The following is a 56520-nucleotide window of genomic DNA, read 5'->3' on the forward strand; positions in this document are numbered from 1 at the left end:
GACAGTTCGCTGAACATGATGAGGGCCCGTTACGCCATGGCGTAACGGGCCCTCATCATGTGCCGAGGAGCGCGGAGCGTTAGCTCGCGAGCGGCTCAGCCGACATCGTTGACCGGTGTTTGCTCTCGGCGCCGTATGACGCGGTGACCAAGATGGGCAAGTGGTCGGAGACTCCCCGTCGCAGCGTCTCAACGCCCTCGATCGTGAACCCCTGCGACGTGACGAAGTCGAAGTGTCCGCGGAAAAACTTATAGTTCGTGTACGTGGTGCGGTCGCTCAGCGACAAGTCGTACCCTGTCTGCTTCACACGCTGCGTGAGACCGTCTTTGAACATCGGGTAGTTGTAGTCACCGACCATGAGAATGGGCGACCCTGACCCGAGGGTGTGGAGCATTTCGTGCGCCGCCTTGATTTGGTTGCGGCGCAGTGAATTGAGCGCGGTCAACGGAGCAGCGTGAAACGAGGCCACAATCATGTCCTCGTCAGTCTTACGATCAACAAGATGAGTGCCCACTAGGCGCTCAGGCGTGGGAGTAAAAATGCGGTCGTGCAGAGATTTCTTGAGCTCGAACGATTGGCTAGCGCGGTGCTCGTAGCGATCGCGACGGTAGTAGACGGCAAGGCCGAGCCGATTGTTTTTGGTGGAGTCTGCCAAGTGCAGCTCGCCAATCTCGGTGGGCAGCTGAGAAGAGATGACCTCTTGAAGGCAGAGCACATCTAAATCAGGGGTCTGAGCGAGCGCATCAAGTTCGATGGCGGCCTTGTGCTTGCGAAGGTTGTAGCTAATTACGCGAATCACGAACCTATTTACCTCTTTCTTAAGAGAGAATCAGCCTACGCGCCATGGTCAGAAAGTATGCGAGATTGGCGGTTGGAGAGCAAACGTACAGGAATCCCGATGATCAGGACTACGACTCCAACCACGAGCCCCGCAACCGGAACCGTGACGACTAGAGCGAGACACGCAAGTGCCCCGATGACATTGAAAGCCCGCGGAATACGACGCTGTTTCGCCGGCTGAGTAAATGCGGCAACGTTCGCCACAGAGTAATACAGCAGAACGCCGAAGGACGAGAAGGCGATCGCTCCTCGCAGATCCGCGATGAGTACGACAACGATCACAACGCCCGAGAGAACCAACTCCGCGCGGTGAGGCACCCTGAAACGCGGGTGCACCGCATCGAGCCACTGCGGCAGATCAGAGTTGCGCGCCATGGCGAGCGTCGTGCGACCGATACCGGCCATCAACGCGAGCAGAGCACCCAACGCTGCAACGCCCGCCGTGAGCGAGATGAGTCCGGTGGCCCAGCCCCATCCGGATGCAACAAGAAGATCAGCGATGGGCGCTTGCGAGGCTGCTAGAGATTCTGGACCAAGAACCGACAGCATCGTGATCGCCACAACCAAGTAGAGCCCTGCCGTGACAGCTAAGGCGATCATGATGGCCTGCGGAATGGCGCGGCTCGGATTGGTGACTTCCTCGCCGAGCGTGGCAATTCGGGCGTAACCGGCGAAGGCAAAGAAGAGAATGCCTGCTGACTGCAGGATGCCGTACGCATCCATGCTGTGAGCAAACGAGATTTGCACCGGCTGCACCACGGGTGAGGCGGCAACAGCGATCAGTACTCCGACGAGTACCACGAGTACAAAGACCACGATCAGTTTGGTCGCCGCTGCTGTGCGGGTGACCCCGAGTAGGTTTATTGCGGTGAGGACAACGACGCCGAGAACCGCGACGGGTTTTTCCCATCCGACCGGTGCGACGTAGGCGGCGAAAACGAGGGCCATAGCGGCACAGCTGGCCGTCTTGCCAACGACAAATGACCAGCCTGCGAGGTAGCCCCACCAGGGTCCCAAGAGCTCACGACCGTAGACGTAGGTGCCGCCCGCAACGGGATACACCGCTGCCAGCTGAGCACTTGCAGCCGCATTGCACCACGCGACTATCGCTGCGATACCCAAACCAATCAGAAGACCGGCGCCTGCTGCCTGAGCTGCGGGAACGAACGCAGCAAATACCCCGGCGCCAATCATTGAGCCCAGACCGATGAGCGTCGCATCGGTTGTGGTCAATCGCCGAGCAAGCATGGCGTTCGTGTTCACAACTTCACCCTACTCCCGTGGTGAATGCTGTCAGCGGCGTGCAACTCCTGCGGTGGGTGAACGCTCGGTGTCGGCCAGTGAAACACTGACCTAGTAGTTCGCTATTCGACGAAGCGGATGCCGTTCGATACTCGAGTACGAACGTCAAAGAGTTCGTTGCCGCCAATTTGGCGTCCGCGGCTCGACTCGGGGCCGGTACGAAGTAGATGCGCGAGCACACTCTGACGCACGACAACAGCGGGTTGCCCCTTCACTGTGCCGAGCGATTCTTGTGGCTGAGCGAGCGCGTCATCGGGCACCACGATCACGAAGCACGTGAAATTCACTTTCAGCTGCCGACTGAGGGTTTTAGCGCGCGAGGCAAGTTCGTGCATGGGTTTCTCGGGCTGAACGGCTGGACCGATGAGTTCACCGCGCCGCACTTTCACTCGTCCACCGAAGTCTTCGGAGAGGATCGCGTAGAGACCGGTCGGGCCGAGCACAACGTGATCGATCTTGCGCTCGGGCGGGCCGGTCGAGACATCGTGCCAAATGGTGAAGCCAATTCCGAGAGCACTCACGGTGCGCGCGGTTGCTTCTTCGGCAAGGGCGTCGGCAAGAGTTCGGCGAATCTCCCGCGGAGCACTCCGCACGAGTGCGGGATCGTACGGGTCGTCAAGAGAGACGCCCCGGCCTGCCCATTCACGCATGCCAGCGAGGAAGCGCTCTCGGCGCCAGCCTCCTGGATGACCGTGGGTGCGGGCGCGCGGGCGCGAGTCTTCTCGCGATGGTGCTGAGCCGCGCGACGAGAACGAGGAAGAACTCCCTGTGGCAGAGCGCGAGTGCGAAGCAGAGCCGGCATCGTAGCTTCGCCGCTTCTCTGGGGTTCCAACACGCTCCCAGGCATCCTGAACGGCGGCAAATCGAGTGGGGTCTCCCCCGGTGTCGGGATGCGTCTCTCGTAGCGCCCGCCGAAATGCTTTCTTCAGCTCAGACTCCGATGCCGACGCCTCAACACCAAGCACCTCGTACGCGCTTGCTGACAGGGGGCTATCCGGCATGAACTCACTTTCGGTGAACCGCACGAATGCGGAAGTGGGGAAACTCCCATGCTACCGATCCTCGCTGGCAACATTCGGAATGTCGTCGGCGCGCGTCCAGACTGCAGGCGTAGTTTTGAGAAGTGACCGAACTTAGAGACATCCCCCTCACCACTATTGACGGCAGCCAGACAACGCTGGCGGATTATCACGACAAAGTGGTGCTCATTGTTAACGTTGCATCGCGCTGTGGTTTGTCGCCGCAGTACGAGCAGTTGGAGCAACTACAGAAGACATATGGCGATCGTGGTTTCACTGTCTTGGGATTTCCCAGCAACCAGTTCTTGCAGGAGCTGAGCTCTGAAGAAGCGATTGCGGAATACTGCTCTACGACCTGGGGCGTCACGTTCCCCATGTTTGAGAAGGTCAAGCTGAACGGCAAGTCAGCCCACCCCTTGTACGCCGAACTCAAGAAGACCGCGGATGGCTCGGGTAAGGCCGGCCGAGTCGCGTGGAACTTTGAAAAGTTTCTCGTCACGCCCGGCAACGATGTCACTCGTTTTCGCCCGACGGTGGTTCCGGATGACCCGGCCATCGTTGGTGCTATCGAAGCGGCGCTTCCGGCCTAGGCTAGAGAGTTATGGCTACAGAATTTCTGCATGAGAAGGATGCTGCGCGCTACGTCATGAAAGTGGATGGCGCGCTCGTTGCGGTTGCGGACTATCGCACCAACGGATCGTCTATCTCTTTCAACCACACATATACTCAGCCTGCCCACCGCGGCAAGGGCTACGCTGCCCAGCTTGTGAAGTTCGCGATGGATGATGTTGAAGCGAATTCGGCGTTGCGCGTGCTGCCCATGTGTTGGTACGTCTCCGATTGGTTTGAAGCCAACCCCCAACGGGCTGAGCTGCTCACGCGCTAACCTGCCAGGTAACCCTCCGGAGGTGTGGCCGCCCAGCGTGATGGGTTGCTACTTCTGACGCTGAAGTTGCACGAGCATCTCTGGCCCGTTGTCATCGAGCAGCTTTCCGCCCCAGCGCACCCCAATGATCAGCAGAGTGCCTCCCAGTACGAGTGCGACGGCGAGAGAAATCCAGCCGAGTGACTGGTTGAACGTTGCGAAGCCGATAATGGCGAGCACCATTTCGGGAAGAGCCAAGAGCGCCAAGGCTGTCCACGATGCGAACATCGAGAGCATAAGGGTGAATCCCCCGCCGGGGCGGGACTTGAATGGATTGTCTCCGGGAGCGGGCACAGCAAAAGCGAATCGCCCGGAAACAAGCGAAGACAGTGCCAGGCCGGTTAAGAAGAGGCCTAGCGAGATGCCGAGCATCCCGACCAGCCTCTCCCAGCTATCACTGACCCAAACGCTCGCGACGGTCAGGATGATCGTCGTGGGCAGCGCAAAAACGCTCACAGCAATGACCCTGCCCCAACGGTCGGCGCGACCGCTGACACCGGATTGTAAGTGGAGGCTAAACGCTGTGTTGTCGTAGGACACATCGGTGTAGATCGACATCCCCAGCAGCACAGCAACGATGGGGCCGACGAAGAGCAGGCCGCTGAGATCGCCACTTGCCCCGCTATAGAAGAAGACGATTGCGGGCACGAGCGGCACGCTAATGAGCGACTGTGCGTAGCGGGGGTCCCGGGCCCAATACGTGAGGGCGCGGGCGGCCACGGCACCCGTGGGGGTGCCCGAGAAGACGGAGAACCAGCCGAGTCCGTGTTGAGTGCGACTGAACGACGTCGAAGTTGCGGGGCGTTCCAGTGCGCGATCCAGAGCCCAGCGCCACACTGCGGTCGCAGCGACGAGGGTCCCGATGCCGATGGCAGCGTGCAGCGCCGCTGCGCCCGGACGACCGACAGCGAGGTCGCCAGGAACGGCCCAAATCGCCCCGAACGGCGTCCACGCGACAACGTCGGCGATCACCGGAAGCACGGTTTGAAGCTCACGAAACAGAGTGGAGAGAGCAAGGATCGCCGGACCGAGCAGCAAGAGCGGAATCAACACGAGCACAGTCTTTGCTTCGCGAGCTCGACGACCAGACGACATCCGCACGGTGAGCGCAGCGAGCATCCGCGATCCCACGACACACGTGAGCGCCCCAATCACCGCGCACAGCAGAGCGACGATCGCGATGAGGGGCGTCTGCCACCACACGAGCCCCGTCGCCAGAGCGGCCAGAGTAGTGATGATTCCCGGTACCCCAAGAACACCACTGACGGCGAGAGCCAGCAGCAACGTGTTGATGGGGATAGGGAAGGTCGCTAGGCGTGCCGGGTCTACCGTCTCGTCGATGCCCGAACTCAGCAGCGGTAGGAACGTCCATCCCAGCACCAAGATGGCGCCGCCAACGACGCTGACAGTGCGGCCAAGGCTGTCGGGCGCCGAACTGAGAAAGAGGAGCCCCACCACAACGAGGAATAGCGTGAACAGGCCGTACACCGTGCCGAGCACGACGGCGACCGCCTGCCAAGGGCTCCGCGTGAGCGCGTTGGCAAGGAGTCGAAAACGCAGCCTTACGAGATGCGCAACCACTCGGGGCCCTTTCCATGACGCCGTCCACCGACGAGCTCCACAAAGCGGTCTTCGAGCGTTGAGGTGCCGCGCACTTCATCTGTTGTTCCGGATGCCAGTACCCGACCGTCCGCGATTACGGCAACGTGGTCGCACATGCGCTGCACGAGATCCATGGCGTGGCTGGAAACGATGACGGTTCCGCCAGATTCGACGAAGCCATGCAAAATGTCGCGGATGTTGGCGCCAGATACCGGGTCAACAGATTCGAAAGGTTCGTCGAGCACGAGCAATTGCGGAGCGTGAATGAGCGCGCAGGCGAGGGCAATTTTCTTAGTCATGCCGGCGGAGTAATCGACGACGAGAGTGCCGCTCACGGCATCGAGGTCGAACAGCTCGAGGAGGTCGGCCGCGCGTTCGGCGACGACAGCACGGTCCATGCCACTCAAGAGGCCCGCATAGGTCACCAGCTGAAGGCCGGTCAGGCGGTCAAAGAGCCGGACCCCGTCGCTTAAGACGCCAATGCGCCTCTTCGCCTCGACAAGGTTGCTCCAGACGTCAAGGCCGTGCACAGAAACTGTGCCAGCATCCGGCCGGAGAAGGCCGGTTGCCATCGAGAGCGTCGTGGTCTTGCCTGCACCATTAGGGCCGACGAGGCCGAAGAATGAGCCTCGCGGAACCGTAAGGTCGACGGCGTTGACAGCGAGTTTCTCGCCAAAACGCTTGGTCAATCCGCTGATTTCAAGCGCAGGAACGAGAGTGGGGTTTTCGGGCACGGTACTACCCTAAAACCGAATCGTGCTCAATGACGTGTGTGCCGCACAATCTGTGGTGATAACCAGCTACTAGAGTCGATAGGACGCGGTTGCTCTCTCACTCCGCGAGCTCTTCGAAAGGTTGTTATGACGATTACTGCTGCTGCTGACGGATCGGCGCTCGGCAACCCCGGGCCAGCTGGATGGGCGTGGTACGTCGATGACAACACGTGGGCTGCTGGCGGCTGGGATCACGCCACCAACAACCAAGGTGAGCTCATGGCGGTGCTGCAGCTGTTGCGCGCGACGGCCCATGTCGACGATGATCTGTTGATTTTGTGCGACAGCCAATACGTCATCAACTCGATCACAAAATGGATGCCCGGCTGGAAGAAAAAGGGCTGGCGCAAAGGCGACGGCAAGCCTGTCATGAACGTTGACCTCATCAAGCAGATCGACGAAGCCATCACCGGCCGCCGCTACCGCTTCGAATGGGTTCGAGGTCACGTGGGGCATCCCCTGAATGAAGCCGCGGACGTCAGAGCGCGTGGTGCTGCCGAGGCGTTCCAGCGTCGCTCAGTCTGCCCCGTGGGCCCGGGTTACCCCGGAGCCACCACCAGTGACGCCAGCCTGCCAGCCACAACCGACGAGATCGCTCCCCTGTTCTAATCCGTCGCGGCTTTGACAGCGTGGCGATCAGCGGCGGTGCCGCATGAGCGCGCCGTCGGTACAGCCGGGCTTGGGGCTCCGGGCGTTTGCCTTACTCGGGTGAGAAGAACGCCGCGATTGCTGAGCTCAACGCGAGTGGGTCAGCGACGCCGCACAATTCGCGCGCGGAGTGCATCGAAAGCAATGGGAGTCCAACATCAATCGTTCGGATGCCCAAGCGAGTTGCGGTGATGGGCCCGATGGTTGATCCACACGGCATGTCGTTGTTCGACACGAACTCTTGGTACTCAACGCCAGCCTGACGGCACGCGCGAGCCCACTCCGCAGCGCCAAGCGCATCGGTGGCATAGCGCTGGTTGGCGTTGATCTTGAGCAACGGTCCTCCACCAAGGCGCGGACGATTAGCGGGATCGTGACGTTCAGGGTAGTTCGGGTGTGCGGCGTGGCCGGCATCCGACGAGAGGCACCAGGATTCAGCGACGGCGCGCATCCGGTCTGTTTCTGAACCGCCCAAACCTGCACTGATGCGGGTGACGAGGTCGGCCAGGAACGGCCCCCCAGCACCAGAGCGGGATGCCGAACCAATTTCTTCGTGATCGAACGCGACAAACAACGGAATGTGATCGAGCTTGGTATCGAGCCCGAGCAGAGCGACGAGACCGGCGTGCACCGACGACAGGTTGTCGAGACGACCTGAGGCGAAGAGAGCGTCGTCGAGACCAAAGACAGCTGGCGCCGCGGTGTCGGCGACCACAATGTCATACCCGTCGATGTCCTCGGCAGAACGGTCTTTTGCCTTCGACGACAAGATCGACGCGAGATGACCGAGAACATCGGCATCATCGCGCTCGCCCAAACCGAACATCGGGTTCATGTGCGCTTGGCGCTTGAGGGTGAGCTTGTCGTTAACGCCGCGATCAAGGTGGATAGCGAGCTGCGGAAAACGAAGCAGAGGGCCGGTACGCACGAGTTCAGTGCTGCCATCGCGGAAGGACACTCGGCCGGCGAACTCAAGCTCACGGTCGAGCCAGGAGTTGAGCAGCGGGCCACCATAAACTTCAACACCGGCTTGAAGAACACCCTCTGAACCCGTGGTCGGCTTCGGCTTGAGCTTGAAGCTTGGCGAATCAGTGTGAGCGCCAAGGATGCGGAATGGCGTGGTACCGGTAGCTTTCGTCGGCTGAATCCATGCCGCAATCGCACCATCGCGGATTACGAAGCACTTCGCTGCCTTGCGGGTGCGTGCCCCATTCCAGTCATCAGCCTCGTGCAATTCGCTGAAACCGGCGTCACGCAAGCGGCGCGCAGCCTCCGCTACGGCGTGAAAAGACGACGGTGAAGCGGAGACAAAAGAGGCAAGATCGTGGACATGATTCAGGGCAGCAGTCATGGAATCATTCTCGCACTGTTCCCCGCGAGCAATGCCCAGTGGCTAAGGAGCGAGGGCTAGAACCAGATGTTCAACCACGGTGTCGTTGGCGCGTGAAAGACACGCTCCACCGCTGCCGCAGCGCCTTCGGTTAGCTCCGTGATGCGGCCGGCAGCAACCAGCGCTGACACGGTGACTCCGCCGAGATACAGTGAGCTGAGCTCATTGACCGAGAGTGAAACTGAGGCAATCGCGTCAGGAAGCTCGACTACCTGGCCCACCTGCGGCATCCCGCCCTCATCTGTCGTGAGCACGTAGCGGCCATGGGCAAAGCCGAGGTCGTCGCTGACATCGAAACCGAGCTCGGCTGCACCCGAGTACGTGCGGGCGGTAAGCGATGCGGGCACATCGATGATGCGCAACCACAAGTGGTCAATCGGGGAAACCTGAGCGGCGCGCATGTCGGACAGCAGCCACAGCAGCGGTTCGTCAATAGAGCGCAATTCGGCTTTCACTTCACGCACGAGGTCGACCTCAAGCACAAAACGCCACAATGCCTCGTAGGCCTCGGGCGTCTCAGCCAACAGGTAGTCGACCGTGAGCTTGTGGTGGGTGAAGTCGGCTCCGCCGTCCTTGACGCGATACACCACGAATCCGCGCGATGTTCCGCTCTCGTCATCGAATCGCACGATGCGGGTGTTCTTGGTGTACTCCTCATCGCCGGGCGCAGTGCCGGCGATCTGCTCCCAGCGCAGCGGCCACACCTTAATCTGCCCTGGCGTAGCGAGACGGATACGCTCAAAGACTGTCGGGGCTTCACTGACGAAGACGGCTGGCGAGACATGCTGCAGAGTGCCCCGGCGTTCGTGAGCCACGAGCGAAGCCCGAGTTGTATCGATCGTGAGATCTGCGGCAAAGACGGCTTGACCGAATCCGAAGCGACCATAGATGGTTGACTCCGATACGGTGAGCATCGCCATTGGCAGCCCCATCGCAGCCGCCGAGCGCAATTCTCCTTCAAGAAGCGAACGTGCGATCCCCCGACGGCGATGAGTCGGCGAGACCGTGACCGAGCTAATGGCCCACGCATCGATACTCTGGCCACCCGGCACCGTTAGTTGCTCGGTCCACGAACTGGTCGTTGCCACAGGAATCTCTGGCGCAACCAAACGGTCATCCCAGACGCCGATCGTGCGGCGATACGTTACGCCGGCAAAATTGGAATCAACCTGTTCTTTTGACATCGCCGGTCCGTGAAAGCCACGGGAATCAGCTTGAAACCAGGCCTCGAAGGCGGCACGGTTCGACGTATCGACTAAGTCGTAACGCAATCCGCTTGCGGCGAGGGCAGCAGCCGACGTGGGATCAACAGGATGAAGCGAAAAGTCGTTGGTCATGGACCAACGGTACCGCGAACTTTACTGAATGAACCACGGTGGATACACGGCCACCTTCGTCTTGAACGAGGCTCCGTCGAGGAGGGACTTCACACGCTCGCGAGCTTTGTCGCTCGCCACTCCGACGAGTTGCACATCATCGAAAGCGAAGGAGCCGTGAATGAGAACTTCAGCGTCGTCGGTGAGCTCATCGGCACGCAGATTGCCGAGCATCCGAGTGATTGCCTTTTCGTCTGTGGCAAAGCGCGTCAGGCTTGCTGCGGCATCGCCATCGGCCAGAACGGCATCCTCGCCGAGAGCGCGAACGGTGCTGACGAGGAAAACGAAATCTGTGGGTGTTGCAGTGCGGGCCGCATCTGACCAGCGCGGTTCTGATGCTCCGGCACGCAGTTCACGCCAAGCTGCGGACTCCGGCACCAAGCTGAACGGAACGTAGCGGTCAACAGGCTCGCCTGTGCTGAGCGATGCTGCGCTGCGAAGCTCGCGGGTCAGGGGCGAACTGATGTCGAGAATCGCATCCTCTATTGACGCGGCAGCGACAAGCTGACCTTCGCGGAGGATGCTCTCTAAGTTGCTGATGTGGGTGACGTGGTAGACACGCTGATCCGACAACGACGGCACCTTTGCGCTGGACGCACGAGGAGTGCCGGGAACTCGCTTATTGCGAGACGAGGTCGTGGCACGCGTTACCGGCTTGACAGGGACAGCCTTCGGAAAGCAGGAATCGCAGAGACCGTTTTCGAAGCCGTGGATGCACTCGGTGCCAGACATTGGAGCCTTTCTCGGAGTTCAGAAATGACCTCCGTATCCAAGGTACGGCAATTATCGAGTGCGTATCGCCGTCTCTGCACGATGAGCGAGCTCGCGGAGCAGCGTTTCGTGGCTGGGATCGAAGCGACGTGGTCCCGGATCGAACACGCACACGGCGCCGACGATGTCGCCGTTGGGGGCCGTAACCGGGTAGCCAGCGTAAAACCTGATGCGCGGACCTTGAAGAACCCACGGATGATCGGCAAATCGTTGATCGTTAAAGGTATCTTCCAGAACCACGAGACCGCGATTAGTGAAAGCGGCACTGCAGAAGGCCCCGGCTTCATCGCGGTGCATCGACCCCACACCCGATGTCGACGTAAACCAGTAGGAATCCTGATCATGAAAAGTGATTGCGGCACCGGCGGTGTCGAAGAGCACTCGGGCAGATTGCACGATTGATGTTAAAGAAGTCGATACGTTCTTGCTGGCGAGCGTAGAACTCTCAAACGCCGCCAGCGTGACGACCGACCCGGGCCGTTCAGCGGGCGGAACAGTCACGGCGGTGAGAGAACGAGCGAGGGAGGGCGCGAGCGTGCGTGCCCAATGTGCATAGGTGGGGCTATCGAGCGACACTCGTGTGCTTCCCGCGGATGCCGTGGCTGGAACAAAAGTTGCTCCCGGGCGAGCGGAGCACAACTGCTCACTAATCGCGTTGAGATTCGCAATGTTGTGGTTGACGATTCTGAGCAATGGCGCAGGGAGAGAGACGAATTCGTCGACCGGGGCCACACCGACGATGAAGGCGTGCATTGCGCCGCCGCCGCATTCTTCGATCGTATTGAGGAGATCAGTGACATCACGTCGCCAAGCGAAAAGTGACCGGAAACGCAGCGCATCTCCCCCGCCGAGCGTGAGCACGAGGGCGTCAAACCTTTTAAGATTCGCCCATCGAATTACGACGCCCGTATCAGCAGCAGTCAGCGAGGGATCCGAGACGATGTCTACGCTGCATCCGCGCTGGGTTAGGGCAGATAGTTCTCGAGCTAGATGACCGCCGAGCCCCAATTCATGAGTGTGCACGCCATAGCCAGACGACTTGCCAGGGCCTAGAAGCAGCACGCGGTCTGGATCGGGCCCGATCGCTTCGACGCGGGGGGCATCAGCAGGGAGGGTGAGCGCACGCCACTGTTGTGGCTGCACAGCAAGCCACAGTTTGACGATTGGCCACGCCAATAGCGCAGCGTAGCTACGTAGCAATCAATTCCCCACCCGAACACCCAGACACGGGCACCCTCAAGGTTTCGAGTATAGAGCTGAAAACTATTCAACACCAGTGAGAATGAGGAAAACTAGGAGTTATTTGCGTGCAGCCTTCGCCGCGCGCTCCGTCTTGATCCGCGCGTTCTCGTTGTTGACCGCGGCGTGAACCGAACGTTCTTCGACGAGCCACGCGGGCATCTCGACGAGAAGTGCCTTTATCTCATCCGAAGTCATCACATCGGGTGCGCCGGCGCGGGCAAGCCCCGATGTTGAAACGCCAAGTTTTTGAGCGACTACCTGACGAGGGTGTGGTCCTTCTGCACGCAACTGCGTCAGCCACTCGGGCGGAGTAGCAAGCAATTCTGCGAACTGCCCGCGGCTGATCTCGGAATCGCGGAACTCTTCCGGGGCGGCGGGGAGATAAATCCCCAGCTTTTTGGCGGCGGTTGCGGGCTTCATGGTCTGGACTGGCACCCCCCAAGACTAACCTGAAGACATGTCTTCACCATTCACCGTCGCTTTTGTGCTCGGAGCGACCCCAGGTAAGTGGGCTCGCGTCTGGAATGAACGCTTGCCCGAGACGACGCTCGATCTTGTCGCGGCCGAACAGGAAGTGGCCCTCGATATGTTGCGAGCGGGCACTGCTGATGTCGCCTTGCTGCGCCTTCCTGTCGATCGCGCTGAGAACAGTGATCGGCCACTCGCTGCGATTCCGCTCTATACAGAGCGCGCCGTCGTTGTTGTCCCCAAGGGGCATGCCAGCGAAGCGTTGGATTCGGTGGCTTTGGCTGAACTCGAGGCCGAGAACGTCATTCAGGGTGACTGGCGCGACGCAGTTGAACTTGTTGCAGCCAATGTTGGGGTTGCCGTTCTGCCTCAGGCGGTTGCTCGAGCGCTCACTCGCAAAGACGTCGTCACTCGCATGCTCGACGACGGGCCTGAGTGGCAAGTTGCGGTGGTCTGGCGCGATGGCTCTGTAGACCCTCTCGTAGAAGAGTTCATTGGCATCGTGCGAGGACGCACCGCCCGCAGCTCACGCGGAACCGCCACCGCCAACGATGCTGCTGAGGACACTCCCCCGAGCCGCGCAGCCCAAAAATCTGGAAACGGAAACAAAAAGAGTTCCGGTGCTCGTTCATCGGGACGCACGCACAACGGCAAGGGTGCGGCGAAACGCCCCGCGCGCGCGAAGAGCTTCCGTCCCCAACCGCGCAAGGGTTAGCGGTTATTCTCCAGCGGAATTGCTCAGAATGAATTCTGCGATGTTGGGTGAGATCGCGTCTGCCCACGCGCGGTAACTCTGGCGTCCATCGATTGCCTCCGGGTCTTCGATGGGCGGCGCGAAGCGCACATAGTGAGCATATTCGCGACTCTCCACCAGCCGTTCAATCTCGGTGTTGTAGCGCTCTGTCATCGTGACGGTTCGACGTTGGTAGCTAGGGGGAAAGCTCGACATCTTGGGTGGCATGCAGCCCAGAATGAAAATGCCCGTGTCCGGCTCGGAATTCGCCACAATGAAATCGACGAGGTTGGCCATGTCACGACCCCAGGTGCGAGCAGGGGTGAAGGCGAGCGACTCGAAGACGCCGAAGGACAACACAACGGCGTGTGCCCCGGTGAGGTCATCTTTCGTGAGCTGCGATTGTGCCTCACGCGTTGTCAGTCGAGCGCTCGTGACGGTGGCGACTTCAACGCCATGGCCGGTCAGAGCAGAGAGCGAGCGAGCGAGCGATCCCCCGAGCGCGAGTTCGGGAGAGGCAACCCCGTATCCGACGACGATTCCGGCACCGCACAGCAGAACCTTCTGAACATCGGGACCGTCGGCGAGTACCGGAGGGCCAGCCTCTGGTTTCGGCAGGCCGCGCCACGAATGAGGAGACGTGTAGACCCACGCGAGCATGAAGAGTTTCATGACGACATGTCCAAGGCTGGCGAACATCTCGAACTCCGTTTCGGGCGGTGTCGGAGTGCGCCCGGAGGTTAATCGTGGCGCAAATACCCCGGCGGGTGGGGCGTCTCTAGGTATCGGAACCTTAGCACCGTTGCGGCTGACTTCCTAGGTTATTCGCGCATGGTCGCGCTCTCATGCTCAGCGTGTGCTGATGCTTGCGAACTTGCGGACCGAGAGCGGAACGAAGATTGCAAGCATGACCACGATGCCGATCAACACCGTAAGAATGGGGTGCTGTTGCGTCCAGACATCGGACTGCACCGCTCCAGTCGGGGTGTTGCCAAATAGCTCACGGGCCGCTTGTACAAGAGCTGAAACAGGGTTCAACTCGGCGAAGGTGCGCAGTGGTCCGGGAAGGGTTTCGGCGGGCACGAAGGCGTTGGAGATGAATGTCAGAGGAAAGAGCACGAGGAATGAGACGTTGTTGATGACCTCGGGGCTGCGCACGCTCATGCCAATGAACGCCATAACCCAAGAGAGGGCGTAGGCAAAGAGCAAGAGCAGCGCGATCGCGGCAATCGCCTCGAGCGGGCTCGATTTGATGCGCCATCCGACAACCAAACCCGTGGCCATCATGACGATCATCGAAAGCGAGTTGATGAGAAGGTCACCGTTGGTGCGACCGACCAAGACCGCGGAGGGACTCATCGGCAAGGTGCGGAAGCGATCGATAATGCCGTCTTTGAGATCTTGAGCCATCGCCGAGCCCGAATAAGTTGATCCGAACACCACCGTCTGAGCAAAGATGCCGGCCATGATGAACTCTTTGTACGTGCTACCAGGAATATCGATCACGCCGGCATAGACATAGGTGAAGAGCAGCACGAACATAATCGGCTGCAGCGTCGTGAAAACCAGAATGTCAGGCACACGTTTGATCTTGATGAGGTTGCGACGGGTGGTGATCCAGCCGTCATTCAGCCAGTTCATGACCGGCGACGTGGTGGTCGGGGTCGGTGCTGTCGTGGGTGCGGTGGCGGTCATTTCTGTGCCTTCTGTGCTGGTGCTGCATCCGTCGTATCAGTGTCAGTTTCGTCGGCACTTGCCGTGTGGCCCGTGAGCTTCAAGAACACATCGTCGAGCGTGGGGCGACGCATTCCGGCGTCGTAGAGTTGGATGCCGCGGCTCGCGAACTCCGTGAGAATCAGCTGCAGCGCGGCGGGAGCATCTTCCGCGTTTACGGTCAGGCCGCGGCCGTCGAGACTCACGGCAGGTTCGGTGCTGCCGAAACGAGTGAGGATTTCGTGGGCGGCGGTCGCGTCATCCAGCGACACGAGGCTCACTTCAACTCGCTGACCGCCGATGGACGCTTTGAGCTCATCGGAGGTTCCCTGGGCAATGACTTTGCCGTCGTCGATGACCGAAATGCTGTCGGCAAGCTGGTCGGCTTCTTCGAGGTATTGGGTGGTGAGAAGCACCGTGGTGCCCTCCCCTACGAGCGTTGTAATGACATCCCACATGCCAATGCGGCTGCGCGGGTCGAGACCGGTGGTTGGCTCGTCGAGAAAAAGCACCGGTGGGCGCATAACAAGGGCACCGGCGAGGTCAATGCGGCGACGCATTCCGCCGGAAAATCCTTTGACGGGGCGGTTTTGCGCTTCGGTGAGGTCGAAGAGGGTGATGAGTTCGCGTGCCCGCTCGCGAGATTGCTTGGCACCGAGGTGATAGAGCCGACCGACCATGTCGAGATTCTCGAAACCAGTGAGGTTCTCGTCGACGGCGGCATATTGGCCAGACACCCCGATCATGGGGCGGATGCGCTCGGGGGAAGCGATGACATCGACACCGTTGATAATTGCCGAGCCTGAATCAGGGCGGATGAGAGTGGTCAGCACCTTGACGGTGGTCGTCTTGCCGGCGCCATTCGGGCCGAGCAGAGCCGTTACCGTGCCCTGGGGAACCTCGAGGTTGAGGCCATCAAGAGCATGCACGGGGGCTGCACCCTTGGGTGTGTACGTCTTCTTGAGATCTACTGCTTCGATATAACTCACGGGGTAACGCTAGAACATGCCGGCGACATCGCAAAGACACGCCGGTGGATGTCGTACGCAATTGACACACTCGAACATATGTTCGAATATAAGCAGGTGTCCCCTGCATCCGCCTCTTCCGCTTCAGCGACCGCTGAAGAGTTTTTGGCTGGGCGCGAGGCCTCCGGCGGTGCCACGCTGACAGCGGCGGAACGCGTCGCTGAGTTGCAGTCCCGCATCAGCCAAATGCAGTCCCGCACGCTGAGCTCTACGCTCATCCCCACACATCCCGCCATTGCCTCATTACTCCCGGGGGGTGGTTTGCAGCAGGGCAGCGTTTATTCGGTTGACAGCTCAGCGATGCTCCTCATGACCCTCCTCGCTGCTCCCTCCGCGGCAGGATCGTGGTGCGCTGTCGTGGGAGTGCCCGAGTTCGGGATCGAGGCTGCCCAACGGTTCGGGGTCAATCTCGAACGACTCGTGCTGGTGCCGCATCCGGGAGATCAATGGCTCGCGGTGACGGCAGCGATCGCTGATGTCGTAGATGTCGTCGTCGCCCGCCCGCCCACACGGGCATCCGATTCTGCGGTGGCCAGGTTGGCGTCGCGGCTCAGGCAACGCAAATCAACGCTGCTCATGGTGGGGTCGTGGCCGCAGAGTGAGGCGATGGTGTCGTTGGGCGAGAGCCAATGGCACGGTATTGGCAACGGTCACGGTCATCTGGCGGCGCGTGAAGTGACCGTCACGGTGACGAGCAAGAGTGCGGGGCGACCACGCAGCGCACGCATCTGGCTACCCGATGCTTCTGAACAAATACGTTCTTATAGCGTGGCTGAGTCAGGTCCCGCGCAATTGACGGTTCTGCCACAGCAGGTCTCGGCATGAAAGCCGAATCGTCGCAGGGAACATGGGCAGGCGCAGGAGCGCTTCCCGAGTCACTCCCCCGAGTTCTGGTTCTCTGGGCCCCAGATTGGCCCGTGGTTGCTGCGCGACAACACGAAAAGCTTCCAGCGGATGCCCCGCTTGTCCTCGTGGAGAAGGGGCTTGTCTTTGCGGCAGCAGCGTCCGCTCGTGCTGAGGGCGTCACTCGCGGGTTGCGGTTGCGGGAGGCGCAGTCGCGGTTTCCCGGAATCATCGACCGAGCTTACGATCCTGCCCTCGATAGCCGAGCGTTCGAACCGGTGCTCGCGGGGGTCGAAGAGTTGATTCCCGGGGTGCAAGTGTTGCGGCCGGGCATGTGTGCCGTTCGCGTGCGAGGTGCTGCCCTGTATTACGGCGGAGAAAAAGCGGCAGCGTTGACTGTTATTGATCGCGTGAACGAGATTGCGGCATCCGATGCTCGAGTAGGTATTGCTGATGCTCTCTTCACCGCGGTTCATGCTGCACGCAGCACTATTGCCGCAGACCCTCGTTCGCGAGGGGGAAGAGTGCGGATGGTGCCCGCCGGCAGCTCTGCCGAATTTCTGGCACCACTGCCGATTGCGGTGTTAGAGGAACCGCCTATCGTGACTCTGCTGGTGAAGCTCGGCATCTCCACTCTTGGCGAGTTTGCCCACCTCGACCGCCTCGATGTCCGCACTCGTTTTGGGGAACTCGGCGCTCGACTGCATGCTCTCGCCAGCGGCCGGGATCCGCAGGCTTTCGTCGCGCGCACTCCCCCGCTCGACCTTGACGTCGTGATCGACTTTGAGCCCGCCCTTGATCGAGTGGATCAGGTTGCTTTCGGTATCCGCAGCCGGGCCGACGATTTTGTGGCCGGTCTTGTGCAGGCACAACTGGTGGCGACCGCGATTCGAATCGAACTTGATTCAGAGTCGGGTGAGATTGCCGAACGGGTGTGGCTGCATCCCCGGTCTTTTAGCGCCAGTGATGTTGTCGATCGTGTGCGCTGGCAAGTGCAAGGCTCTGCTCTCATCGAGGCGGGGCTCAGCTCGGGCATCTCTCGGGTGCGCATTGTGCCCGAAACAGTTGACGAGATCGGCAATCACGAAACCGGGCTATGGGGGTCGGGGCTAGAGCCGCGCATCCATCACGGGCTTTCTCGAGTGCAAAGCATGCTTGGCCACGGTGGTGTTCTTGTGCCCACGATCGAGGGCGGGCGCACCCTGCAGTCTCGTCAACGACTCACCGCGTGGGGTGACCGCAGCGTCACCGAGCGATCGCCACAACGCCCCTGGCCCGGCGTTCTCCCTGCTCCACTGCCGGGAACAGTATTCTCCACCCGTCACGCCGTGCATGTGTTCGCCGAAGATGGCACCACAGTGTCGGTGGATGAGCGTGGCCACGTTGCTGCACCGCCCGCCCAGTTTTCGACAAGCGATTCACGTTCACGCACTCTTACTGCGTGGGCGGGGCCCTGGCCACTCGCCGAACGATGGTGGGAGGCAGAATCCCCCGGGCGTTCGTGGCGCTTTCAGGCTGTTGACGACACTGGATGCGCGTGGCTATTGGTGCTCGATGACGGCGGTTGGTGGGCTGAAGCGAGGTATGACTAATGGCGTGGTCTAACCCTCCCATTCCGTGGCGGCAGTTGGAGCGCACGCTGTCGGGTTTTGGTACCGTCACGCCGATTGGTGAAGCCGGTGACGGTCGAGCCATGTCGCTCGTCTCCAGCAAGCGCGCCCCCTACATCGCTCCCAACGCGCCGCCGAATGACGTGGCGTCAGAAGCGAGCATGGCCGCCACGGTCGTGCCGTATGCAGAGCTGCACGCCCATTCAAGTTTCAGCTTTCTCGATGGCGCGAGCATGCCCGAAAAGCTCGCAGAAGAAGCAGCGCGGCTGGGATTGAGCGCTCTCGCTCTCACCGATCACGACGGGCTCTATGGCATTGTGCGCATGGCCGAAGCAGCCGCCGAATTAGGATTACGCACCATGTTTGGCGCCGAGCTCTCGCTCGGATTGAGCGGGCCCCAAAACGGCATAGCCGATCCCGAAGGCGATCACCTTCTCGTGCTTGCTCGAAAAGAGGAGGGCTACCACCGTCTTGCCTTGGCCATTACGCGAGCTCAATTAGCCGGTGGCGAAAAAGGTCGTCCTCGTTACGACCTCGCTGACCTCGCTGAACTGGCATCCGGGCACTGGTTTGTGCTCACGGGCTGCCGCAAGGGAGCGGTACGTCGCGCCCTCAGCGGCCCCGAGGGCAGTAGCGCTCCCACGACGGAATCCATGCGTGCAGCAGGGGCAGAGCTTGATCGGCTCAGTGAACTGTTCGGGCCGGATGCGGTGATTGTTGAACTCTTCGACCATGGTTACCCGCTCGACTCCGTTCTCAACGACGCTCTCGTGCTGCTCGCCGCCGAACGCGGACTGCGGGTGGTCGCGACGTCCAACGCTCACTATGCGACCCCGCGCCAGCATCACTTGCATTCAGCGATCTCAGCGGTGCGTGCTCGTCGCAGTCTCGACGAGATGGACGGGTGGCTTCCGGCTGCGGGCACAGCCCATTTGCGTTCAGGGGCTGAGATGGCTGTGCTTTTTGCGCGCTATCCCGAAGCAGTAGCGACGACAGTGGAGATCGCAGACGAGGCAGCATTCGAACTCCGGCAAGCGAAGCCGGCGCTTCCCGATCAGGACGTTCCCGAAGGGCACACGCCCGCGAGCTGGTTGCGCGAGCTGACGTGGGCCGGGGTAAAAGACCGCTCTATTGAATTGTCGGAAGCTAACCGGGCACGCATCCAGCGAGAACTTGATGTCATCGAAGAGAAAAACTTTGCCGGCTATTTTCTGATCGTGCACGACATCGTGGCCTTTGCGCGCGGGCGTGGCATCCTGTGCCAGGGGCGCGGGTCGGCCGCCAGCTCTGTGGTCTGTTACCTGCTCAAGATCACGGCGGTTGACCCTCTGCGTTACAAGCTCCCTTTCGAGCGCTTCATCTCAGCGATGCGAGAAGAGGAGCCAGACATCGATGTCGACTTCGACTCCGAGCGTCGTGAAGAAGTTATCCAATACGTATTCGAACGGTATGGGCGCGAGAATGCGGCGCAGGTCGCGAACGTGATTCAGTACCGTCCCCGGTTTGCCGTGCGCGATATGGCGAAAGCTCTCGGGCATAGCCCAGGGCAGCAAGATGCGTGGTCGAAACAGATGGAGCGCTGGGGTTCCGACGTTTCGGGAGTTGACCACGACATCCCCGATTCGGTCTTGGATCTTGCCCAACAGGTGATGAAATTTCCGCGGCACCTCGGCATCCACTCGGGTGGCATGGTTCTCACCCAACGGCCGGTTGGTGAGGTCGTGCCGATCGAGCACGCACGCAAAGATAAACGCACCGTGGTGCAGTGGGATAAAGATGACTGCGCCTGGATGGGGCTGGTCAAGTTCGACCTGCTGGGCCTCGGCATCCTGTCGGCTATGCAATACAGTTTCGATCTCGTTGACGAGGCCCTCGGCGAACGGTGGGATCTTGCGACTATCCCTGCCGAAGAGCAGGGCGTCTATGACCAACTGTGTCGAGCGGATGCCATCGGCGTATTCCAAGTCGAGAGCCGTGCTCAGATGGGGTTGCTGCCGCGCCTTCAGCCGCGCGAGTTTTATCACCTTGTGGTCGAGATCGCGCTCGTGCGTCCCGGCCCGATTCAGGGCGGTGCAGTGCACCCCTATGTTCGCCGCAAAATGGGTGCCGAACCGATCACTTACCTACACCCCAACCTTGTAGAGCCTCTCGAACGCACCCTCGGCGTTCCCATTTTTCAAGAGCAACTCATGCAAATTGCGGTCGCGGTTGGCGGCTGTTCGGCTGACGACGCCGATCTTCTACGGCGCGCAATGGGCTCGAAGCGTGGAATTGAACGCATCGACAAGTTGCGCACCAAGTTGTATGCGGGAATGGCCAGCAATGGCATCGAAGGCGCGGATGCTGACCGAATTTACGAAAGCATCCAAGCCTTTGCCGGGTTCGGCTTTGCTGAGAGCCACGCTCTGAGCTTCGGGCTGCTCGTGTATGCCAGTGCGTGGGTGCGGCTCCACTACCCCGCGGCGTTCTTGGCTGCGCTCCTGCGGGCGCAACCGATGGGTTTCTATTCGCCGCAATCATTGGTGGCGGATGCCCGCCGTCACGGTGTGGTCGTGCTTGGTCCCGACATCCAACGTTCGGGGGTCTTTGCCGGATTGGAAGCTCTGGGCGACGAAGTCGCGGCTACGGGCACTGATCGTTGTCTCGATGCTGAACAGCCTCCTGTGGGGCCGTTCGATCGTTCAGCATCCTTCGACACCGACGACCACCGCCGCGATGGAGCCTTTGCCGTGCGCCTGGGATTCGATGAAGTAAAAGGTGTCGGAGCGACAGTTGCCGAGAAAATTGTGGCTGCCCGCGAGTCCGGCGAGTTCGTGTCGATGAATGATCTGGTGCGGCGGGTAGGTCTCACGACGAAACAATTGGAGGCTCTGGCAGCAGCGGGAACTTTCGACTCTCTCGAACTCACTCGTCGCGAGGCGATGTGGAATGCGGGTAACGCGGCACAGGATCGCGAGGAGTATCTCCCCCACAGTATGGTCACCGTTCAGCCGCCACTCTTTTCAATGTCGAGCCCGGTGGATGACCTGATGGCCGACCTCTGGTCAACGGGAATTTCGCCGGCAAGCCACCCGGTCGCCCACCTAAGGTCAGCCCTGAGTGCGCGGGGAATCCTGAGCGCAACCGACCTGATGACCGCGGAATCCGGGCGTCGTATCGAAATTGGCGGTGTTGTGACGCATCGTCAACGTCCCGCGACGGCCAGCGGAATCACCTTCATCAACATTGAAGATGAGACAGGTCTTATCAACGTGATTTGCAGTGTTGGAGTCTGGGGGCGCTACCGCCGAGTCGCTCGAGACAGTGCAGCGCTCATCGTTCGTGGTGTCCTCGAACGCTCCGTTGACGGTGTAATTAATGTTGTCGCAGACCGCTTTGAACCGCTTTCGGGGCTTCCCCGCACCCAATCTCGAGATTTCCACTAATGACGACTTCATTACCGTTATGTGACTTTTTCGAAATAGATGACACATGCAGGGCTTTCCTGCTATAGCCTTATCCCATCGTTCATGTTCTAGACAAAGGCATGAATGCGGCCTCGACTGTCGGGGCCTGAGGAACGCTCCTGGAGGAGTTTTAAATGGCACTAGGTACCGTCAAGTGGTTCAACGCAGAAAAGGGCTTTGGCTTCATTGCCCCCGAGGACGGAAGTCCTGATGTGTTCGCCCACTACTCGGCCATCGCAACAAATGGCTACAAGTCGCTCGACGAGAACCAAAAGGTTGAGTTTGACATCACACAGGGACCCAAGGGTCCCCAGGCGGAGAACATCCGCCCCCTCTGATCTTGATAGTTCAGTAATGAGAACGCCCCCGGTCCTATACCGGGGGCGTTTTCTTGTTAAAAACGGATGCATGGATGCACGCTTGAAGGCATGCGTGCGTGCAGAACCCGGCAGGCTGTGTGTTTCGCACGGTGAATCGCGAAGCGCGTACGGCCCAGCTGTTGGGTACGGCCCGGCTGTTGGGTACGGCCCAGTTGTGAGCGACTAGTGCATGCCCTTGCGCAAGTAATCGATGCGGGTCTGCAATTGCGTCACCGTAGCCTGAGCGACCGCAGGGCCGCCACAGACGCGACGCAGCTCCGCGTGGATCAATCCGTGCGGTTCGTTTGAAAGCTTCGCTCTACGGCCCACGAGGTTGTTGAGCAGGGTCCGCTGCTCTTTGAGCGTGCGATACAGCGGCGGCGGCTGTTCTTCCTTGGGGCGACTCTCTGCGCGCTTTGACTGGCGTTTTTGGCGCTGCAGCAACAATTCTCGTACTTGCTCGGGCTCTAGAATGCCGGGAAGCCCAATGAAGTCGAGCTCTTCGTCGCTGCCCGGTTCGGCAGCGAAACCAAACTCGGCGCCATCGAACAGCACCCGATCGAAGTTCGCTTCAGACTCAATGGCTTCCCACGTGAACTCATCTGCAAGTTCATCGCTCGTCTTCTCTTCACGGTTCTCCGCATCGAGGAGGCTGTCATCGAGCAGATCATCAGGCGATTCTTTGCGATCGAGCGCGTGGTCCCGCTCCTTCTCGAGCTTGCCGGCGAGGTTCATGAGGTTGGGAACGCTCGGCAAAAAGATCGATGCCGTTTCGCCGCGGCGACGAGTACGCACGAAACGACCGACAGCTTGGGCGAAATACAACGGAGTGGATGCCGACGTTGCGTACACGCCGACGGCAAGGCGAGGAACGTCAACGCCCTCAGACACCATGCGCACGGCCACCATCCACCGGCTATCGCTTTCAGCAAACTTTTCGATCCGCGATGACGACTCTTTTTCGTCGGAGAGCACAATCGTGGCGGACTCCCCCGTGATGTCCTTAATGAGCTTGGCGTAGGCGCGGGCCGCGAGTTGGTCGGTCGCGATGACGAGTCCTCCGGCATCAGGAACCGAATGCCGCACCTCGCTGAGGCGACGATCCGCTGCCCGCAGCACTGCCGGCATCCATTCGCCTTTGGGGTCAAGAGCGGTGCGCCACGCCTGCGCGGTGACGTCTTTGGTGTCTCCTTCGCCGAGGCGGGCTTCCATCTCATCGCCCATGCGGGTGCGCCAGCGCATCTTGCCGGCATAGGCCATGAAAATAACGGGTCGAACAACACCGTCTTCGAGCGCACGACCATAGCCATAGCTGTAGTCGGTGACCGAAGTGCGGATGCCCTCATGGTTGGGCGCATAGGTCACGAAGGGAATGGGCGCGGTATCGCTGCGGAACGGTGTACCCGTGAGTGAGAGCCGCCGAGTGGCACGACCGAAGGCGGTGTGAATGGCGTCGCCCCAGCTGAGAGCGTCACCGCCGTGGTGCACTTCGTCAAGAATCACGAGCGTGCGGGCAGAGTCGGTGATCTCTTGATGAAACGAGGCCTTCATGGCGACTTGCGCATAGGTCACAGCAACACCGTGGAAACGTCGACCGCCCCAGGCATCGCCGTTGGAGAACGATGGATTGAGCCGGATTCCGACACGGTTGGCGGCATCCGCCCACTGGCGTTTGAGGTGATCAGTTGGCGCGACGACCGTGACGCGATCGATCTCCCGGCGAGCGAAAAGCTCAACAGCGAGACGGAGAGCGAAGGTGGTTTTTCCGGCGCCAGGTGTTGCAGCGGCCAGAAAGTCGCGGGGTTCTTTCTCGAAGTAAAGATCGAGGGCTTCTGCCTGCCACGCCCGCAGCTTAGATGCGGTGCCTCGGGCAGCGCGCTCAGGGTACGACGGTGAGAGATGTTCCGCCGCGAAGGTGCCCACGGTGGGGCCAGGCAATGGAGTGCTCACTTGATAAGACTTTACCGTTCTCTACTGACAACTGAGTTCGTGACTGCTGTGTTTTGGCCGTGCGGGCAAAAAATTTTGCGAACGACTAGTCACGTTGTCCGAGGCGGGGCCGTTCCGATCGCTGGGATCCCAAGAGGCGCGCTGGTCCTATCGCGCCAGTCCCGAAGCGAGCGGATGCCGCCTCCATAGCTTCTTCGGCGTCGCGCCAGCCGTCGGTGGTGTCCCACAAACTCAGCTGCCCGCCGCCCGGTTCGACGAGTTGCTCGCCGCGCACGCCCACGAGACGCACCGGCCGACCTTCGCGAGCAAAGTCGGCATAGACATCTCTGACGGTCTCGTAGATGGTGCGGCCGAGGTCGGTGGGGTCGGGCAGCTTGCGCGAGCGAGTAATGGTGCTGAAGTCTTCGAACCGGAGTTTCAGCACCACGGTGCTCGCTTCCATGCCGGCGCCACGCAAGCGTGCAGCGACCTTTCCGGAGAGCCGGAGCAGTTCGCGGCGGATCTCGTTGGCATCCAACACGTTGTATTCAAAGGTGGTCTCGTGGCCGATACTCTTCTCGGCGGCCCGTTCGACGACGCTGCGGGGATCGTTTCCCCAGGAGAGGTTGTGCAGCTTTACCGCGCCAGCTTCGCCGACCGCGCGCGTGAGAGTTTCTCGATCTGCGTGAGCAATATCGGCAATGGTGCTGAATCCGCGTTGCTGCAGCGACTCGGCAGTCTTGCCGCCGACGCCCCACAGGGCTGTGATAGGTAGCGGATGCAGAAATTCGATTGTCTTGTCGGCCGGGATGACGAGCAGTCCATCGGGCTTAGAGAGGCCCGACGCGACCTTCGCGACGTACTTTGAGGCTGCGGCGCCGACCGAACAGACAAGCCCTGTTTCGGCAAAGACTCGACGACGCAGCAGTGCTGCCACCTCGAGGGGGGACCCGTAGATGGCCCGCGCTCCTGCAACATCCAGAAACGCTTCGTCGATGCCGAGTCGTTCTACCTTGGGGGTGAGTTGATCGCAGATGTCGAAAACGATGGAAGAAAAGTGCTGATAACGCTCGAAATGTGGCTCTAGCACGATGGCGTTGGGGCACCGGCGCAGGGCGAGGGCCATGGGCATCGCTGAGTTCACGCCATACTTGCGGGCCTCGTAAGTAGCTGCGGTGACCACCGAGCGAACGGAGTTGTGCCCGACAATGACGGGTTTACCGATGAGCTCAGGGTGATCGAGGAGTTCGACGGAGGCGAAGAAGGCATCCATGTCAACGTGCAGGATCGTCGCCGTGCTGTCGTCGACTCCCGGTGCGGTCACATGTCGCGTGCGACCATCTTGCTTACCCATAGCGCCATTGTCGCAGGTGCCTCTGACGATGGATGCGGAATACTGCGCAGTGCGGCGAAGAACCGCTGAGCGCACAGAAAAGGGGCGGTGCACCGAAGTGCACCGCCCCTTTTGCCTAAGAGTGTTTAACGACGTGAGCCGCGTGTGATCAGTCCATAGAGGAAGAGCACGAGCACTGAGCCGCCGATGGCGACGAGCCACGTTTCGATGGAGAAGAACTCTTCGAGGCCAATGCCAAAGATGGCGCCTCCCACGAATCCTCCGACGAGTGCTCCAACAACACCGAGAAGAAGTGTTGCGAGCCAACCGCCGCCCTGACGTCCCGGCAGAATTGCTTTCGCAATAGCTCCGGCGATAAGTCCGAGTACGATCCAGCCGATGATTCCCATTGTGTGTTCTCCAAACGATGGTTAAGTGGTCTTCGGTGTGAAAACCAACAGAGAAGAGATAACCACGTGCCCCATGCGGGGGTCAAAGCAACTCAGGTTCTTCACAGGAATCACCCGGGTAGCGCACAGATCAATTTTGAGACAGGCTAGACGTATGCAAGAACAACACCCGTGGAGCAGATATGTCGCAATCGGCGATTCCTTCACAGAGGGCATTGGTGACCCTGAACCCAACTCCCCCGGCGGTAACCGCGGGTGGGCTGACCGCGTTGCGGAAGTGCTCGGCGGCCACAAACCAGACTTTGCGTATGCCAACTTGGCAATTCGTGGTCGATTACTTAATCAGGTTGCTGATGAACAGCTTGAACCGGCAATGGAGCTTAAGCCTGACCTCATCACCGTCTCTGCTGGCGGCAACGACATCATCCGCCCAGGCTCCGATGCCGATGAGGTCGCTCAGCGCGTAGATGTTCTCGTTGAGCAGCTTCGCCGGGACGGCGCGACAGTCGTGCTTTTTACCGGCCCTGATATCGGAATGACGCCCGTCCTCAATCGGATGCGCGGCAAAGTTGCCATTTACAACGAAAACATTCGCGCTGTAGCCCAGCGCCACGATGCCGTTGTCGCCGACATGTGGGCGTTGCGCGAACTCGCTGACCCGCGCATGTGGTCACCCGATCGCCTCCATTTCTCCCCCGTTGGCCATCACACGGTCGCTCGCATGGTGCTCGACTCGCTCAATGTTGCCAACGAACTTGAGCCTTTCCGGCCTGAGCCGCTTCCTCCGCGTCTCTGGCGCGAAGCGCGCGTCGAAGACATCGGCTGGGCGCGTGAACACCTTGTGCCATGGGTATTGCGTCGAATCCGTCACCAATCGTCGGGCGACAACGTCACAGCGAAACGACCGGGCTTCTAAACGTAAGTGCCCCTCACGGACTCTAGGACGCCCGTGAGGGCATCAACGCGCGCCACAGCACCCACGTAGTCAGCGCACCGCCAGTGAGCGGCTGGAGACGAGAAGAGGGCCCCTGCCAATGCGACAGGGGCCCTCTTCTCTTATGTTTCTCCGCTAGCTACCCGGTGTATCCGGTGCGACCGGCCGCGGGGCAGTCAAAAGGATCTCCATCGGCGCTGAGGCCGACTTCGTTCAGGTGGCGAATAACGATGCCGTACGACGTGACGAGTCCGACCTCGGTGTACTTGATGTCTTTCGTCTTGCAGTACTCCTTCACCATTTCTGCGGCGAGAGGCAAGTGCGGCCGCGGCATAGTGGGGAAAAGGTGGTGCTCGATCTGGAAGTTCAGGCCGCCCATGAAGTGGTTCATGAACACGCCACTGCGAATGTTGCGGCTTGTCAGCACTTGACGACGCAGGAAGTCAACTTTGGAGCCCTTAGGCAAGATCGGCATTCCCTTGTGATTGGGAGCGAAGGATGCACCCATATAGAGACCGAAAATTCCCATCTGTACTCCTAGGAAGGCGAAAGCCATTCCCAGTGGGAGCACGCTGAACACGATGGTGAGGTAACCGATGTTGCGCACGAGGAGGAGGGTGATCTCTAGCCAGCGCTTGTCAACCTTCTTCTTGAAGTTGAAGACCTCCTGGAAGGCGTGGGAGTGGAGGTTGAAACCCTCGAGCAGAAGCGCGGGGAAGAACAGGTAGCCCTGACGCTTCGCCATGAACTTAGTCATGCCCTTGAGCCCGACGGTCTTTTCCTTCTGGAAAATGATGAAGTCAGTCTCGATATCAGGGTCTTTATCGACCGTGTTGGGGTTCGCGTGGTGACGCGAGTGCTTGTTCATCCACCAGGCGTAGCTAATTCCGACGACGAGGTCGGACATGAGCCGCCCCAACGTGTCATTGAGCTTGCTGGACTGAAAAACCTGGCGGTGAGCCAGTTCATGCGTAAGAAACGCGTATTGCGTAAAGATGATGCCCATCGCTGCGGCGATCAACAAGATGTACCACGTGCCGGCAAGCATCGCGAAGCCAACCCAAGCGGCGGCCATAGCGACGGTTATCACGGCAAACGTGATGATGTAGAAGCGTCTGTTGCGACGCAACAAACCTGCTTCACGAACGGTGCGCAGCAAAGCGGCGAAATCGCTCATTGGGCTTCCGACTCCGCGGGGGCCCGTCTTGATGATTCGTGTGGGATCGGCTGAGAGAGAACTACTCACGTGACCTCAGATGTTTTGAATGACTTCCCAGCCATTTGTCAATCGAGCAAGTGCTCCAGATGCACTCCACCTTATCGCGGCCCCCTGTGAGTGCCGTGTTTATTCCATAACTAAAACAAACTTTGTGGATTTGTGAGTCTCCACCATGCTCCAGGATCGTCAATTTCTTCGCTGAAAACCAGCGGAATATCTAACGTCTTGGCGCCGATTTGCACATGGAGTGTTCCAGCGTTTTCCCCGGACTCCGCGAGTCGCACAGGCACTGCTTCGACTGTCATCGAAATCTCGTCCTCGCCCCACACAACCGCTGTCGACGTAGTCGAGGCGATCGCGGCCGACTCATCCCCCCACGGCGTGTCATAGTCGGCGAACTCTTCTCCGGCGGTCGCTAGTTCTACCTCGGAGTATCCAGCGGTTGCATCCGCAATGAGCTCCTGAATTGCGGCGTCAATCGTGGGGTGGTCTGGGCCTCCAAGAACGACACCGACGAGGGTGACTACTTCTTCGCCGACGGTCACATCAGCGGAGAATAGAAGGCAGGACCAGCCGACGACGAGGGTCCCCGTCTTGATTCCATCGACGCCATCGATGCCGAGGAGTGCGTTGCTGTTGCTCACTGTTCCGATGCTTGGAATCTCTGCGGACGAGGTGGATACGATGTCTGCGATTACTGGGTTTCCTATTGCCAGCCGGGCAAGTTCAGTGAGATCAGCAGCTGTGCTTCGATTCGTATCCTGAATTCCGGAAGGCTCAGTGAGCGTCGTATTCTCGAGCCCATTTTCTTCAAGCCACACCGCAGCGGCTGCAACAAAAGCGTCTTCAGAGCCAAAAGCCCAGTTCGCTAGCGATTGCGCATAGTTGTTTGCGGAAGGAAGCAGCACAACCGTCATAGCATCGCGCTGGGACAGTTGGAGACCGTCGTATACCGGCGACACTGACCCATACTGTGCGACCTGAGTGTTGTAGAAGTCGACGTCGGTTTGTCCGAAGGTAATCGTGGGTCCTGCTTCATCCACGTCAAGCGGTTTGGCGTCGAGAACCACGAGCGTCGTAATGATTTTCGTGATCGATGCGATAGGCAAAGGATCACTGCTACCCGCTTGAGCGAGCACGCCAGCGCGGTCGAGGGCTCCGATTGCGGAGGCTCCATAACTGGGAAAACTGAACTCTGCCTCGGCAGCGACGGGAAGGTCAACCGGAAGCACATTCGCTGAGGTCTCGTCGAGCGGCGCGAGAAGAGTGAGCGGCAAGTAGAACGCTGTCGCGAGCACGACGCCCGCTGCAGAGAACACGGCAATACGACGGCGACGAAAGATTTGGGGTGGGGTCAGCGGCACCGGATAACGCTAACAGGCGATTCTATGACGACGGTTAGTGTGCTCGGAGCATGTACATTCCGACCGCACTCGCGGCCGCTACGTTGAGCGAATCGACGCCATGCATCATCGGAATCTTGACAACAGTATCCGCGGCGTCGATAGTGCTGCGAGATAGACCGTCACCCTCTGTGCCCAAAATCAGCGCGACCCGTTCTGGAGCCTCTGCTGCGAAACTATCAAGATCAACCGAGTCGTCGTTGAGAGCGAGAGCGGCCAGATGGAAGCCAGCGGCTTTCAGCTCGGCGGCGCCAGCAGGCCAGTCCGGGATACGGGTCCACGGCACCTGAAGCACCGTTCCCATACTGACGCGCACACTGCGACGGTAGAGCGGGTCGGCACACCGTGGCGTAATGAGAACGGCATCCGCTCCGAGCGCCGCAGCCGAGCGAAAAATGGCGCCGACGTTGGTGTGATCAACGATGTCTTCCAGGATCACGATGCGGCGTGCATCCGCCACCAGCTCGGCAACGCTCGGCAAGATCGGGCGATGCATCGATGCCAAAGCCCCCCGATGAAGATTGAAACCGGTGAGTTGTTCGAGTAGCGCTGACTCCCCCACGTAGATCGGAACCGGAGAATCCCCGAGCAATTCCGCCACGTCATCGAGCCACTGCTCGAGCACGAGCACAGCGCGCGGCTGATGGCCGGCTCGAAGCGCCCGAGCAATCACTTTGGATGACTCGGCAATGTAGAGACCGCCGGCTGGCTCTGTGCGACGGCGCAGAGCAACATCCGTGAGATTGGCGAAGTCGCTGAGGCGAGGATCGGAGAGATCGGTGACCCGGATGACGTTCACGGTGTGTTCCCAACTGTGCGGTTTCGCCATCAGGTGAATCTGAAATGGCAGTGGATGAGCCCGAAGTGCTTACGCTTGGAGAGTGAACACACTCCCGATCAGCAACGACATTGATCGTGCTGCCGAGCTACTTCAGGGCAAGCTCATTAGCGTACTCACCGGCGCCGGGATTAGCACCGATTCAGGCATACCCGATTATCGCGGTGAAGGTGCCGCGGTGCGCAATCCGATGACCTTTCAACAGTTTCAAAGCTCGCCCGAGTTTCGCCAGCGCTATTGGGCAGGCAGTCATCTCGGCTGGAAACGTTTTGCCGCGTCGACTCCCAACGACGGTCACGACGCTCTCGCGGAGTTCGAACGCCGCGGGCTCAGCAACGGCATCGTGACTCAGAATGTCGACGGCTTGCACTTGCGGGCCGGCTCGAAGCGCGTGGTTGACGTGCACGGCAGTATCGATCGCGCGCGATGCCTGCGGTGCGGCCAATACTTCGCACGCACTCCCCTCGCCGCTCGTATTTCTGAACTGAACCCGTGGCTCGAAGAATCCGATTCTCACACCCTCAACCCCGACGGTGATGCTGAAGTGCACAACGTCGACGACTTCGTGATTCCTGAGTGCACAGTCTGCGGCGGCGTGCTGAAGCCGGATGTCGTGTTCTTTGGCGAGTTCGTGCCGACCCGAAAGTTTCAGCTTGGCGCCTCGCTCGTGGATCAGTCGGATGCCATGATCGTCGCTGGTTCGTCTCTAGTCGTGAATTCCGGCATCCGCCTTGTTGAGCGAGCGATGCGCAAACATATCCCGCTCGTGATCATCAACCGTGGAACGACCAAAGCGGATAAGCGCGCCGACGTTAAGATCGATGGGGGCGCTTCCGCAGTTCTTAGCGAACTTGTCGAGCGCCTAGCTGCCTAGCAGCGCAGATCGCCCGAGTGTTCTGTGCTGGTCATTGTGTTGTGAACGGAGCGTTGTGTTCATTTATCTTGTGCGCCATGGAGAGACTGACTGGAATCTTGAACGCCGCATTCAGGGAAGCACTGACATTCCCCTCAACGAGACCGGCCGTGCCCAGGCACGAACCACAGGAGAACTTCTTGCCCGCCGTCAGTGGGACGGAATTTTCGCTAGCCCACTTTCCAGGGCGATGGAAACCGCAGAAATCATTGCCAGCATTGTCAGGCTTGCTGCCCCCGAGCCAGTAGCAGCGATCGTTGAGCGCAACTATGGTGTCGCCGAAGGCTGCACAGATGACGAAATTGATGCGCTGTATCCGGCTGACGTTGACGTTCCTGGCCGTGAACCGCGCGAAGCAGTCGCGAAGCGTGTTGTTCCCGCCCTCGTGCACCTTGCCGAACAGCATCACGGTGAGTCGATCATCGTGGTGGCTCACGGAGGGGTAATCGCCACGGTGCTGGCTTCGGTCGCGCCCGGTCACCCCCACGGACGAATTGCCAATGGCTCTGTGCATAGCTTCCGCCACGATGAAGGCACCCTGACACTCATCGATTTCGATGACCCCATCGAAGAAGAATCAGAACGCTATGGTGGCGACGACTTCGAAGAGCAAAACGCGTTAGCCCGACGCGAGAGCGGCGCGTAGGTCGCCGCTAGCGATTCTTCTTCGCTTCGCGGGCCGCAACGGCATCCTGAAGCACTTGGTAGAGCGTCGCGGCACCCTTCTCCCACGTGAATTCCGCCGACCGAGCACGAGCGGCCGTTGACCGCATTTGCCAGGTTGCGGGATCCTCGAGTGCTGTGACCTCGCGGACCAATTCGGAAGGCTTATCCGGGTTAAAAAACCCACCAGCAGGGCCTGAAATCTCGCGGAAAATATCGGTGTCGCTCAGCAGCACGGGCGTCCCGAGAACCATTGCTTCAATTTGCGGAAGCCCAAATCCTTCATCGCGGGATGCTGAGACCAAGGCTGTTGCACGCGAAAGCGTGTCTGAGTAGACCTCATCGGATGCCCCGTTGTGAAAGATCAAGCTTGACTCTGGGGCGAGTGCGGTCAATTCAGTCTTCGTGGTGGCGTCGACGCGGCTCATGAGATGCAGAGTGTAGCCCGGCAGATCGTGGAGCGCGCGGGCGATCAAACCCACATTCTTGTAGGGCATATAGGAACCCATGTAGACGAGTTCGCGCGTCGTAGGCGCCGCGCGAAGCACGTGGTTGGCTGGCCTATCGGTGCCAAGTGTGACAACGGATATCGGTTTGCGCGTGAGGTTGTGCTCGAGCATCTGATCGCGGGTGGAGTTCGAGTCGGTTACGTGAGCATCGGCCGTGTTGAGCAGAGCCCGCTGGAACCCCCAAGTGAGATGGTAGGCACGCCACAGCACTCGAACTGCCCAAGGCAGGTTGTGAGGCGGAGTGGGGTGCTTGTAGTAGATGAGATCGTGCACTGTCGTGACGAGCGCGTACTTGCGGCCAAACGGACCCATCGTTTGCATAGGAGTGAAAACGACATCCGGAGACAGTTTGTTGACCTGCAGCGCCACGAAAGGCTCGAGAATGCTTGTTGGTGACGACGCCAGCTCCCAAGGCAAGTCGGGAAGGAGCTCGAGTTGGCGCTTGTCAGAAATCAGCATTGTCACCGGGTGCAGTGTGCTGAGTTCCTCAACGAGGCGTGAACCGTAACGGCTGATGCCATCGTGGCGGCCAAGGCGTGTGTATCGGCAGTCAAAAACAATCTTCATGAGGGTGGCTCCGCAACTGTTCCTGCATTCAGGAACCCGACGATCAGTTCGGCAGCTTCACGCGGCCGTTCATAGTGGATGAGATGGCCAACGTTGTCGAAAATTTCGAGCTGTGAGTTGGCGAAGAGAGTATGCAGTCGCTCCTGAGCAGGAACTGGACTGATGGGGTCATTGCTGGCCCCGATCAACAGGGTAGGGATAGTGATGTCAGCGGCAAACATGCTGACATCTGACCCGATTGATGCTTCGAACGCTTCAAGCAGGCTGTCGCGATTGGCATAGCTGCTGAAGTGCGCATGGTGCTGTTGGTGAACCCAGCGACGAAGTTCTGGCTCGTGAGTCTTCACCATGGCGAGACTCATGACGCGCACGACGAGCCAGTTGCCGAGCATCGGTGCACCGATTGCGTGCGGCAGAGCGCGCGCGATCTGATAAAACCAGAGCGTGATCTTGCTGAGCACGCCATTGGGCCCCGAGAGTGCCGGCGCAGCGATCGGGTTGACGAGGATAAGGCGGGGCGTGACAAGGCCACGGGCGAGTGCGGCAGAGGCCACGATCGACCCAAAAGAATGGCCGAGAATAATCGCCCGGCCGTCGAGGTCGAGACTCTCGACGAAGCTCTGAAGCCAGAACGCATATCCCTCGATGTCGTGTGCCCGACCACTGAGCGGCTCGGATGCGCCGAAACCAGGGATGTCGGGACTGATGATGCGGATGCCGCGAATCTGGGCACAGACCGCCTCGAGGCCGTGGTGGTCGCCCCGAAAGCCGTGCACGAGAATCAGGACGGTCTCGGCGTCGTCTGGCCCGTATTGCCAGTAGTGGGTTGCTGAGCCGAGTACGTCGACAACAGAGTGCTTCGCCGGATTGGCGTCGAGCAGTGCTCCATACGGCGATGCGGGTCTCATTCCAACAATCTTATGCAGTGCGCCAGCCGTTGCGGACATCCTCAGCTGCAAACCGGCAGATGCCGAGTTCGAAGCGGGAACTCCGCGAGCCGAGTTCGCGGTGTCAGTGTCTCGCTCTACGCTGAGTTCATGAGCAACTCCGGCACGTTAGCCACCTTCGATCTTGAAACCACCGGCGTCGACGTCGAAACCAGCCGCATCGTCTCCGCGTGTATCGCCCTCGTTGATGAGTCGGGAGCAGTGACCTCTCGGTGGGATTGGCTTGCAGACCCGGGAATTGAGATTCCGGATGGCGCGGCAGCGATTCACGGTATTACGACCGAGCGTGCCCGGGCCGAGGGGCGAGACGCAGCCGTCGTCGTGGCAGAAATTGTCAACACGCTCAAAGACACGTGTGCCCGTGGTATCCCTCTCGTTGTCTACAACGCTCCTTACGACCTCTCTTTGCTCGACCGTGAGTGCCGCCGGCACTCGGTCAATGGGCTCGCGGAGCCGTACATCGTCATCGATCCGCTCGTTATCGACAAAGGCGTTGACCGTTACCGTCGGGGTAAGCGCACCCTCGAGGCCACCTCGGCGCTCTACGGTGTTGCTTTAGACGATGCTCACGACGCCGGCGCGGATGCGATTGCTGCTGCCCGTGTGGCGCAAGCGCTGCTTCTGAAGTACACGGAGCAGCTCAGCATTCCCTTTGGCGAACTGCATTCGATGCAACAGCGCTGGTATGCCGAGCAATCGGCGAGCTTTCAGGACTACATTCGCTCGTCTAAGGGCGATCAGAGTTTCGTTGCGAACCTCGAATGGCCCGTACGGTCGTTCCCGCAGTAGCGCTCCTCGCGCTGCACTGATGATGCGCAATGTTCTTCAGAACGTTGCGCATTTTCTATTTCTGCTGTGAAGTTCATCGCGGACATGACGTGATCGTGGTGACCGCATTAGCGCTGCGCGCAATCGTGCCCGTTAACGACTGAAGGGCGACCGGATAACCGATCGCCTTCAGGAAAAAACTGGGTGTTACTAGTTGCCGAAGCCCTTGTAACGGTTCTTGAACTTCTCAACGCGTCCTGCGGAGTCCATGATGCGCTGCTTACCCGTGTAGAACGGGTGCGACTCGGAGGAGATTTCGACGTCGATGACCGGGTAGGTGTTTCCGTCTTCCCACTCGATCGTCTTCTCGCTCGTCACAGTTGAACGAGTGAGGAACGTGGAGCCAGACGCGAGGTCGCGAAAGACGATGGGCATGTATGTGGGGTGGGTCTCGGACTTCATTGGATTTCCCTGGGTTCTTGAATAAATAAAAGACGTAGGCGGTCACGCGGACCGACACACAAGCCTATCAGAGGATTAGGCAGCACGCGCGGTGTAGCGGCCGGAGTCTTTTGTGATGATGAGTTCGAGACCGAAAGCGGCACTCAAGTTCTCTGACGTAACAACGTCATCGATCTTACCCGCGCTGTGCACGGAACCCTTGGACAAAACCAGCGCGTGGGTAAATCCTCGCGGAATCTCTTCCACGTGGTGCGTCACCATCACGATTGCTGGCGCGGTATCTGCCTGAGCGTAACCGCTCAGCAGTTGAACCAGTTCTTCCCGTGAGCCGAGGTCGAGACTCGCTGCAGGCTCGTCGAGCAAGAGCAATTCAGGGTCGGTCATCACGGAGCGCGCAATCTGCACGCGCTTTTGTTCGCCATCGCTCAGATCGCCGAAGCGACGTTCTTCTAAGTGCGAGAGACTCCACTCGGCGAGGACACGACGCGCACGACGCACATCGACATTCTCATACTCCTCGTTCCAGCGACCCGTTACGGAGTACGCAGCGGTCAAGACAACGTCAAGAACACTCTCGTTGCCGGGGACCCGGCGGGCAAGAGCGGTCGAGGCAAAACCAATGCGCGGGCGCACATCGAAAACGTCGGACGCGCCAAGAGTGCTGTCGAGCACGGTTACTTCACCGGAACTCGGATGAATCTGAGCCGCGGCCAGCTGCAACAGCGTGGTCTTGCCTGCCCCATTGGGGCCGAGAATCACCCACCGATCGGAAGCTTCCACACTCCAAGAAACAGAGTCGAGGATCGTATTGCCACTACGAGTGACGGTGACGTCGGAGAAGGTGAGAACGCTAGCCATGATGTCATCATCCTATTGCCTTGCTGGCTCCCGTGGGCGAGGCAATGAGGGCGATCCCGATAGTCTGACGAGTGAAGTCGTGTGGTTCTCGAGACCGGCGACGTGAACCGTCGATTGAAGGGTCCTCGCCTTGGCACAATTTCTCGTAGTTTTTGACGTCGACTCCACGTTGATTGAGAACGAGGTAATCGAATTACTCGCTGCGCGTGCGGGGTCCGAGCCAGAGGTGACAGAGATCACTACGCGTGCGATGAACGGGGAACTCGACTTCGAAGAGAGCCTTCGGGCGCGAGTAGCAACCCTGGCTGGGCTGCCCGAGTCAGTGATCGCCGAGTGTGCTCGCGACATCCGTGTCACGAATGGTGCTGAGGAGCTCATCGCTGGCGTTAAAGCGGCCGGCGGGCATGTTGCTGCAGTTTCTGGCGGTTTCCATGAGCTTCTTGATCCTCTCGCCGCGCATCTCGGCCTGGACTACGCCCGAGCAAACCGCCTCGAAGTAAGGAACGGTGTGGTCACGGGTGCCGTCCTCGGCCCGGTGATCGACGCTCAAGCCAAAGCAGACTCATTGCGGGAGTGGGCGGCCGACTCCGACACTCCCCTGTCTCGCACCATTGCGGTTGGTGACGGCGCCAACGATCTATTGATGATGGATGCCGCAGCTCTGTCGATCGGCATCACAGCCAAGCCGATCGTGCGCGCCAACGCTGACGTACACATCGACAGCCGTGACCTCAGCGCGGTGCTTGCGCTGTTGGGGCTTCGGGGCTAATCGCCCAAACAGGAGCTTGTCAGTGGCCCATCCCGAGTCCACCATCGACGGGGATGACCGCGCCTGAGATGTAGCCGGCATCATCGCTCGCAAGCCACGCGATCGCTTTCGCGACCTCGGCCGGGTGGGCGAAACGGTTGGCAGGAATCTGCTTGAGATAAGCGTCCTGTTGCTCGACTGGCAGCGCCGCGGTCATGTCGGTCTCGATGAACCCGGGTGCAACGACGTTGGCGGTGATTCCGCGGCTGCCGAGCTCGCGGGTAAGAGAGCGGGCGAGTCCAATCAGTCCGCTCTTGGACGCGGAGTAATTGACCTGGCCAGCCGAACCGAGAAGGCCAACAACACTCGAAACGAGGATGACACGGCCAAAACGGGCCTTCATCATGCCTTTGGAAGCGCGCTTCACTACGCGGAAGGCTCCTGAGAGGTTGGTATCGATGACATCGGTAAAGTCGTCATCGCTCATGCGCATCAGCAGCATGTCGCGGGTGATTCCCGCATTCGCTACAACGATTTCGACGGGGCCGAGCTTCGCCTCAACCTCGCTGAAGGCAGCGTCGATACTTGCGGCATCGGTGACGTCCGCGGTCACCGTGAGGGTGCCCTCTGGGCCGGTGCCCGAGCGGGCGGTAACGGCGACGCGGTAGCCCTGAGCTACAAACTCTTCGGCAATTGCCCGGCCAATGCCGCGATTGCCGCCGGTGACGAGAACGATTCGTGGTTCAGTTGCTGTGCTGCTCATGGTTCCCAGCATATAGTCGCCAGCACGGGCGTAGGCTTAGGTGTAGTCACCTCGGCAACCTAAGAAAGCCCATGAACACTCCTGAGTCGATCACGTCGCTCCCTGAGCGGCCCGATGCTGAACGCCGTCGCCGCGTCATCAACTACTCCATAGCTATGGGGATACGAATTGTGTGCGTGTTGCTGTGCGTCTTCGTGCGGGGTTGGTGGCTCGTGTTGCCCGTGCTTGGTGCCGTCGTGTTGCCCTACGTTGCCGTCGTGCTGGCCAACGTCAGCACTCAGCGCGTTGGCGTTGTGTCCACGCCTGGTCAATTCGCGTTGAAATCGGGTGACTCCTTCGCTTCAAGCGGAACGGATGAGGCGGCTCGGTGATCGGTGAGAGCGGCCCGAGCACACAACAGTGCTCGCGCGCAGGGTGCACAGCGCCCGCGCAGTGGAACGTCAACTGGCGAAACCCGCGCATCCACGGGCTTGAGCGGGTGAAGGTGTGGTTGGCCTGCGCTGACCACGTCGACTATTTGCGCGAATACTTGACGACCCGCAACTTCCCTGTCGTGGTCAGCGACCTCTCGGATGACGTTTCAGTGGTTCCTGATGGGAGCGGCGCGTGAATCGGTGGCGCTTCGCGTTCTCTCGTCGATGGTTTGGGTATTTGGCTCTTGTCATCGCATTCGCTATTGGCTGCGTTTTTCTCTCACATTGGCAGTTTGACCGACGTGAGGAGGCGGCTGCCGAAGTCGCACGCGTCAGTGATAACTGGGATGCAGCGCCTCAAACACTCTCTAGCGTGATGCCCGAGCTCGACGAGTTCGATGTCGACAACAAGTGGATGTCTGTGGCCGTTACCGGGGAGTACCTGACTGCTGAGCAACTCCTTGTGCGCGGGCGGCCGTACGGGGGCCAGCCAGGCTTCGAAGTGCTTGTACCTTTCAAGCTCGACAGCGGCGAAATTATTGCTGTTGACCGTGGATGGGTTCCCTCGGGAAACAGCCAAGACGAACCCGATTTTGTGCCTGCTGCTCCCACGGGGCAGGTTGAGCTTGTTCTACGGCTCAAGCCGAGTGAACCAACGGTCTACAACCGCTCAGCGCCCGAGGGACAAATCGCAACCATTCACTTGCCGACCGTTGCGGAACTTGTGGGCGAACCAACCTATGTTGGCGCGTATGGCCTGTTGGCGTCTGAGTCCCCCGCGGTCGCTGATATGCCCCTGGCTTACCCGAAACCGCTACTCGATGAAGGGGCCCATCTCTCCTACGCCTTCCAGTGGGTCGCTTTTGGCGTGCTTGCTTTCATCGGGCTCGCCTGGGCCGTGCGTCAGGAGTATCGTCTCGTCAACGAAGAGGATCCAGCTGAACGGGAGCGCGCTAAGAAGCGTCGCGACAAGGCAGTGAAACGCGGTCCTACTGATGCGGAAATCGAAGACGCTCTACTCGACTCCTAAGTCACGTTCAACGATTCGTCCGAGATAGACGCGTCAGCCCAAGAAGGGCACCGGAATCTAAGTTGGATCCGGATCACGTGGGTACCGATTAGCGCTGGTTAAGCCAGACTGATGAGGTCGGCGTAGTCCTTGTTCCAGTGGTCCTCGATGCCGTCAGGAAGGATCAGAACGCGTTCAGGGTTCAAGGCTTCGACAGCGCCCTCATCGTGGCTCACAAGCACAACAGCGCCCGTGTAGCTCGCAAGAGCACCGAGAATTTCTTCACGACTAGCCGGGTCAAGGTTGTTAGTGGGCTCGTCCAAGAGGAGCACGTTCGCACCACTCACGACGATCATCGCGAGAGCAAGACGTGTCTTTTCTCCACCCGACAGCACGCCAGCTTGCTTCGTAGCGTCATCACCGCTGAATAGGAAGGAGCCGAGAACTCGACGTGCTTCCATCTCGGTGATGTTGGGTGACGACGACACCATGTTCTCAAGTACAGAGCGCTTGACGTCGATGGTTTCGTGCTCTTGAGCGTAGTAACCGATGCGCAAGCCGTGACCAGCTTCGACTTCACCGGTGTCTGGCTCATCGACGCCAGCGAGCATCCGGAGCAGGGTTGTCTTTCCCGCACCGTTGAAGCCGAGGATGACTACCTTCGAACCGCGGTCGATCGCGAGATCGACGGATGCAAAGATTTCGAGCGAGCCGTAGCTCTTGCTGAGGTTGTGGCCCATCAGCGGGGTACGACCACAGGGAGCAGGATCGGGGAAGCGCAGGGCGGCAACACGATCAGCGGCCCGAACGTCGTCGAGACCGGCAAGCAGTTTCTCGGCTCGAGCAACCATCTGGTGGGCAGACGCCGCCTTGGATGCCTTGGCACCGAAGCGAGCAGCTTGAGCCTGAAGGGTCGATGCCTTCTTCTCGGCGTTGGCACGTTCCTTCTTGCGGCGTTCCTCATCCGATTGGCGCTGGCGCAGGTAGTGCTTCCAGCCCATGTTGTACTGATCGATGAGCTGGCGGTTCGCGTCAAGGTAGAACACCTTGTTCACTGTGTCTTCGACTAGGTCAACATCGTGGCTAATCACGATCAGACCGCCGGCGAAGTTCTTGAGAAACTCGCGCAGCCAGACAACAGAGTCGGCGTCGAGGTGGTTAGTGGGCTCATCGAGGAGCATGGTGTCGGCCCCCGAGAACAAGATGCGGGCAAGTTCGATGCGGCGGCGTTGACCACCAGAGAGCGTCGAGAGCTGCTGATCGAGGATGCGATCGGGAAGACTCAGATTGCTGGCGATCGAGGCGGCTTCGGCTTCTGCCGCGTACCCACCCAGTGCCATGAACTGATCATCGAGCTTGCCATAGCGATCCATCGCAGCGGTGCTCACAGCGGCATCGCTGCTGCCCATTTCATCCTGAGCCTGGCGCATCTTCAATACGATGCTGCCAAGACCGCGAGCATCAAGGATGCGGGTCCTGGCGAGGTCTTCCGGATTGCCGGAGCGCGGATCTTGCGGGAGATATCCGATCTCGCCGGTGCGTTCGATCTTGCCACCTGTAGATTCGAGCTCCCCCGCTAGGGTCTTCGTCAGGGTGGTCTTGCCTGCGCCGTTCCGGCCAACAAGCCCTATTTTGTCTCCGCGATCGACACGGAAGTTGACGCCTTGCATCAGCATGCGTGCGCCAACGCGCAACTCGAGATCATGCACAGCAAGCACGGCAAAACATCCAAATCTTGGGGGTTGGGGTTAGTGGGCGACAGCACCAACCAACTAGTCTACTTCCTACCGTCGACTGCGCAGTGCAGTTTAGCGATTGAGACAAGCGGGAGGCCGCCATTGTGAACATATCCAGTCGATTGTTCAAGCCAACCATTGTTGATCTCATCTTCGGGCCCAGTTGGGCTGCAAGCACGATGTTTATTGCAGCCGGAGCTGGATTCACTGCACTCGCGGCTCAATTCGTAGTCCCGTTGAATCCGGTGCCGATCACCGCACAAACGCTCGCGGTAATGATCGTTGGGCTCTCCCTCGGAGCGACTCGCGGAGCGCTCGCCATCGCGCTGTATGCGTTACTCGGGGCGGTGGGACTTCCCGTGTTCAGTGCGTCAGCTGGAGGAATCGACGTACTCACCGGAACCAGCGGAGGCTATATTTTCGGCTACATCCTCGCCGCATGGATCATGGGAAAATTGGCCGAACGGCAGTGGGACCGCACCTTCTGGAAGGCCGCAGCCGCCGGCGCAATTGGCACCGTTGCCATTTACGCCGCAGGCATCCTGGGATTAATACTGGCGCTGCCCGCAATGGGCCTCGATTACTCCCCTTTATATCTCCTTGAGATCGGCGTTGCCCCATTTTTGATCGGAGCAGCTATCAAGGTGTGCTTCGCCGCGGCGCTGCTTTCCTCAAGCTGGAAGAAAGCGCTCCGGTACGCCCCGCAGGCAACCACATTGCACCACGCAGGAGCGACCGAGCCGCACAAATAGGACTATTGCTAGATCGAGAAGCCGAGAGCCCGCATCATGTCGCGACCGTCGTCAGTAATCTTCTCAGGACCCCACGGCGGCATCCACACCCAGTTAATGCGGAACGCTTCTACGACATTGTCGAGAGACTGTGCAATCTGCTCCTCGATAACGTCGGTCAACGGGCAACCAGCTGAGGTCAGCGTCATGCTGATAATCAGAGCGTTGTTCTCGGGATCCCAGCTGAGGTCGTAGATGAGTCCGAGGTCAACAATGTTGACCCCGAGCTCAGGGTCTACAACATCTTTGAGAGCCTCTTCGACCTCGTCGAAAAGGGCGGGCGCCAAAACAGTAGACATACGCCTACGCTACGCTCGTGTCGGTCAAAAATCGATCGTAACCTTCGTTTTCAAGGCGATCTGCAAGCTCGGGGCCGCCCTCTTCTGCAACGCGGCCGTCAACGAAGACGTGGACGAAGTCCGGCGTGATGTAGCGAAGAATGCGCGTGTAGTGGGTGATCAACAACAGACCAAGGCCGGTCGATTCCTGTGCGCGGTTGACACCCTCTGACACGATCTTGAGCGCATCGACGTCGAGGCCGGAGTCGGTCTCGTCAAGAATCGCGAAGCGAGGCTTGAGGAGTTCCAGCTGAAGGATCTCGTTGCGCTTCTTCTCTCCGCCGGAGAAACCTTCGTTGACATTGCGGTCGGAGAAAGTTTTGTCCATACGAAGAGCCTTCATCGCACCGTTGACTTCTTTGATCCAGGGACGAAGCGCGGGGGCCTCTCCAGCCAGAGCGGTCTTCGCGGTGCGCAAGAAGTCAGCAACCTTAACGCCGGGAATCTCAACCGGGTACTGCATGGCAAGGAAGAGACCTGCGCGAGCGCGCTCGTCGATGCTCATATCGAGCACTTCCGCGCCATCAAGCGTGATCGAACCGCTTTCGACATGGTACTTGGGGTGACCCGCGATTGTGTAGGCAAGGGTCGACTTGCCCGACCCATTGGGGCCCATAATGGCGTGGGTTTCGCCCTGCTTGATCTCAAGGTCCACTCCCTTGAGGATCTGCTTCGTACCCTGCTCGGTTTCGACGCTGACGTGCAGGTCTTTGACTGACAGTACTGACATTATTTCTTTCCTTAATGGTCTCGTATGGAGAGCGATTAGCTCTCGATGGCGACGGTGTCCTCGGGGTCGATGTGTACCCCTCCGTCGTCGTCGATCTTCACTACAAAGACCGGTACAGGTTCATAGGCGGGCAAGCTCAGGGGCTTACCGGTGTCAAGCGAGAAGAGCGAGCCGTGAGCCCAGCACTCAATAGCGCCGTCTTCGACAAAACCCTCCGCAAGCGAAATGTCGCCGTGCGTGCACGTGTCGCCAATCGCGTGGACATCGCCAGCAGAATCTTTGACGACACAGATTGCGGTGCCGTCTAGTTCCACGCGGTAGGCCTTGTTGGTTTCGAGTTCATCGATACCGCAGACGCGCTGAGCGGTCACGAGATGGTTCCTTCCAGCTCCGCTTCGATAGCGATGTGTAGTCGAGCTTCGAGCTGCTCATCGCCGACCTTCTGCACGATCTCAGAGAGGAAGCCGATGACGACGAGACGTCGAGCTTCTGCTTCGGAAATACCGCGAGCCTGCAGATAGAACAGCTGCTCGTCGTCGAAGCGACCAGTAGCGCTAGCGTGGCCAGCACCCTGGATGTCGCCAGTCTCAATCTCAAGGTTCGGGATCGAGTCTGCGCGAGTTCCTTCGGTCAAGACGAGGTTGCGGTTCTGTTCGTAGCTATCCGTTCCGGCCGCGTGAGGGCCGATCAGGACATCTCCGACCCAAACCGTGCGCGCTCCGGCACCCTGAAGGGCACCCTTGTAGTTCACGCGGCCGCGAGTCTGCGCTGCTTCGTGGTGAAGGTACACACGCTGCTCGAGGTGTTGTCCTGCATCCGCAAAATAGAGACCGTAGAGCTCGCCGTCGGCGCCTTCGCCTGACAAGTGCACTGACGGGTTGACGCGAACAACCTTGCCGCCAAGCGACACAATCGTGTGCTTGAGGGTGGCTGAGCGGCCGACCTGTACGAAATGACTCGCGAGGTGGATGGCGTCGTCTGCCCAGTCCTGAACGCTCACAAAGTTCAGCGTCGCGCCTTCTTCAACAACGACCTCAACGTTCTCGCTGAGAAGTGCGGAGCCAGTCGACTCCACAATGACTGTGCCGTTGCTGTGTGGGCGCGCGGTAATCACGATGTGGCCGGCGCGTGCTGTGCTGCCCAACTCTGAGCGAGAGATTCGCACGGTTGAGTGCTCTTCGCCCGTAATGGTGATGGCGAGGGCCTGCTCAAAGTTGGTCCAGGCATTGGCCGAGGCACGCTCTTCTGGGGCGCCTGCCGAAGCAATGCGCGCGTCGTCACGCGCTACCCACTCGACACTGATGCCCTCAGGGGCATCAGTGTCGATCGCGTAGGGAGCGCCGTCAAGGGCGTCGTTGAGGAGCGGTTTGATCAGCTTCACTGGCGTGAGCTTCCACTCCGCTTCTAGCCCATTGACGAGAGCGAAATCGGTGTGTTCGAAAGACTGAGGGCGTGCTGAGCGAGTCTGAACGGGAACGAAGCCTTTTTCGCTTGCGTCCCATCCGCCGTCGCTGTGAGCCGTGAGTCCGTGCTGTTCTGGTGTAACGACGGTCATTTAGCCGACGGATCCTTCCATGCTCAGTTCAATGAGCTTATTGAGTTCGAAGGCGTACTCCATGGGCAGTTCGCGCGCGATGGGTTCGATGAAGCCTCGTACGATCATCGCCATCGCCTCATCCTCTTCCATGCCGCGCGACTGAAGGTAGAAGAGCTGCTCAGCGCTGACCTTAGAAACCGTTGCTTCGTGGCCGAGCTGAACGTCATCCACTCGGATGTCAATCGACGGATACGTATCAGAGCGCGAAATGGTGTCGACCAACAGCGCATCACAACGAACAGTGTTTGCTGAGTGATGGGCCTTCTCGTCAACGCGGACTTCTCCACGGTAACCAGCGCGACCGCCACCACGGGCGACAGACTTCGAGACGATCGATGAGGTCGTGTACGGCGCCATGTGGATCATCTTGGCTCCGGCGTCTTGGTGCTGACCGGGGCCCGCGAAGGCAACCGAAAGGGTTTCGCCCTTGGCGTGCTCCCCCACCAGGTAGATCGACGGGTACTTCATCGTGACCTTGGAGCCGATGTTTCCGTCGATCCACTCCATGGTTGCGCCCTCGTGAGCGATCGCACGCTTGGTGACGAGGTTGTATACGTTGTTCGACCAGTTTTGAATCGTCGTGTAGCGAACGCGAGCGTCCTTCTTCACGATAATTTCGACAACCGCAGAGTGCAGGGAGTCCGACTTGTAGATCGGAGCGGTGCAACCCTCGATGTAGTGAACGTACGAACCTTCATCAGCGATGATCAGAGTGCGTTCGAACTGGCCCATGTTCTCCGTGTTGATGCGGAAGTAGGCCTGAAGCGGGATCTCAACGTGGACGCCCTTGGGCACGTAAACAAAGGAACCACCCGACCACACCGCGGTGTTCAGCGCAGCGAACTTGTTGTCGCCGGCGGGAATCACAGTGCCGAAGTACTCCTCAAAGAACTCGGGGTGCTCGCGCAGTGCCGTGTCGGTGTCCATGAAAATGACGCCCTTGGCTTCAAGCTCGGCGTTGATCGAGTGGAAGACAACCTCCGACTCATACTGTGCAGCAACGCCGGAAACCAGACGGTTGCGCTCAGCCTCCGGAATACCCAGCTTCTCGTAAGTATCGCGAATATCGGCGGGAAGGTCTTCCCACGTCTGCGCCTGCTTTTCAGTGGAGCGCACAAAGTATTTGATGTTGTCGAAGTCGATGCCCGACAAGTCGGCGCCCCACTTCGGCATCGGTTTGCGACCGAACAGCTCAAGGCCCTTGAGACGCAATTTGAGCATAGATTCGGGCTCATTCTTAAGCGTAGAGATGTCGCGAACGACCTCTTCGTTGATGCCCCGTCGCGCAGAGGCTCCCGCAACGTCGGAGTCAGCCCAGCCAAACTCATACTGGCCCATGCCATTGAGTTCCGGACGATCGATCAGCACGTCGGACATTGGTACCTCTTTTCCTGCCCCTATCAACCAAGGTGGCTGCGTTGGCATTCCTTCGCACAGCACTTTGCCGGGAATATTTAGCGGGGCCGCGTGCGCTGTGTCACGACACTGCGCGGGCGAACTTAGACTGAAACAGGACAAGCGAGGGATTACCCCGCTGTCAACATTGACTTCCCGGCGTGGGCTGTGTTCCTGAACGCAATCCATTCTACAGGCAGAAGCCCGAAATAACAGGAGGTACGGCCGTGAACGCCGTCATCGCACGATTACCCCAATCTGTAGACGCTCGCGTGAGATTTTTTGCGGTGACGTCGCTTGTCATCCAGATACTGATTGTCGCGACAGGCGGGGCCGTTCGATTGACCGGTTCAGGGCTCGGATGCCCCACTTGGCCGCTGTGCACTGATGCATCGCTCATCGCGACTCCCGAAATGGGCGTTCACGGTGCTATCGAGTTCGGCAATCGACTGCTGTCGATCATCGTCGGGTTCGTTGCCATTCTGATGGTGCTTATGGTCCTGCGAATCCGCCGTGAACGTCGCGATCTGATGTCGCTCGCTCTTCTGATCCTGGGAGGTACCGTTCTCCAGGGACTCATCGGTGGGCTTTCCGTACGCGTTCAGCTCGACCCCAGCATCGTGGGTGTCCACTACGCGATCTCGGCGATCCTTGTCGCGGTGAGCGCGGCCCTCGTCTACCGAGTCTGGACCGGATTGCGCGGGAGCCAACTCGAGGTGTCTCGACCCATCGTGATCCTGACCCACGTGACTAGTCTGCTTGTTGCGCTCACGATCGCCGCAGGCATTCTCACGACAGGAGCTGGACCGCACGCGGGTGACGACGGCACAGCGCGCAATGGTTTGGATGCGGGCATCCTGCAGCACGTACATAGCTGGCCTGGCTACGCGCTACTCGCTGCGACCCTCGCGCTGGTTATTGTGCTTGCCAAAGGCGGCCACCGTCGGATCATGGACTTCGCAATCATTTTGCTTGTGCTCGAAGCTGTTCAGGCAACGGTTGGGATTATCCAATCGCGCAGCGGCCTACCAATCCTGTTGGTCGGCAGCCATATGGTTATCGCCTGCACTATTGCTGCGGCAATGACGGCGGTCGTGCTGTCACTTCGTCCGAGCGCCGATCAGCGTGCAGCGAAAACGGACAAAGCACTCGCTGGAGAGTAGTTTGCGGTGCCTCGACCCGGTGCTTCGTGTTAGCTAGAACGGCAGCAGCGGGTCGATCCCCACGGCGAGGAATACGAGCGTCAAATAGCTGATCGAGCTGTGGAACACGCGCATGGCCTTGACATCGCCATGGCGGATCGCTGTGGAATACAAGCGGTGGGACTCAATGATGAACCACGCGCCGCTGAGGCTCGCGACAAGCGTGTAGACGATTCCCATATCTGCGACGGGCACGAGAAGCAGCGAACAGGCTACGGTCGCCCACGCATACAGGATGACCTGGAGACCCACTGCGGCGCGGCCTCGAACGACAGCAAGCATGGGAACGCCAACCGATTGGTACTCAGCGCGGTACTTCATAGACAGCGGCCAGTAGTGCGGCGGCGTCCACAAGAAGACCACAGCGAACAAGATCCAGGCTGCCCAAGAAAGATCGTTAGTGACGGCTGCCCAGCCGATAAGCACGGGCATGCAGCCAGCGATGCCACCCCAGATGATGTTCTGAGGGGTGCGACGCTTCAACAGGAGCGTATAAACGAAAACGTAGAAGAGGATCGCGAACAGCGACAGTGCGGCTGCAAGCCAATTGGTGAGCACGCCTAGCCACACGACCGAGCCAACCCCGCTGATCCATGCAAAGAGAAGTGCTTCGCGATCACTGAGCTCGCCCGTCACAAGGGGGCGATTCTTAGTGCGGGCCATTACGCGGTCGATGTCGCGGTCGATGTAGCAATTGAAAGCGTTAGCTGAGGATGCGCTGAGTATTCCACCAACCAATGTGGCCAATACCAACCACAGACTGGGGATGCCGCCAGCGGCGAGAACCATGACCGGCACCGTAGTGACGAGCAATAGTTCGATAACCCGCGGTTTTGTAAGCGCTACGTAGGCGCGAATCTTGCGAAGGATGCCAATGCGTTCCTGCTGCGTGGGGGCTTCTAAAGTGACATCCATACCTACGATTCTAAACCGCATAACAAATTGTGCTGACCGCCACCGTAGTAAGGGAGCGATCGTGTACTTGGTTCCCTATACTTGGGTTGCCCGCCCGTCGGTGGCTTGTTTGCGCGCACTACCCGTGCGCAACGGCAAAACCGCTGACCGAGCCAACGAAGGCGTGTGGCGGGCCGTTCACGTGCCCTAGCCAGTTCTGGTTAGGCACTTCGCTTGCAGAAGGGTCATTATTCTCATGGCAGCTTTTCAATGGGATCACATCGACAACAAAGCGGTAGACACCGCTCGAATTCTGGCGGCAGATGCTGTTGAGAAGGTAGGTAACGGACACCCCGGTACCGCGATGAGTTTGGCGCCTGCAGCGTACTTGCTCTTTCAGAAGGTGATGCGTCGCGATCCAAGCGACGATCAGTGGATTGGCCGTGACCGGTTCATCCTCTCAGTGGGCCATAGCTCACTTACCCAGTACGTTCAGTTGTACCTTGCGGGGTACGGCCTCGAACTCGACGACCTTAAGGCTCTGCGTACGTGGGGCTCGCTTACTCCGGGACATCCCGAATTCGGTCACACCAAGGGCGTGGAAATCACCACCGGCCCTCTCGGTCAAGGAATCGCCTCGTCTGTTGGATTCGCCTACGCCGCGCGCTACGAGCGCGGACTGTTTGACCCCGAAGCCGACGCTGGCACCAGCCCTTTCGATCACTTCGTCTACGTCATTGCAGGCGACGGTGACCTTCAGGAAGGTGTTTCCTCAGAAGCATCGTCGCTCGCCGGTCACCAGCAGCTCGGCAACCTCATTGCTATCTACGACAGCAACCAGATTTCCATTGAAGACGACACCAACATCGCATTCACTGAAAACGTGCAGATGCGCTACGAGGCCTATAACTGGCACGTACAAGTCGTCGACTGGAAGAAGACAGGCGAGTACGTCGAAGACGTAGAAGCGCTCAACACCGCGATCGAAGATGCCAAGGCTGTCACTGATCAGCCCTCGCTCATCATCCTTCGCACCATCATCGGATGGCCAGCCCCCAGCAAGCAGAACACCGGAAAGATCCACGGATCCGCTCTCGGTGCAGAAGAACTCGCTGGTACAAAAAAGGCTCTCGGATTCGATCCGGAGCAGAGCTTCGTCGTTGATGACGACGTCATCGCTCACACCCGTCTAGCGGTTGAGCGCGGCAAGCAACAGCGCGCCGAGTGGACTGAGACCTTCGACAAGTGGGCCGTCGCGAACCCCGAGCGCAAGATTCTGCTCGACCGCGTTCTGTCCGGTGCATTGCCGGAGGGCGTCGAGGAGGCACTCCCCCAGTTCGAAGCGGGCAAGGATGTTTCGACTCGTGCCGCCAGCGGCAAGGTTCTCGGCGCAATCGGCGCCATCATGCCGGAACTGTGGGGCGGTTCGTCTGACCTCGCCGAGTCAAACCTCACCACCATTGCCGGCGGAAAGTCATTCATCCCGAGTGAGCATTCCACCAGCGAGTGGAGCGGAAACGAGTACGGCCGTGTACTCCACTTCGGTATCCGTGAGCACGCCATGGGCGCAATCATCAACGGCATCGTTCTTCACGGAAATACCCGCGCTTTCGGCGGTACGTTCCTCATCTTCAGCGACTACATGCGTCCTGCAGTTCGACTCGCCGCCCTCATGGCCGTGCCGTCGATCTTTGTCTGGACTCACGACTCGATCGCCCTCGGCGAGGACGGTCCTACGCACCAGCCGATTGAGCAGCTTGCCAGCTTGCGCATGATTCCTGGCATGGATGTTGTTCGCCCAGCCGACGCCAACGAGACCGCGTGGGCCTGGAAGACCATCCTCGAGCGTCGTAACGGCCCAGCGGGAATCGCCCTCACCCGCCAAAACGTGCCCACATTCGATCGTGGGGATGCCGACGCGACTGGCGAGACCTTCGCTTCAGCTGCGAATGTTGCAAAGGGAGCCTACGTGCTCGCGGAAGCGCCGAACGGAACTCCCGACGTGATTCTGATCGCCACCGGTTCCGAAGTGCAGCTCGCTGTGGAAGCGCGCGAAACGCTCAAGGCCGACGGAATCAACGCGCGCGTCGTTTCTGCTCCGAGTCTCGAATGGTTTGCCGAGCAGAGTGCGGAATACCGCGAGTCCGTTCTGCCTTCTACTGTGCGTGCACGCGTATCAGTTGAAGCTGGAGTATCAACCGGATGGCGCGAGTATGTTGGCGACGCAGGTCGCAGCATCTCGATCGATCACTTCGGAGCATCAGCCGACTACAAAACTCTCTTCCGTGAGTTTGGAATCACCACCGAGGCCGTTGTGGCCGCTGCACGCGATTCTCTGGATGCCGTCTAGGCACCCCAGATAAGGAGACAAGAAATGACTAACGAAACACCCACCGCAGCGCTCTCAGGCCTCGGCGTAAGCATCTGGCTGGATGACCTGTCGCGCGAGCGCATCAACTCGGGCGGCCTCCAGTCGCTCATTGCTTCGCGCAATGTCGTCGGCGTTACTACGAACCCGACCATTTTTGCCACTGCGTTGGCAAAGGGCGAGGCGTACGACGAGCAGGTAGCGTCGCTCGCCGCTACCGGCACGAGCGTCACTGATGCCGTGTTCGAGATCACGACAGATGATGTTGCCGCTGCCAGTGACATCTTCCGCCCGGTGTACGACGCCACTGAGGGCCGCGATGGCCGCGTCTCCATCGAGGTTGAACCTGGACTGGCCCATGATGCTGCAGGCACGATTGCGCAGGCTCAGCAGCTCTGGGCCAAGGTTGCTCGCGAGAACGCGATGATTAAGATTCCCGCGACCGTAGAAGGCCTCGAGGCAATCACTGAAACGATCGGCGCTGGAATCAGCGTCAACGTCACTTTGATCTTCAGCTTGGCGCGTCACCGCGAAGTTATCGAGGCTTACCTCACTGGTTTGGAAAAGGCGAAGGCCGCCGGCCACGACCTTTCGAAGATTCACTCGGTCGCATCGTTCTTCGTCTCGCGCGTCGACACCGAGATCGACAAGCGTCTTGACGCGATCGGTACGGATGACGCCAAGGCCCTCAAGAGCAAGGCGGGCATTGCGAACGCTCGCCTCGCTTACCAGGTCTACGAAAACGCATTCGCTACAGAGCGCGCTCAGACTCTCATCGCTGCTGGAGCAAACAAGCAGCGTCCGTTGTGGGCCTCCACCGGTGTTAAAGACCAAAGACTGCCCGACACGCTCTACGTCACCGAGCTTGCTGTCGGCGAGACGGTGAACACCATGCCTGAGAAGACGCTTGAAGCGACCTTCGATCACGGTGTCATCGAAGGCGAGCAGGTGACCGCAAACTACGACGCTGCGAACTTTACGCTCGACGCACTCGCTTCACTCGGCATTTCGTACGACGAGGTGACCGCGCTGCTCGAGAAGGAAGGCGTTGAGAAGTTCATCGTCTCGTGGAACGAACTGCTCGACACCGTGTCTGCTGCTCTCGAGGCAGCAAAATGAGTGTGAAGCTCGCCGTATCGGGTGCGGCAGCGGAAGCCGTGAACAAGATCGTGCCGCAGCTTGTCAACGATCTCGTAGCAAGCCGTATTACCGGAGGCGACGCGACGCTGTGGGGCCCCGCCGCTGAGGAAGAGTCTGCCAAGCGTTTGGGCTGGGTTGAAGCTGTTTCCGTCGGTCGACCAATGATCGAAGACATCTACGCGCTACGAGATAAGTTGCGCGCCGATGGCGTGAACCACTTTGTCTTGGGAGGCATGGGCGGTTCGTCTCTTGCCCCAGAAGTAATCACTCGCACGTACGGAGTGGAACTGACGGTACTTGACTCAACGGATCCCGCACAGGTGCAGGCTGCCCTCGCGGATCGTCTTCAGTCGACCGCTGTTGTCATTTCTTCCAAGTCTGGTTCCACTCTCGAAACCGATTCCCAGAAGCGCATCTACGAAAAGTTCTTTACTGATGCCGGAATCGATCCTCGGGAACGCATCGTAATCGTCACTGATCCCGGTTCTCCTATGGATGTCGCGGCTCGGGCTGCGGGATACCGCGTGTTCAACGCCGACCCCAATGTTGGCGGCCGTTACTCGGCTCTCACCGCCTTTGGACTCGTTCCGTCTGGGCTTGCTGGGGTTGACCTGGTCGAGCTGCTCGACGAGGCCGAAGCCGTCATGGTTGAGCTTGCGGTCGACAACGAGAGCAACCCCGGCCTCGTGCTGGGCGCTGCGATTGCCGGAACGGATCCCCTCAAGGACAAACTCGGCATCGTGACCGATGGCACCCACATCCTCGGCTTTGGGGATTGGGCTGAGCAACTCATTGCGGAATCGACAGGAAAGCTCGGCAAGGGACTCCTTCCCGTCGTGCTGCGCACTGACTCCCCCGAATTGACGGAAGGCTTGGACGACCTTCAAGTTGTTCGTCTCGTCGGAGAATGGGACGACACTAAAGAGGTAGCGGAGGGCGAGATTGAGATCGCTGGTTCTCTCGGTAGCCAGTTGCTGCTCTGGGAGTACGCGACCGTTATCGCTGGCCGGATCCTCGGAATCAACCCCTTTGACCAGCCTGACGTTGAAGCTGCAAAGAATGCTGCTCGAGAACTCATCGACAACCCCACCCCACCCCAAGCACCGGCCTTCACCGTCGGTGACATTGAGGTCCGGGGCACCGATGGCGTAGTTGCTGACAGCAGCGATCTTGCCGGAGTTATTTCTTCGCTTCTGTCGTACCTCGATGATGACGGCTATGTCGCAATTCAGGTCTATGCAGACCGCACGGGGTACCCGGAGCTCGTTGAGCTTCGTGAGCGGGCAGCAGCCCGCGCAAAGCGCCCGGTGACATTCGGTTGGGGACCCCGGTTCCTGCACTCGACGGGCCAGTTCCACAAGGGTGGGCCAGCGATCGGAGTGTTCCTTCAGATCATTGTTGTTGAAGAAACTGACCTGCAGATTCCTGACCGTCCGTTCACTTTTGGGCAGCTGATTCGTGCGCAGGCAGCAGGCGACGCTAGCGTTCTGGCCGAACATGGCCGCCCCGTCCTGAGCCTCACAGTCTCGAATCCGAAGGTTTCGCTGCCGCTGGTTCTTGACGCGATCGGATAAGTGCCGCACCTACGTGCCGCACACAGAGGAGAAGTATGTCCCCCGTTGACATCAGTGCTGAATTCAACCCACTGCGGTTGAGCTCTGACCGCAGGCTTAACCGCATTGCTGGCCCAAGTGCTTTGGTCATTTTTGGCGTAACCGGCGACCTGTCGCGCAAGAAATTGATGCCGGCTGTCTATGACCTCGCCAATCGGGGGCTACTTCCCCCCGGCTTCGCTCTCGTCGGATTTGCTCGACGAGACTGGGAAGACCAAGACTTTGAGAAGGTCGTGCACGATGCTGTCAAACAGTACGCGCGCACACCGTTCGACGAGGATGTGTGGAAACAGCTCGCTCAGGGCATCCGCTTTGTGCAGGGCGAATTCGATGATGCTGCGGCTTTCGAACGTCTGAAGGAAACACTGTCTGAATTGGATAGTGAGCGCGGAACCATGGGTAACCACGCGTTCTATCTTTCGATTCCTCCGAAGTCCTTTCCGCAGGTAACCGAGCAGCTTCGGAACTCCGGGCTAGCTGAACAGCGCGACGGGCAGTGGAGTCGCGTTGTCATCGAGAAGCCATTCGGTAGCGATCTCACGACAGCGCGCGAACTCAACGACGTGGTGGAATCAGTGTTCCCACCCGACAGCGTGTTCCGCATCGACCACTATCTGGGCAAAGAGACCGTTCAGAACATCCTCGCGTTGCGCTTTGCCAATCAGCTCTTTGAACCAATCTGGAACTCCAACCACGTCGATCATGTTCAGATCACGATGGCAGAGGACATCGGAGTCGGAGGTCGGGCCGGGTACTACGACGGAATCGGAGCAGCGCGCGACGTCATCCAGAACCACCTCCTCCAGCTTCTCGCATTGACTGCGATGGAAGAACCAGTGTCGTTTGATGCGGCAGATTTGCGCGCGGAGAAAGAAAAAGTTCTTTCAGCAGTGCGCCTTCCTGAGAATCTTGGAGAGCACACAGCGCGGGGGCAATACGCCGGCGGCTGGCAAGGTGGCGAAAAGGTTAGCGGTTTCCTTGACGAAGACGGGATGAACCCCGAGTCCGAGACTGAAACGTACGCCGCAATTCGGCTCGACATCGGCACACGTCGATGGTCAGGTGTGCCGTTCTACCTCCGAGCAGGAAAACGTCTGGGACGACGAGTGACTGAGATCGCGGTGGTCTTTAAACGCGCTCCCCAGTATCTCTTCGAGGAGAGCCGCACGTCGGCACTCGGACAGAACGCTCTCGTCATCCGAGTGCAGCCAGATGAGGGTGTCACTATTCGCTTCGGGTCGAAAGTTCCTGGTGCCGAGATGCACGTGCGCGACGTCACGATGGACTTCGGCTATGGCCACGCGTTCACCGAGGCAAGTCCCGAGGCCTATGAACGGCTCATCCTCGACGTATTGCTCGGCGATCCGCCGTTGTTCCCCCGTCATGAAGAGGTTGAGCTCAGCTGGAAGATTCTCGACCCCATTGAAGAGTTCTGGGCAACGCAGGGCGCCCCGGAACAGTACCGGCCCGGCACTTGGGGTCCGAAGTCCGCGGATGACCTTATGGAGCGCGATGGACGAGTCTGGAGACGACCATGATTGTTGATCTACCCAACACCACTACCGCGAAAATCTCGAAAGCGCTCGTACGGATCCGTGAAGATGGCGGAGCCGTCGCGCTCGGTCGCGTACTCACTCTCATCATCGCCACCGAGTTCGGTAACGAAGAAGAAGCGATCGCGGCGGCTAACGATGCGTCTCGTGAGCACCCGATGCGAGTGCTGGTCGTCTCGACGAGTAGCGCGTCATCCGCTCGTGATGAAGAAGCTCGCGTCGACGCGCAGATTCGTGTCGGTGGAGATGCTGGCGCAAGCGAGGTAATCGTGGTTACCGCGCATGGGGATGCTGCTCTGGATCAAGAGAGCCTCGTTACCGGTCTGCTCCTGCCCGACGCTCCCGTCGTCGCGTGGTGGCCCGGTGAAGGCCCCGTAAGCGCTTCACAGTCGCCGCTCGGACGCATCGCGCAGCGCCGCATTACCGATGCTGCTGCCAGCACCAACCCCCTCGATGCGATGCATCGCATGTGCAAAACCTACGTGCCCGGAGATACCGACTTTGCCTGGACACGGCTCACGCTCTGGCGCGCGCAGCTTGCTGCCGTGCTTGACCAGCCTCCCTACGAGTCAATCACCGCGGTTACCGTCAGCGGTGCCGCAGATTCCGCATCTACGATGCTGCTCGCCGCGTGGTTGCAGATGCAACTCAAGGTAAAGGTGACACTGCACGTAGCCGAAGGCTCCCCTGTGCCGACGGGCATCCACGCCGTGATTCTCGAACGAGCGTCAGGAACAATAACGCTCGAGCGCAACATCGCCAACATTGCGACGTTGACACAGCCAGATCAGCCCGTTCACGACATCTCCTTGCCGCGCCGCAGTCTTCGAGACTGCTTGGCAGAAGAGCTCCGTCGGCTCGACCCCGACAGCCTCTTCGGTGACGTCGTGCGTCACGGTGTCAGCGAGATTACTGGTGTGAAGATCAATAACTCTACGAAGGCGAAGAGCGAATGAGTAACGAACGTCGTGCGATCGTGCACACTGACAAAGCGAAGCTAGCAAAAGCGGTCGCGGCACGATTCTTGTCGAAAGTCCCCCAGATCATTGCTGAGTTCGATGAGGCAACGGTCGTCCTCACCGGTGGATCGATGGGTCAAGCGGTTCTCGAAGCGATCAACAAGTCCTCCAAGCGGGATGCCGTTGACTGGTCACGTGTTAACTTTTGGTGGGGTGACGAACGCTGGCTTCCCGCCGGAGATCCCGAACGCAACGATGTGCAGGCGCGTGCAGCGCTACTTGACCACATTCCTGTCGACCCGCGACGCGTTCACGCTGTTGCGGCATCCGACACAGGTCTTACCTTGGATGACGCGGCTCAGGCTTATGCGAACGACCTTGCAGCCCATTCAGCCCGCAACGGCAAGTATCCGAACTTCGACATCGTCTTTCTCGGGGTGGGCCCGGACGGTCATATCGCGTCGCTCTTCCCTGAACGTGAGGGAATCCGGGAGACGGAACGAACCGTTATTGCTGTACGTAACTCCCCCAAGCCTCCGGACGAACGCGTCAGCCTCACGCTGCCCGTTATCAACTCCTCGGTACGGATCTGGGCCGTCGTAGCCGGCAGTGACAAAGCATCCGCGCTTGGGCTAACACTTGCCGGTGCAAGCTATAACGAAGTCCCTGCAGCGGGACTTGAGGGCCGTCGCAAGACGCTTTTCTTTGTCGACTCTGACGCTGCAGCCCAAGTGCCTGCATCTCTCATTGATCCAGGACAGTTCTGGACCAGTGCCGATTCCACTGACGAGCACTGACTCACGAACGAGCTTTAACGAGCAAAGGCCCCAACCGAAACGGTTGGGGCCTTTGCTATTGATGCTTGTGTCCATCCAGAAGACTCCGCTAGCGGCTGAAACTGAATGAAAAACCGTTATTCAGCGGGAGCAGTACCCCGTCGAGTGCGCAATTGCAGCAGAGCCTCATCGAGAAGCTCAGTCGCTTCGTCGTCGCTGCGGCGCTCTTTTACGTACGCGAGGTGAGTCTTGTAGGGCTCTAGTTTCGAAGCCGACGGAGGATTCTGTTTGTCGCGCCCCGCAGGGAGACCCGACGATGGGCAATCAATGGTCTCTGGAATCTCTTCGTCGGGAACGGTCGCAGAGAAAGACCTTACGGTTTCGTTTCCTAGAGCGTCCCAGTACGAGATCTGCACGCGTTCAGCGTGAAAACCACGATCTTGTTCGCCCATAGGGCCCGAGCCAACGCGTGACCCACGAATTGCACTTCCGCCTGCTGCCACTGTGTTCCTTCGTTTGCTAAAACTGGAGGTTCTTAGGCACCGTCGAATTTGGTGATGAGACCAAGAACTACGATGCAACTGATCCACACCACGCCCAGAATCACCGTGATGCGGTTCAGGTTGCGTTCTGCAACACCGGAAGCACCCAGAT

The 56520-nt window shown here is 59.5% G+C and carries 57 protein-coding genes (1 of these 57 cut by a window edge); 24 read left to right on the forward strand and 33 right to left on the reverse strand.

The features are described from left to right. Positions 1 to 79: 79 nt before the first annotated feature. The 3 genes from I6E56_RS01165 to I6E56_RS01175 form a co-directional block, all read right to left on the reverse strand. Positions 80 to 796, reverse strand: coding sequence for an endonuclease/exonuclease/phosphatase family protein (locus I6E56_RS01165; RefSeq protein WP_197137972.1), 717 nt, complete (start codon positions 794 to 796; stop codon positions 80 to 82). 38 nt (positions 797 to 834) lie between these two features. Further along, positions 835 to 2103 carry an APC family permease gene (locus I6E56_RS01170; RefSeq protein ID WP_197135507.1) on the reverse strand — a complete coding sequence of 423 codons (1269 nt, stop codon included), beginning with the start codon at positions 2101 to 2103 and terminating at the stop codon, positions 835 to 837. Between the two features lie 101 nt (positions 2104 to 2204). Beyond that, positions 2205 to 3143, reverse strand: a complete 939-nt coding sequence (locus tag I6E56_RS01175; protein WP_197135508.1) for a DnaJ domain-containing protein — start codon at positions 3141 to 3143, stop codon at positions 2205 to 2207. 122 nt (positions 3144 to 3265) lie between these two features. Between I6E56_RS01175 and I6E56_RS01180 the strand changes: the two genes are divergently transcribed. Together I6E56_RS01180 and I6E56_RS01185 are read left to right on the forward strand one after the other, a co-directional pair. Next, positions 3266 to 3751, forward strand: coding sequence for a glutathione peroxidase (locus tag I6E56_RS01180; protein WP_197135509.1), 486 nt, complete (start codon positions 3266 to 3268; stop codon positions 3749 to 3751). A gap of 11 nt (positions 3752 to 3762) precedes the next feature. After that, a complete protein-coding gene (locus I6E56_RS01185) occupies positions 3763 to 4047 on the forward strand; it encodes a GNAT family N-acetyltransferase (protein WP_197135510.1) in 285 nt (94 codons plus the stop codon). Between the two features lie 48 nt (positions 4048 to 4095). Here I6E56_RS01185 and I6E56_RS01190 read toward each other — a convergent pair whose 3' ends face one another. Together I6E56_RS01190 and I6E56_RS01195 are read right to left on the reverse strand one after the other, a co-directional pair. Further along, positions 4096 to 5667: a transporter gene (locus I6E56_RS01190; RefSeq protein ID WP_197135511.1), complete on the reverse strand. Its 1572-nt coding sequence runs from the start codon at positions 5665 to 5667 to the stop codon at positions 4096 to 4098. Next, positions 5649 to 6422, reverse strand: coding sequence for an ABC transporter ATP-binding protein (locus I6E56_RS01195; protein ID WP_197135512.1), 774 nt, complete (start codon positions 6420 to 6422; stop codon positions 5649 to 5651). The genes I6E56_RS01190 and I6E56_RS01195 overlap by 19 nt, the downstream gene beginning before the upstream one ends. 126 nt (positions 6423 to 6548) lie before the next feature. Here I6E56_RS01195 and I6E56_RS01200 point away from each other — a divergent pair, with 126 nt between their 5' ends. Further along, positions 6549 to 7070: an RNase H family protein gene (locus I6E56_RS01200; RefSeq protein WP_197135513.1), complete on the forward strand. Its 522-nt coding sequence runs from the start codon at positions 6549 to 6551 to the stop codon at positions 7068 to 7070. A gap of 91 nt (positions 7071 to 7161) precedes the next feature. On the opposite strand, the gene I6E56_RS01205 is transcribed toward I6E56_RS01200, so the two are convergent. From I6E56_RS01205 to I6E56_RS01225, 5 genes are all read right to left on the reverse strand, one after another. After that, a complete protein-coding gene (locus tag I6E56_RS01205; protein ID WP_197135514.1) occupies positions 7162 to 8460 on the reverse strand; it encodes a M18 family aminopeptidase in 1299 nt (432 codons plus the stop codon). Positions 8461 to 8516: 56 nt separating this feature from the next. Then, positions 8517 to 9836: a GNAT family N-acetyltransferase gene (locus tag I6E56_RS01210; RefSeq protein WP_197135515.1), complete on the reverse strand. Its 1320-nt coding sequence runs from the start codon at positions 9834 to 9836 to the stop codon at positions 8517 to 8519. A gap of 21 nt (positions 9837 to 9857) precedes the next feature. Beyond that, positions 9858 to 10607 (reverse strand): DarT ssDNA thymidine ADP-ribosyltransferase family protein, encoded by a 750-nt coding sequence (locus tag I6E56_RS01215; protein WP_197135516.1) that lies wholly within the window; start codon positions 10605 to 10607, stop codon positions 9858 to 9860. Between the two features lie 51 nt (positions 10608 to 10658). Beyond that, positions 10659 to 11822: a GAF domain-containing protein gene (locus tag I6E56_RS01220; protein ID WP_231606202.1), complete on the reverse strand. Its 1164-nt coding sequence runs from the start codon at positions 11820 to 11822 to the stop codon at positions 10659 to 10661. Between the two features lie 123 nt (positions 11823 to 11945). Next, a complete protein-coding gene (locus I6E56_RS01225) occupies positions 11946 to 12308 on the reverse strand; it encodes a DUF5997 family protein (protein ID WP_197137976.1) in 363 nt (120 codons plus the stop codon). Positions 12309 to 12345: 37 nt separating this feature from the next. Between I6E56_RS01225 and I6E56_RS01230 the strand changes: the two genes are divergently transcribed. Beyond that, positions 12346 to 13071: a LysR family transcriptional regulator substrate-binding protein gene (locus tag I6E56_RS01230; RefSeq protein WP_197135517.1), complete on the forward strand. Its 726-nt coding sequence runs from the start codon at positions 12346 to 12348 to the stop codon at positions 13069 to 13071. 3 nt (positions 13072 to 13074) lie between these two features. Here I6E56_RS01230 and I6E56_RS01235 read toward each other — a convergent pair whose 3' ends face one another. The 3 genes from I6E56_RS01235 to I6E56_RS01245 form a co-directional block, all read right to left on the reverse strand. Further along, complete coding sequence (locus tag I6E56_RS01235) at positions 13075 to 13761, reverse strand: GDSL-type esterase/lipase family protein (protein WP_231606203.1); 687 nt, start codon at positions 13759 to 13761, stop codon at positions 13075 to 13077. Positions 13762 to 13938: 177 nt separating this feature from the next. After that, complete coding sequence (locus tag I6E56_RS01240) at positions 13939 to 14784, reverse strand: ABC transporter permease (protein ID WP_231606204.1); 846 nt, start codon at positions 14782 to 14784, stop codon at positions 13939 to 13941. Further along, entirely contained in the window at positions 14781 to 15791 is a 1011-nt protein-coding gene (locus I6E56_RS01245; protein ID WP_197135519.1) for an ATP-binding cassette domain-containing protein, read from the reverse strand. Before I6E56_RS01245 ends, I6E56_RS01240 begins: the two co-directional genes overlap by 4 nt. 48 nt (positions 15792 to 15839) lie before the next feature. Here I6E56_RS01245 and I6E56_RS01250 point away from each other — a divergent pair, with 48 nt between their 5' ends. The 4 genes from I6E56_RS01250 (at position 15840) to I6E56_RS01265 (ending at position 22067) form a co-directional block, all read left to right on the forward strand. Next, complete coding sequence (locus I6E56_RS01250; protein ID WP_197135520.1) at positions 15840 to 16655, forward strand: hypothetical protein; 816 nt, start codon at positions 15840 to 15842, stop codon at positions 16653 to 16655. Beyond that, positions 16652 to 18265 carry a DNA polymerase Y family protein gene (locus I6E56_RS01255; protein ID WP_197135521.1) on the forward strand — a complete coding sequence of 538 codons (1614 nt, stop codon included), beginning with the start codon at positions 16652 to 16654 and terminating at the stop codon, positions 18263 to 18265. The genes I6E56_RS01250 and I6E56_RS01255 overlap by 4 nt, the downstream gene beginning before the upstream one ends. Next, the gene (locus tag I6E56_RS01260; RefSeq protein WP_197135522.1) at positions 18265 to 21708 is read left to right on the forward strand and encodes an error-prone DNA polymerase; all 3444 of its coding nucleotides are present in this window, start codon (positions 18265 to 18267) and stop codon (positions 21706 to 21708) included. The genes I6E56_RS01255 and I6E56_RS01260 overlap by 1 nt, the downstream gene beginning before the upstream one ends. 155 nt (positions 21709 to 21863) lie before the next feature. Further along, positions 21864 to 22067: a cold-shock protein gene (locus I6E56_RS01265; protein WP_100389010.1), complete on the forward strand. Its 204-nt coding sequence runs from the start codon at positions 21864 to 21866 to the stop codon at positions 22065 to 22067. A gap of 204 nt (positions 22068 to 22271) precedes the next feature. Here the strand turns inward: I6E56_RS01265 and I6E56_RS01270 are convergent, their stop codons facing one another. From I6E56_RS01270 to I6E56_RS01280, 3 genes are all read right to left on the reverse strand, one after another. Beyond that, a complete protein-coding gene (locus tag I6E56_RS01270; protein WP_197135523.1) occupies positions 22272 to 24038 on the reverse strand; it encodes a DEAD/DEAH box helicase in 1767 nt (588 codons plus the stop codon). An 85-nt stretch (positions 24039 to 24123) separates the two neighbouring features. Further along, positions 24124 to 25371 (reverse strand): DNA polymerase IV, encoded by a 1248-nt coding sequence (gene dinB / locus I6E56_RS01275; protein ID WP_197135524.1) that lies wholly within the window; start codon positions 25369 to 25371, stop codon positions 24124 to 24126. A gap of 125 nt (positions 25372 to 25496) precedes the next feature. Further along, positions 25497 to 25760 carry a GlsB/YeaQ/YmgE family stress response membrane protein gene (locus I6E56_RS01280; protein ID WP_197105618.1) on the reverse strand — a complete coding sequence of 88 codons (264 nt, stop codon included), beginning with the start codon at positions 25758 to 25760 and terminating at the stop codon, positions 25497 to 25499. Between the two features lie 154 nt (positions 25761 to 25914). Here I6E56_RS01280 and I6E56_RS01285 point away from each other — a divergent pair, with 154 nt between their 5' ends. After that, entirely contained in the window at positions 25915 to 26676 is a 762-nt protein-coding gene (locus tag I6E56_RS01285; RefSeq protein ID WP_197135525.1) for an SGNH/GDSL hydrolase family protein, read from the forward strand. Between the two features lie 157 nt (positions 26677 to 26833). Here I6E56_RS01285 and I6E56_RS01290 read toward each other — a convergent pair whose 3' ends face one another. The 3 genes from I6E56_RS01290 to I6E56_RS01300 form a co-directional block, all read right to left on the reverse strand. Continuing rightward, positions 26834 to 27940 (reverse strand): acyl-CoA desaturase, encoded by a 1107-nt coding sequence (locus I6E56_RS01290; RefSeq protein WP_197135526.1) that lies wholly within the window; start codon positions 27938 to 27940, stop codon positions 26834 to 26836. A gap of 110 nt (positions 27941 to 28050) precedes the next feature. After that, positions 28051 to 29277 (reverse strand): D-alanyl-D-alanine carboxypeptidase, encoded by a 1227-nt coding sequence (locus I6E56_RS01295; protein WP_307842714.1) that lies wholly within the window; start codon positions 29275 to 29277, stop codon positions 28051 to 28053. Between the two features lie 34 nt (positions 29278 to 29311). Then, positions 29312 to 30145, reverse strand: coding sequence for an RNA methyltransferase (locus tag I6E56_RS01300; protein ID WP_231606205.1), 834 nt, complete (start codon positions 30143 to 30145; stop codon positions 29312 to 29314). 52 nt (positions 30146 to 30197) lie between these two features. Between I6E56_RS01300 and I6E56_RS01305 the strand changes: the two genes are divergently transcribed. Together I6E56_RS01305 and I6E56_RS01310 are read left to right on the forward strand one after the other, a co-directional pair. Beyond that, positions 30198 to 31028 (forward strand): Sir2 family NAD-dependent protein deacetylase, encoded by an 831-nt coding sequence (locus I6E56_RS01305; protein WP_197135527.1) that lies wholly within the window; start codon positions 30198 to 30200, stop codon positions 31026 to 31028. 55 nt (positions 31029 to 31083) lie between these two features. Beyond that, entirely contained in the window at positions 31084 to 31713 is a 630-nt protein-coding gene (locus I6E56_RS01310) for a histidine phosphatase family protein (RefSeq protein ID WP_197135528.1), read from the forward strand. A 7-nt stretch (positions 31714 to 31720) separates the two neighbouring features. Here the strand turns inward: I6E56_RS01310 and I6E56_RS01315 are convergent, their stop codons facing one another. Both I6E56_RS01315 and I6E56_RS01320 read right to left on the reverse strand, forming a co-directional pair. Next, positions 31721 to 32806 (reverse strand): glycosyltransferase family 1 protein, encoded by a 1086-nt coding sequence (locus I6E56_RS01315; protein ID WP_197135529.1) that lies wholly within the window; start codon positions 32804 to 32806, stop codon positions 31721 to 31723. Next, complete coding sequence (locus I6E56_RS01320; RefSeq protein WP_197135530.1) at positions 32803 to 33714, reverse strand: alpha/beta fold hydrolase; 912 nt, start codon at positions 33712 to 33714, stop codon at positions 32803 to 32805. The genes I6E56_RS01315 and I6E56_RS01320 overlap by 4 nt, the downstream gene beginning before the upstream one ends. 129 nt (positions 33715 to 33843) lie before the next feature. On the opposite strand from I6E56_RS01320, the gene I6E56_RS01325 reads away from it, so the two are divergent. Continuing rightward, positions 33844 to 34542, forward strand: coding sequence for an exonuclease domain-containing protein (locus tag I6E56_RS01325; RefSeq protein WP_197135531.1), 699 nt, complete (start codon positions 33844 to 33846; stop codon positions 34540 to 34542). A 189-nt stretch (positions 34543 to 34731) separates the two neighbouring features. Here the strand turns inward: I6E56_RS01325 and I6E56_RS01330 are convergent, their stop codons facing one another. Further along, entirely contained in the window at positions 34732 to 34983 is a 252-nt protein-coding gene (locus I6E56_RS01330; protein ID WP_197105627.1) for a type B 50S ribosomal protein L31, read from the reverse strand. Positions 34984 to 35058: 75 nt separating this feature from the next. Next, entirely contained in the window at positions 35059 to 35841 is a 783-nt protein-coding gene (locus tag I6E56_RS01335; RefSeq protein ID WP_197124725.1) for an ABC transporter ATP-binding protein, read from the reverse strand. Positions 35842 to 35971: 130 nt separating this feature from the next. Here I6E56_RS01335 and serB point away from each other — a divergent pair, with 130 nt between their 5' ends. After that, on the forward strand, positions 35972 to 36610 hold the full coding sequence (gene serB, locus I6E56_RS01340; RefSeq protein ID WP_197135532.1) for a phosphoserine phosphatase SerB: 639 nt from the start codon (positions 35972 to 35974) through the stop codon (positions 36608 to 36610). 19 nt (positions 36611 to 36629) lie between these two features. On the opposite strand, the gene I6E56_RS01345 is transcribed toward serB, so the two are convergent. Beyond that, positions 36630 to 37352, reverse strand: coding sequence for a beta-ketoacyl-ACP reductase (locus I6E56_RS01345; protein WP_197135533.1), 723 nt, complete (start codon positions 37350 to 37352; stop codon positions 36630 to 36632). 71 nt (positions 37353 to 37423) lie between these two features. Between I6E56_RS01345 and I6E56_RS01350 the strand changes: the two genes are divergently transcribed. Genes I6E56_RS01350 through I6E56_RS01360 form a run of 3 tightly spaced genes read left to right on the forward strand, consistent with a single transcriptional unit; the run spans position 37424 to position 38795 of the window. Beyond that, positions 37424 to 37723 carry a DUF3099 domain-containing protein gene (locus tag I6E56_RS01350; RefSeq protein ID WP_197135534.1) on the forward strand — a complete coding sequence of 100 codons (300 nt, stop codon included), beginning with the start codon at positions 37424 to 37426 and terminating at the stop codon, positions 37721 to 37723. Further along, complete coding sequence (locus I6E56_RS01355; RefSeq protein ID WP_307842715.1) at positions 37720 to 37962, forward strand: hypothetical protein; 243 nt, start codon at positions 37720 to 37722, stop codon at positions 37960 to 37962. The genes I6E56_RS01350 and I6E56_RS01355 overlap by 4 nt, the downstream gene beginning before the upstream one ends. After that, the gene (locus I6E56_RS01360) at positions 37959 to 38795 is read left to right on the forward strand and encodes an SURF1 family protein (protein ID WP_197135535.1); all 837 of its coding nucleotides are present in this window, start codon (positions 37959 to 37961) and stop codon (positions 38793 to 38795) included. The genes I6E56_RS01355 and I6E56_RS01360 overlap by 4 nt, the downstream gene beginning before the upstream one ends. A 98-nt stretch (positions 38796 to 38893) precedes the next feature. Here I6E56_RS01360 and I6E56_RS01365 read toward each other — a convergent pair whose 3' ends face one another. After that, entirely contained in the window at positions 38894 to 40492 is a 1599-nt protein-coding gene (locus I6E56_RS01365; RefSeq protein WP_197135536.1) for an ABC-F family ATP-binding cassette domain-containing protein, read from the reverse strand. Positions 40493 to 40614: 122 nt separating this feature from the next. Between I6E56_RS01365 and I6E56_RS01370 the strand changes: the two genes are divergently transcribed. Then, complete coding sequence (locus I6E56_RS01370; protein ID WP_197135537.1) at positions 40615 to 41262, forward strand: biotin transporter BioY; 648 nt, start codon at positions 40615 to 40617, stop codon at positions 41260 to 41262. An 8-nt stretch (positions 41263 to 41270) separates the two neighbouring features. Here I6E56_RS01370 and I6E56_RS01375 read toward each other — a convergent pair whose 3' ends face one another. From I6E56_RS01375 to sufB, 5 genes are read right to left on the reverse strand one after another with little or no spacing between them, the layout of a single operon-like run. After that, a complete protein-coding gene (locus tag I6E56_RS01375) occupies positions 41271 to 41600 on the reverse strand; it encodes a metal-sulfur cluster assembly factor (protein WP_100388990.1) in 330 nt (109 codons plus the stop codon). A 4-nt stretch (positions 41601 to 41604) separates the two neighbouring features. Further along, complete coding sequence (gene sufC / locus I6E56_RS01380; RefSeq protein WP_197124713.1) at positions 41605 to 42369, reverse strand: Fe-S cluster assembly ATPase SufC; 765 nt, start codon at positions 42367 to 42369, stop codon at positions 41605 to 41607. A 35-nt stretch (positions 42370 to 42404) separates the two neighbouring features. After that, the gene (locus I6E56_RS01385) at positions 42405 to 42740 is read right to left on the reverse strand and encodes a non-heme iron oxygenase ferredoxin subunit (protein ID WP_197135538.1); all 336 of its coding nucleotides are present in this window, start codon (positions 42738 to 42740) and stop codon (positions 42405 to 42407) included. Next, complete coding sequence (gene sufD / locus I6E56_RS01390) at positions 42737 to 43924, reverse strand: Fe-S cluster assembly protein SufD (protein WP_197135539.1); 1188 nt, start codon at positions 43922 to 43924, stop codon at positions 42737 to 42739. Before sufD ends, I6E56_RS01385 begins: the two co-directional genes overlap by 4 nt. Continuing rightward, positions 43925 to 45343, reverse strand: coding sequence for a Fe-S cluster assembly protein SufB (gene sufB / locus I6E56_RS01395; RefSeq protein WP_197124707.1), 1419 nt, complete (start codon positions 45341 to 45343; stop codon positions 43925 to 43927). It lies immediately after the preceding gene. A 245-nt stretch (positions 45344 to 45588) separates the two neighbouring features. Here sufB and I6E56_RS01400 point away from each other — a divergent pair, with 245 nt between their 5' ends. Then, positions 45589 to 46524 carry a heme A synthase gene (locus tag I6E56_RS01400; RefSeq protein ID WP_197135540.1) on the forward strand — a complete coding sequence of 312 codons (936 nt, stop codon included), beginning with the start codon at positions 45589 to 45591 and terminating at the stop codon, positions 46522 to 46524. Positions 46525 to 46557: 33 nt separating this feature from the next. Here I6E56_RS01400 and I6E56_RS01405 read toward each other — a convergent pair whose 3' ends face one another. Next, positions 46558 to 47478, reverse strand: coding sequence for a heme o synthase (locus I6E56_RS01405; RefSeq protein ID WP_197135541.1), 921 nt, complete (start codon positions 47476 to 47478; stop codon positions 46558 to 46560). 235 nt (positions 47479 to 47713) lie between these two features. Between I6E56_RS01405 and tkt the strand changes: the two genes are divergently transcribed. From tkt to pgl, 6 genes are read left to right on the forward strand one after another with little or no spacing between them, the layout of a single operon-like run. Further along, the gene (gene tkt / locus I6E56_RS01410) at positions 47714 to 49807 is read left to right on the forward strand and encodes a transketolase (RefSeq protein WP_197135542.1); all 2094 of its coding nucleotides are present in this window, start codon (positions 47714 to 47716) and stop codon (positions 49805 to 49807) included. Between the two features lie 24 nt (positions 49808 to 49831). After that, on the forward strand, positions 49832 to 50944 hold the full coding sequence (gene tal / locus I6E56_RS01415) for a transaldolase (RefSeq protein WP_197135543.1): 1113 nt from the start codon (positions 49832 to 49834) through the stop codon (positions 50942 to 50944). Continuing rightward, on the forward strand, positions 50941 to 52539 hold the full coding sequence (locus I6E56_RS01420) for a glucose-6-phosphate isomerase (RefSeq protein WP_197135544.1): 1599 nt from the start codon (positions 50941 to 50943) through the stop codon (positions 52537 to 52539). The genes tal and I6E56_RS01420 overlap by 4 nt, the downstream gene beginning before the upstream one ends. 35 nt (positions 52540 to 52574) lie before the next feature. Further along, positions 52575 to 54116 carry a glucose-6-phosphate dehydrogenase gene (zwf, locus tag I6E56_RS01425; protein ID WP_197135545.1) on the forward strand — a complete coding sequence of 514 codons (1542 nt, stop codon included), beginning with the start codon at positions 52575 to 52577 and terminating at the stop codon, positions 54114 to 54116. Beyond that, positions 54113 to 55087 (forward strand): glucose-6-phosphate dehydrogenase assembly protein OpcA, encoded by a 975-nt coding sequence (locus I6E56_RS01430; protein ID WP_197135546.1) that lies wholly within the window; start codon positions 54113 to 54115, stop codon positions 55085 to 55087. Before zwf ends, I6E56_RS01430 begins: the two co-directional genes overlap by 4 nt. Next, positions 55084 to 55887 (forward strand): 6-phosphogluconolactonase, encoded by an 804-nt coding sequence (gene pgl, locus I6E56_RS01435; RefSeq protein ID WP_197135547.1) that lies wholly within the window; start codon positions 55084 to 55086, stop codon positions 55885 to 55887. Before I6E56_RS01430 ends, pgl begins: the two co-directional genes overlap by 4 nt. 116 nt (positions 55888 to 56003) lie before the next feature. Here pgl and I6E56_RS01440 read toward each other — a convergent pair whose 3' ends face one another. After that, a complete protein-coding gene (locus tag I6E56_RS01440; RefSeq protein WP_197135548.1) occupies positions 56004 to 56369 on the reverse strand; it encodes an RNA polymerase-binding protein RbpA in 366 nt (121 codons plus the stop codon). 32 nt (positions 56370 to 56401) lie between these two features. Then, positions 56402 to 56520 carry the final stretch of a preprotein translocase subunit SecG gene (secG, locus tag I6E56_RS01445; RefSeq protein ID WP_197135549.1) on the reverse strand. It continues 130 nt past the right edge of the window, so the window shows 119 of its 249 coding nt (coding positions 131–249); its start codon lies off the right edge, out of view; its stop codon occupies positions 56402 to 56404.

Source organism: Salinibacterium sp. NK8237, from assembly GCF_015864955.1.
In the GTDB taxonomy this organism is placed as follows: domain Bacteria; phylum Actinomycetota; class Actinomycetes; order Actinomycetales; family Microbacteriaceae; genus Rhodoglobus.

Bases quoted from the DNA above. Each gene is read 5' to 3' on its own strand.
- I6E56_RS01265 (WP_100389010.1), top strand. From the start codon at position 21,864: ATGGCACTAGGTACCGTCAAGTGGTTCAACGCAGAAAAGGGCTTTGGC.
- I6E56_RS01335 (WP_197124725.1), bottom strand. From the start codon at position 35,841: ATGGCTAGCGTTCTCACCTTCTCCGACGTCACCGTCACTCGTAGTGGC.
- tkt (WP_197135542.1), top strand. From the start codon at position 47,714: ATGGCAGCTTTTCAATGGGATCACATCGACAACAAAGCGGTAGACACC.
- I6E56_RS01255 (WP_197135521.1), top strand. From the start codon at position 16,652: ATGAAAGCCGAATCGTCGCAGGGAACATGGGCAGGCGCAGGAGCGCTT.
- I6E56_RS01315 (WP_197135529.1), bottom strand. From the start codon at position 32,806: ATGAAGATTGTTTTTGACTGCCGATACACACGCCTTGGCCGCCACGAT.
- I6E56_RS01215 (WP_197135516.1), bottom strand. From the start codon at position 10,607: ATGTCTGGCACCGAGTGCATCCACGGCTTCGAAAACGGTCTCTGCGAT.
- I6E56_RS01260 (WP_197135522.1), top strand. From the start codon at position 18,265: ATGGCGTGGTCTAACCCTCCCATTCCGTGGCGGCAGTTGGAGCGCACG.
- I6E56_RS01235 (WP_231606203.1), bottom strand. From the start codon at position 13,761: ATGAAACTCTTCATGCTCGCGTGGGTCTACACGTCTCCTCATTCGTGG.
- I6E56_RS01225 (WP_197137976.1), bottom strand. From the start codon at position 12,308: ATGAAGCCCGCAACCGCCGCCAAAAAGCTGGGGATTTATCTCCCCGCC.
- sufC (WP_197124713.1), bottom strand. From the start codon at position 42,369: ATGTCAGTACTGTCAGTCAAAGACCTGCACGTCAGCGTCGAAACCGAG.
- I6E56_RS01185 (WP_197135510.1), top strand. From the start codon at position 3,763: ATGGCTACAGAATTTCTGCATGAGAAGGATGCTGCGCGCTACGTCATG.
- I6E56_RS01330 (WP_197105627.1), bottom strand. From the start codon at position 34,983: ATGAAGTCCGAGACCCACCCCACATACATGCCCATCGTCTTTCGCGAC.
- I6E56_RS01420 (WP_197135544.1), top strand. From the start codon at position 50,941: ATGAGTGTGAAGCTCGCCGTATCGGGTGCGGCAGCGGAAGCCGTGAAC.
- I6E56_RS01250 (WP_197135520.1), top strand. From the start codon at position 15,840: ATGTCGTACGCAATTGACACACTCGAACATATGTTCGAATATAAGCAG.
- I6E56_RS01230 (WP_197135517.1), top strand. From the start codon at position 12,346: ATGTCTTCACCATTCACCGTCGCTTTTGTGCTCGGAGCGACCCCAGGT.
- I6E56_RS01200 (WP_197135513.1), top strand. From the start codon at position 6,549: ATGACGATTACTGCTGCTGCTGACGGATCGGCGCTCGGCAACCCCGGG.
- pgl (WP_197135547.1), top strand. From the start codon at position 55,084: ATGAGTAACGAACGTCGTGCGATCGTGCACACTGACAAAGCGAAGCTA.
- I6E56_RS01375 (WP_100388990.1), bottom strand. From the start codon at position 41,600: ATGTCTACTGTTTTGGCGCCCGCCCTTTTCGACGAGGTCGAAGAGGCT.
- I6E56_RS01175 (WP_197135508.1), bottom strand. From the start codon at position 3,143: ATGCCGGATAGCCCCCTGTCAGCAAGCGCGTACGAGGTGCTTGGTGTT.
- sufD (WP_197135539.1), bottom strand. From the start codon at position 43,924: ATGACCGTCGTTACACCAGAACAGCACGGACTCACGGCTCACAGCGAC.
- I6E56_RS01345 (WP_197135533.1), bottom strand. From the start codon at position 37,352: ATGAGCAGCACAGCAACTGAACCACGAATCGTTCTCGTCACCGGCGGC.
- I6E56_RS01430 (WP_197135546.1), top strand. From the start codon at position 54,113: ATGATTGTTGATCTACCCAACACCACTACCGCGAAAATCTCGAAAGCG.
- zwf (WP_197135545.1), top strand. From the start codon at position 52,575: ATGTCCCCCGTTGACATCAGTGCTGAATTCAACCCACTGCGGTTGAGC.
- I6E56_RS01205 (WP_197135514.1), bottom strand. From the start codon at position 8,460: ATGACTGCTGCCCTGAATCATGTCCACGATCTTGCCTCTTTTGTCTCC.
- I6E56_RS01320 (WP_197135530.1), bottom strand. From the start codon at position 33,714: ATGAGACCCGCATCGCCGTATGGAGCACTGCTCGACGCCAATCCGGCG.
- I6E56_RS01300 (WP_231606205.1), bottom strand. From the start codon at position 30,145: ATGGCGAAACCGCACAGTTGGGAACACACCGTGAACGTCATCCGGGTC.
- I6E56_RS01280 (WP_197105618.1), bottom strand. From the start codon at position 25,760: ATGGGAATCATCGGCTGGATCGTACTCGGACTTATCGCCGGAGCTATT.
- I6E56_RS01325 (WP_197135531.1), top strand. From the start codon at position 33,844: ATGAGCAACTCCGGCACGTTAGCCACCTTCGATCTTGAAACCACCGGC.
- I6E56_RS01210 (WP_197135515.1), bottom strand. From the start codon at position 9,836: ATGACCAACGACTTTTCGCTTCATCCTGTTGATCCCACGTCGGCTGCT.
- I6E56_RS01350 (WP_197135534.1), top strand. From the start codon at position 37,424: ATGAACACTCCTGAGTCGATCACGTCGCTCCCTGAGCGGCCCGATGCT.
- I6E56_RS01285 (WP_197135525.1), top strand. From the start codon at position 25,915: ATGCAAGAACAACACCCGTGGAGCAGATATGTCGCAATCGGCGATTCC.
- sufB (WP_197124707.1), bottom strand. From the start codon at position 45,343: ATGTCCGACGTGCTGATCGATCGTCCGGAACTCAATGGCATGGGCCAG.
- I6E56_RS01405 (WP_197135541.1), bottom strand. From the start codon at position 47,478: ATGGATGTCACTTTAGAAGCCCCCACGCAGCAGGAACGCATTGGCATC.
- dinB (WP_197135524.1), bottom strand. From the start codon at position 25,371: ATGGGTAAGCAAGATGGTCGCACGCGACATGTGACCGCACCGGGAGTC.
- I6E56_RS01240 (WP_231606204.1), bottom strand. From the start codon at position 14,784: ATGACCGCCACCGCACCCACGACAGCACCGACCCCGACCACCACGTCG.
- tal (WP_197135543.1), top strand. From the start codon at position 49,832: ATGACTAACGAAACACCCACCGCAGCGCTCTCAGGCCTCGGCGTAAGC.